Raw genomic sequence first — 55,386 nt, forward strand, 5'->3', positions numbered from 1 at the left:
CAAATTGCCAGGGTGCATAATAATGTACTTCTACCATCATGCGGCCTGCTAATTTATCTGTAGGTAGTGAGGTCATCAATTGGTTGGTTTTTAAAATATCTGTTCCCGGCCCCTGGATTATTAAATTCCTGTATGCATTTCTGCCTCCTGTAGAGCGAACCGCATCGATAAATGTCTGGTGATAGGATTTAAGTACTGCCATTTGTTCTGCATTTTCTACATTAGGTTCATTGGCACTTGCAAAAAGCAGCAATCCGTTAAATTCCCTAAGACTAGTTGCAATTTGTTCCCAAAACGCCTTTTGCTTTTCATTATTTTCAGCTTGTTTGGCTACGGTGATATTGTTTTCCAGCCATCCGCCATCCCAATGTACGTTTACAATACAATACATTCCGTTATCATTGCAGTATTTCACTACTTCTTTGACTCTGTTCATCCAGTCTGACTTTATTTGTGAAGTGGTCGAATTAGCCAGATATTGATTCCATGAACATGGGATACGTACCGCATTGAAACCTTTTGCTTTTACTAAATCTATTAATGCTTTGGTAACCTTCGGGTTTCCCCATGCTGTTTCACCTCCGGTAGCTTCTAAAGTGTTCCCAATATTCCAGCCTATCTTAATTTTTGAAGCAACGGTTTTTGCATCGCTCCCCATTCCTGAAGCATCAGCGGGCAATGGATTCGTATTATAATTAGGTAATTTTGATGTAGAGATCTGAGCAACTAAGTTTGTATCTGCTACGATTTTTTGTTCAGGTACATCATTACTGCAAGATAAATTTGCTAATAATAACAAACACAGTAAAACTGTAAATTGGCAATCTATAAATGCTTTTTTCATACTCTTTAGTTTTCTATTTAACATATAAATTAATAATCAAAACTTAATTGAACTGGAAACTACTATTTTTATTATTAAAAAAACCTTTTTAGATAGTAATAAAAAAATCTGCAGTTAATTTCACCTATCGAAAAACATTTTTATTTTGAAATTTCAATATATAAAACCACTGCAGATCTTAGAAAAATATTTTTAATTTAGTCCATCCTGTAAGCCTTTTAATGCCTGTGCATCATATACAGTATTATTACTTCTGTCAAATAAAGACATTGTATTTGTACCTAAATTTCCGGCATCCCAATAAAATGGCACCATACCATTTGCTCTCGATTGTTTTACAACATACTTTAAAAAGTCGGCTCTTGATTTTAGGTGTAATGTTAAGGCGTCACCGGTTAAATTACGTCTGATTGCACCAAACTCTCCTAAAATTACCGGAATTCCTTTGTCTACAAACTGCGTTTTCATGGAACGAAATTTCTCATCTATAAAAGATTCTTCTCCCCAGGTTGAATTACGTGAAGTATCTGTAGTTGAATGATTTCCTGCTCCCCAATAATAAAACATTTTACCCCAGTCTGCATCTTCTGTCATCAGTGTAAACTGATACGGATAAAAGTGAACTTCTGCCATCATACGGTTTGCAGTTGGATCTGTTGGTAATGAAGTCATCCAGTTGTTTGTTTTTTCAATATCTGTTGAAGGTCCCTGCACGATTAAGGTACGGTACGTATTTTTTCCTCCGGTTGCTCGAACAGCATCAATAAATGTTTGATGGTATGATGTTAAAACTGCCATTTCTGCTGCATCTTTAACATCCGGTTCATTGGCACTTGCAAATAGCAAATGTTCGTCAAATCCTCTTAAATACGTAGCTATTTGCTGCCAAAATGCTTTTTGTTTGGCATTAGTTTCAACTTTCTTAGCCTCTGTAATATTTTTTTCCAGCCATCCGCCGTCCCAATGAATATTTACAATTACATACATATCATTATCAACACAGTACTGAACAACTTCTTTAACACGGTTTAACCAATCTGTTTTGATTTTTGCTGTTGCAGCATTTTCCATATACTGATTCCATGAACATGGGATTCTAATCGCATTAAATCCATTCGCTTTAACCAAATCAATTAAGGCTTTTGTAACCTTTGGATTTCCCCAGGCAGTTTCACCACCTGATGCTTCAAGTGTGTTACCAATATTCCATCCTAATTTCATTTTAGCAGCCAGTTGTACTGCAGTACTGCTCATACCTGTGGCATCGGCAGCGATGGGATTTGTGTTATAGTCGGGAAATCCCTGAGAACCTGCAACTCCAGCCTGTGAAACTGTAATCTGTACCGTTTTAGCGTCATTTGAAGTTAATGTTATAATTGCTGTTCTGGTTTGAGTTGTTGTATTTGCTAAAGCTGTAACTGTAACTGTAGTACTCCCCGATGTACCTCCGGACTGACTAATTTTCAGCCAGCCTGCACCTGAGTTACTCAACAACCAGGCGGTTGCATCTGTTTCAATTTTAATCTCTTTAGTACTTTCGCTGCTTTCAAAATCAATTTTACTTGTGCTTGCAGTAAGACCTTTAATTGTCAAATCCTGCGCTGTTTCTTTATCAGCACTACAGGCAAATAGCCCGGCAAAAATTATGCAGGATAAAAAACTAAATACATAGCTGTTTATTATTCTTTTCATTTCAATTGGTTGATTAAGTTAATAAAGTGGTTGTTTTTAAATTTTTATTTGATGGTTATTACTATTTCTTTTTTGATATCTCTTGAAGAATTTCCGATTTTCAATATGTATTTTCCCGGTTCAACTGTCCATTTTTTAGCAGCTGCATCGTAATAAGCCAGTTCCTTAACCGGAACCTTAATTATTACTGTATTTGAATCTCCGGATTTTACTAATGTTTTTACGAAACCCTTTAATTCTTTTTCAGCACGTGCTACTTTTGAATTGGATTTTGAAGCATAAAGCTGAACTACTTCTTTACCATCAGTTTTTCCTGTATTCTTTACCTCTACAGAAACAGAAATAGTTTCATTTGAAGCATATGATTCTTTGTCTGCCTTTGCATTTTCGAAAGCAAAACTGGTGTATGACAATCCGTACCCGAAAGGATATAGAGGTTCAATTTTTTTAGTATCAAACCAACGGTATCCTACCAAAATTCCTTCGGCATACTTAACAGCTTTATCACCAGGAAAACTGTTTGTTGCATGCGCCGGAGAGTCCATGAGTTTTTTAGGCATTGTCCATGGTAATTTTCCGGATGGATTTATTTTTCCGAGCAGCACATCTGCTATGGCATTTCCTCCTTCTGAACCATTAAACCATGTCCATACTAAAGCCGAAGTTTTTTGACTGATGTCTTCTATTTCAAAAGGGGCTCCCGCAACAAAAACTACAATCGTTTTTGGATTAACCGCCTGCACCTTTTTAATCAGTTCTTCCTGTCCAAATGGCAATTTTAAATTTCTTCGGTCTGAAGCTTCTGTTTCATAATCACGGTTAGAACCGGCAAGAACAATAGCAACATCCGATTTTTTGGCTGCTTCAATTGCTTCCTGTAATTTGGCAGGATCTAACTGGTCTATTGTTACAGGGCCATTAGACGTTATATTACCTAAATTTCCTTTGTTTTTTTCTTCGTAACGTTCTAAATAGCCTTCGGCATAATTAATGGTAACAGATGATGGCAATCTGTTTTTTAAGCCTTCAAGAGGTGTGATTTCCCTTTTGGTTTTTACCCCTGCTCCAAATCCGCCCAAAGCATTTTTTTTGGTTGCATTGTTCCCGATTACTGCAATTGATTTTACTCCGTCCAGTTTCAACGGTAAGGCGTTGTTTTCATTTTTTAATAAAACCACAGCTTCTGCTGCAATTTTATAAGCATCCTGATAATGCGCTTCGGTGGAGATGCTTCCTTTAACACGGTCTTTGCCGCCCATTGCTTTTACCTGAAACAAGGTTCGCAAAATTCTTTTTACATGCTTGTCGATTTCTGCTTCTGAGATTTCTTTGTTCTTTGCGGCAGCGATTAATTTATCGGCAAGGAAAAACTCATTGAAAGGTTTTGGTGTTCCCATTTCGATGTCCAGTCCGTTCTGAAGCGATTTTACTGTAGAATGCACCGCAGCCCAGTCTGAAACCACAACTCCCTTAAAGCCCCATTCATCACGAAGGATTTTATTGAGCATATAATCATTCTCACACAAATATTCTCCTCTGAATTTGTTGTAAGCCCCCATAATACTATAGGCTTTTCCTTCTTTCACAGCAGCTTCAAAAGCCGGAAGATAGATTTCGCGCAATGTACGCTCATCAATCTGTACATCTACGAAATCACGATTCGTTTCCTGGTTATTGGCTGCAAAGTGTTTTACACAAGCCATAACATCATTATCCTGTAAACCCACCACCATAGGTACCGCCATTTTTTTGTTTAAAAACGGGTCTTCGGTCATGTACTCATAAGTTCTTCCGCCAAGTGGTGTTCTCACAATATTGATTGCCGGCGAAAGCAGCATGTCTTTATCTCTGGCACGCATTTCCTGGCCAACACTATTTCCAAAAGTATATGCCATTTCAGTATTCCATGTGGCTGCCAAAGCTCCGGCTGCCGGATAATAGGTGGCAAAATCATTGGTTAAACCTGCCGGAGCCCAGCTGTCTCTGGAAATTTCCTCACGAACTCCCAGTGGTCCGTCAGCCATTTTTAATTCGGGAATACCTAAACGTTTTACACCGCCGGAAGTAAACATACTATTGCCATGCAGCATGCCTATTTTTTCTTCAAGGGTCATTCTAGCAACCAGTTTATCAATTTCAGTGTCAAACTCTGAGCTTATTTCCTTACCTGTATATTCTTTTTGAACAGAATCAGCATCTAACCCTTGTGCATTGTTTTTACAGGAAGTAAAAACCACAAAAGCCATCAATGCCGAAAGTCGTAAAATTTTGTTTTTCATATCGTTTTGTTTTTTAGATTTAAAGATTTTGATCCTCACAAAAAACCTTTAAAAACTGGTGTTTAAATTTATTCCTGGTTTTATTTTACTGTTTTATCAAATTAAAAAGAACAACATCATTTTCATTTATTTTAAGTTCCTTGCTGAAAGTGCCTTTAGAATCGATAGTTATTTTTTCTGTGGCAACAGGAACTCCGTTATTTTTTGCTTTGATTGAATTTACCTGATCACGTGTCAGCTGACTTGGTTTGTTCATAGCCAGATAATCGGCATAAGCATCATTTGATTTATAACCCACTTTGTAGATTTCCAGAATATATTTTCCCTTTTGCAATCCGTCAATTTCAATTTTTACTTTTCCTTTTTCTTTTGAAGGCAAATCTTTGACGTAATAGGTCTGATTCCACATTTTTTCGCCCGGATGTGTATTGGTAAAATCCCAAAACAAAAGCTGAACATCCCCTTTTTTGTTTTTGGCAGCCCATGAAGAAGTGTCCTGATTCTGAAGTTCAGTTTCACCTAATTTATTTAGTAATGAATAAGAGAAGTAAGCTGGTTTTTTAATTCCCTGTGTATTCAACAATCCGAAACCTCCATGGAAAGGGGTAAATCTTGGACCTGCTTCCTCAAAAATGTCCGTGAAAACCCAATATGACATGGAGGTTGCGGCATTGCCAACCTGTTTTAATTTCTGTAAAATATACGCTGCTGAGTGATAGCTGTCATGAATTGGGTCTGCAGGAGTGTAGGATGAACTCCATTCTGTATAATGTAGTTCCAGATCTGGCTTAACCGAATTGGTAATCTGCTTACGCGAATTGATAACATCTCCGCTGATACTATTCTGATCAGGGCTCAAAACCGTACCCGAAGTTCCGAATTCGTCCAGATATCCCTGGTTTACTCCATAAGTATGTGTCGAAATAAAATCTAACGGAACATTATTTTTAGCCGCAAATTCAATGGTCTCCGGAACCCATCCGGCCCCTGCTGTTGCTGGTCCTCCTACTCTAAAGTCTTTATTTACTGCTTTTATGCCACGAGCTGCATAATCGTATAATTTGAAATATTCTGCCTGCGTTCCAGTCCAGAAACCTGGAGTTAGATTAGGCTCGTTCCATACTTCAAAATACCATGTTTTTACTTCTTCGGTTCCGTAACGCTCAGCGAAATGCTGTGTTAGGTTCCGAATCAGATCTTCCCATTTTTTATAATCTTTTGGCGGTGTGACATTTCCTTTCCACCAGAAAATGGTTTCTTTTCCGCTTGCCAGTGCATTGGGCATAAAACCTAATTCTACAAACGGTTTCATTTTCAGACTCAAAATAAAGTCAAACAAAACATCGACGTACTGATAATTATATTCCGGATTTCCTTTTGAATCTTCGCGGTAAACAGCCATATCGTCGGACAATAAACCATGAAATCGAATGTATTTAAAATCACATTCTTTTTTTACCATTGTCAACTGCTGCTGCCAGTCGGCTCGGAGTCCTTCATTTGCTCTTCCGGCACCTATGCATTCTTTGAACATGGTATTTAATTTTCCTGCCGATTTATTGTAATCTACTTTTATGGTTCGGTCTTGTGCAAACAAATTGACTGAACTAATAAGAACCGCTATTATGAGAAACTTTTTCATCTGAAAATATTTTAACTTTTGAATGATTAGACGCACTGCTGTGCTGCTCTACCGTATCTTTACAGCCCTGACTTTTTACATCTAACATTTAACTTCTAACTCAAATTATAATTTTTTAAATCTCACAGCTCCACCACCGGCACCACCTAAATTCAATTGTAATTTATCCGAAGATTTTACTGTTTTCTTAGAAATGGCTACCGCTTCCGGATTATTTTTTTGATTGGTTCCTTCAGCATCTACATAAATCTGAGCTTCGTAGGTTGTATTTGGATCTAAGAATGACAATGAAACCTCAACTTTTCTTGGGTTTTCATTAGTCAGAGTTCCTAAATACCAATCTGCACTGTTTCTGTCTTTTCTGGCTGTTGTGATGTATTCACCAATTTTTCCTTCTACAATTTTAGTGTCTTCCCAGTCTGTCGGAACATCTTTTAAGAATTGTAAAGCTGGTTTTCCTTCGTAGTTTTCAGGTAAGTCAGCCAGCATTTGAATTGGGGAATAAAGCACTACGTACAATGCCAACTGCTGCCCCACTGTTCCCTGAATTCTTTTTCCCGGATAACCTTGTTTGACCTCTACATCAAAAATACCAGGCGTAAAATCCATTGGTCCGGAAAGTAATCTTGTAAACGGAATAATACTCAAATGGTTTGGCGGGTTTCCTTCGCTCCATGCATTGTATTCCTGTCCGCGAGCTGCTTCTCTCGAAACCATGTTCGGAAAAGTTCTTCTTTCTCCTGTATCTTTTATGGATTCGTGGTATAAAACGGCTAAATCATACTGTGCTGCTTTTTCTAAAATGTATCTGAAATAATTCACTCCAAATTGTCCGAAGTGCATTTGTTTCATGTTTAGTTTAGAACCCACATGACCAATTTTTACCGTATGAATTCCAAGTTTTTTGTATAAAGCAAAACCCTCGTCAACTTCTTTTAAATAGTTAATTAAATTTGAACCTGTCTCGTGATATCCGATTAATTCGATGTTCTTTTTCTTTCCATATTCAACTACTTTTTCTAAGTCGAAATTGTCCGCATTTTTCGTGAAGCTGAACATGTGCATACGGTTTTCGTACCAACCCGGCGTCCAGCCTTTGTTCCAGCCTTCGATCAATAAATGGTTGAAACCTTCTTTTGCTGTAAAATCAATATATTCTTCGGCATGTTTGGTTGTTGCACCTTGTTTTTCGCTTTCCCAGAACGTATATTTTCCGATGTGCATTCCCCACCAGATTCCTAAATATTTATAGGGTTTGAAATAGCTGTTTGTATTTTTTAGCTTGTTTGGCTCGTTTAGGTTTAAAACCAAATAAGAAGTAATCAATTCTCCCGGATTTTCTCCAATTTGAATCGTTCTCCAGGATGAAGTAAATGTATCTTTTACACGAACTTTCACTCCGTCAGCCCAAGGCACCAAATCAGATTTTAGCTCTGTTCCTTTATTATTCACCAAAGTCATACTGGCAAAATCGATCAGGTTTGCTTCGTGGAAACTTAAAGCCAATCCGCTCTTGCTCTCGATTGTTAAAGGCGTCAAAACTGTATCTAATTTACTAACCGGCGCAGCTTCAAAAAGGTATTCGTCTCGGTTTTCTCTGTTTGCAGGAATCCACCATGCTTTTCCGTCATCTTTCAGGTTAAAAGTGGTTTTTTCATCCATGATGAAAATACTGTCTTTTACATTTTGTTTTGGATACACATATCTGAAAGCTACTCCGTCATCAAAAGCACGAAACTGAATCTGCAATTTTCTTTTGTTTCCGGTTTTTTGCTGCAAATCAACCACCAATTGATTATAGTGGTTTCTAATATTTTTCTTTTCTCCCCAAACCTGTTCCCAGGTTTCATCAAATTTGGACGTTTTAGCTCCTTTAATTTCGAAGTTTGTGCTTAAATCTTCGTTTCCTTTTAGCAAAAAACCCATATCTGATGGTGTAATCACTTCGGTTTTTCCGTGTGAAACTGCATACTTTGGAGCATTTTTTACTAATTCAAATTTGATTTTATTCTGACCGTTTGGTGAAGCCAGTTCGTAAGCATTTTTTGTTTTTTGACTGTGTCCCAAACTAATGGAAAGCACTACAGCGGGAAGTAAAAGATATTTTATCATGGTATTTTTTTAATTCTTTATAAATAAATCGGATGATCCGGTACCACCCGATTTATAAAACTAACTCTAACAAAACCTATTTTAGCCACTCGGTTTTAAAAGTGGTTTTTCCGTTTAAGGTAGTCGGTGTTACATCAAAAGTGTTTCCTTTTTTAGTAACTGTAATTTCCTGAACAGCATCTCCGTCTGGTAAAAATATTTTGGCTTTCGCCGAAGTAGTCTTGTCACTTGCAAATACTTTCAGGGTTAACTTACTCCAATCCATGTCTTTGGTAGACTGAGCCAGTGCAATATGCGGAATCGCAGCGCCATCCCTAACCAAAACTACAATTGGCACTTCGCCTGCTTTGATTTTATGCCAGCCTCCTTCGTAAACTTTTTTGGTCTGATAATCAATCCACGTTCCAGCCGGAAGGTAAACGTCTCTCTCTGTTACTTCTTCAAACAAAGGTGCTACCAACATACTGGATCCAAATAAATATTCATTATCCACTAACCAAGCTCCCGGATCATTTGGATATTCTACAAACAAGGCACGCATCATCGGTAAACCTTTTTGAGAACTTTCTTTTGCCTGAGCGTAGATATAGGGCATTAATTCGTAACGCATATTATCTGCTTTTCTAAATCCTTCCAGGAAATCTTTGCTGTACAGCCAAGGTTCGCGCGGCGGTTCTCCGTGACTTCTCACATGCGAGGTAAACATCCCGAAAGGTGCCCATCTTCTGTATAAATTCTCAGGTGATTTTGTTGCAAAACCTCCCACATCATGACTCCAGAAACTGAAACCGCTTAATCCTAATGAAAGTCCCCCTCTTAATTCTGCTGACATAGCTCCGTTTGTAGTTTCTGCATCTCCACCCCAATGCAATGGGTAACGCTGACTTCCTGCCCAGGTACTTCTTGCCCAGATTAAAGTGTATCCTTTTTCTTTCTGGGTAATTTCGGCAACAGCCTTATTATAACGAAGCGGATATAAATTGTGTTCATAAAAACCAGTGCGTCCTGAATGGTAAATACCGTCCGGCGGAGCAGCTTCTCCAAAATCCACTTTGAAGACAGAAACTCCTTCGTCAAATAACTTTTTCAATTTCCCCTGATACCAGGAAATGGTTTCCGGATTTGAAAAATCCAGAACCGCATCTTCATAAGGCAAGTTCCCTTTTCGGTCTTTTACCGCCAGATTTTTGTCCATAATTTCATTGAACAAAGTGTTTTTTGGAGTGAAATAAGGCAGCTGCCAAAGACACACATGGAAACCATCCTCTTTTAGATCTGACATCATTTTTGTGGCATCCGGGAAACGGGATTTTGCAAACTCATAGTTGTTTCTCCAGTCAACATCAAACCAGCCTGTATCAAAGTGAATAACATCTGTTGGAATTTTGTATTTACGCAAATCCCTGGCTACATCACGCCCTTCTTTTTCTGAGAAATAGGTAATACGGCTCATCCAGAAACCAAAAGACCAAAGCGGAGGCATAGCGGCTTTTCCGGTCAAATCTGTATACTGATCTAGAATGTCTTTCGGTTCTCCGATAAAGAAAAACAAATCGGCTTCGTCATCACCAATATACATTTCGTTGGCGCTGGCAAAATATCTCCCGAAGTCAACTGTAATTGGAGTTGAATGGTGCATGAAAACTCCGTAACCACGACTGCTCATATAAAACGGAATCGGTTTGTACATCGTTTCATTCTGAATTCCGTTGGCATCATCTGTCCATAAAACTACTTTTTGACCACGTTTGTTGAATTGTGTGAATGATTCTCCACAGCCAAATATTTTTTCGTCCGGTTCCAAACTGAAAGCAGCTCCCATACTTCTGGAGTAATCACTGTTTCTGCGAACATAGGAAAACGGAAGTGTTGGCGTATAGGTATTTTTAAAATCGGTATCATGAAGTGTGCTGGTTAGCAGTTTTCCTTTTTCATCAAAAATTTTTACGTGCCAGGGTTTTGTTAGAATTTCTACAGAACCGTGTTTGCTGGTGTATTTATGACCGCCTTCGATTTTGGAATATTTCCATAATTCAGGATGGTTTGGCGCAACACCATTAACCAGCATTAAAGATTCCTTTTGCGGATGAAACTGCGGTCCGGAAGTGGTTTTGATACGAATAGTTCTGTCTGAAACAAACTGAATTTCGAACGGCAATACCGGTGAAACCTCGTATTCTGTCGTTGGAAATTCATTTGGCTTTTCAATATCCGGCTTTACCATCATATTATTGAAAGCCTGACGCGTTTTATAATTGTATCTTAAATATTTTATAGTTCCTTTTGCCGTAGCAGGATCAAAAGAAGCCAATTCATCAGCGAAATAAAAAGTATTCAGATAATTCTGAAAATCTTTACTGATATCTATTGGAGCATTTAACACATCTGCGTTTTGAATCTGGGCGGATGCTTTTGGCGAAAGCAATAATCCAAAACCCATAAACAGCGACAAGGAAGCTATCTGTATTTTTTTCATTTTGTGGTTATTTAGTTTTTATAATTAGCGTTTTTTATTCTGTAGTAATTACAATTGTAGATTGTTTTAATCCATTCGCTTTAGCGGTCAATTCCAATCTTCCGGATTTATCTCCTGCCTGAACAATTACCAGACATTTTCCTGCCAGAGCAGTATGTTTTGTTCCTTTGTAAGGTTCGTGACTTACAGGATCTCCACTGCAAACGCCAACAATTTTTCCGTTTCCTTTTAATGAAAAATTGATTTCGTTATTCGCGTTTGGCGCTAAAGTTCCATTAGCATCCAAAATATCAACGGTTACAAATGACAAATCATTTTTATCTGCTTTGATGGTACTTCTGTCGGCCATTAATTTCAGTTGTGAAGGATTTCCGGCGGTTTTAATTTCTTTTTCTGAAACTGTTTTTCCATTTTTACGGGAAACTGCTTTTAAAGTTCCTGCTTCAAAAGGAATTCTCCACATTACGTGTAAACCATCACCTTTTTTACTTCTCTTTCCAACTGATTTTCCGTTAAGGAATAATTCAACCTCATCAGCTTTGTTATAGTATGCCCAAACATCAACAGTTTGACCTGCTTTCCAGTTCCAATGTGGAAAAATGTGAAGAACTGTTTTGTCCGTCCATTCGCTTTGATACATATAATACACATCTTTCGGGAAACCGGCTAAATCTACAATTCCGAAATAGGAGCTTACCGATGGCCATTCGTACGGAGTTGGCTCTCCAATATAATCGAAACCGGTCCAAACGTACATTCCGGCTAAGAAATCATGTTTTTTAATGATTTTCCAGGTTGCTTCATGGGTTGAACCCCAAGGCGTCTGTACCTGATCGTAAGCCGAAACAGTATTGTCCGGATTTCCTTCTGTGAATTTAAGATCCCACCTTACCGGCCATTTTTTTATGGTGTCTGAAACAGCATCGTAATAACCTCGTGTCTGTAAACCTGAAGTGGTTTCTGTTGCGATGAAAGGTGTGTTTGGGAAGTTTTTCAGATGATGTTCAAAAGTTTGATGTGCATAATTGTATCCGATTAAATCTAAAACACCAGATCCGGCAAGCGGATTAATCGAAACATTCTTTTTCTCGAATTGTAAAGTCACTTCATCAATATTCATGTTTACCGGCGGATTCATTCCGGCTGTTAGTGGTCGTGTTTTATCAATTAAACGTACTATTGCTGCCAGTTCTTTTGCAATCTCAATACCGGTTTCATTCCATTGTTCCGGAATTTCATTTCCGATGCTCCACATAAAAATACTTGGATGATTTCGATCACGACGCAATTGATCTGCTAAATCTTGTCTGTGCCATTTGTCCCAGTCATTTCCGTAATCGTATTTGGTTTTGGTTTGTTTCCACATATCAAAAGCTTCATCCATGACAATAAAACCCATTTTGTCGCAAAGATCCAGAAGTTCCGGAGCGGGAGGATTGTGTGAAGTTCTGATTCCGTTTACGCCCATTTCTTTAAGGATCTCTAACTGACGTTCGATTGCACGCGTATTGATTGCAGCACCCAACGGCCCTAAATCGTGGTGCATACAAACCCCTTTTATCTTGACTTGCTTTCCATTGAGAATAAAACCTTTATTTAAATCGAATTTAAAATCCCGGATTCCAAAAGTGGTTTTGTACTCATCAATGATTTTGTCATCAACTAAAAGTTCCGTGACTGCAGTGTATAATTCAGGATTTTCAATTGACCATAGAATTGGCGATTTAACTTCTGCTTCCACATTTAGCAATGTGCCGCTTTTTGGAGTAAGCGTTATATATTGAGTGGTTGATGTAACCTTGGTATCTTCTTTATAAATAGTAGTTAGTATTTTTATTTTTTTTGATTCTGAATGATCATTCTGAATTCTGGTTTCAATATTTACTTTAGCATTTTCGGCTGTAACTTTTGGTGTGGTAATATACGTTCCCCAATTTTCAACATGCAATTTATCAGTAGTCTCGATCCAGACATTTCTAAAAATCCCTGAACCCGAATACCAGCGTGAATTGGGTTGTTTTGAATTGTCAACCTTAACAATTATTTCGTTGTTTTTGTCTCCGTAATTTAAATATGGAGAAATTTCATATTGAAAACCAATATATCCGTTTGGACGTTTTCCTAAATAATGGCCGTTTACCCAGACTTCACTGTTTCTGTAAACGCCGTCAAAAGTGATTGACGTTATTTTTGTGGTGTCTTCAGCAGCCACTTTGAATGTTTTTTTGTACCAGCCTAAGCCTCCGTTTAAGGATCCGCCTCCATAACCTGCAGGACTTTTTTCATCAAATTTTTCTTCGATACTCCAATCGTGAGGAACATCCAGAGTTCTCCATTTTGTAGCAGGACTAATGGTATCTTTATCAACGAGACTGTCATTAAGATGGAAACTCCAACCTGAATTAAAAGAAATCTTTCTATTAATAAAAGCATCTTCTTTTTTATTACAGGAGCAGAACAGAATGATTCCGACTAATGTTAATAATGAAAATTTGCTGTTTAATTTTTTTCTTTTATTCATGGTATTCTTTTTTGTTTTTTATAGCAATAATTTAAGTCTCAGTTTAAAAGAACACTAAAAATGTCCTGAAAACTGAGACTCTGAAAATTAAATAATTACGGTTTCACAACCAAATGATAAATCAAATAATCACCATCTGCTCTAATAGCTATAAAAGCTAACGTTGTCTCGGTAAGTTCTACAATCTGAACATTAGTAAAAGAAAATCCGGAACTAAAATAGCTTGCACTGTTTGGATGCAACATTTCTGTTCCTCCGTTAAAACTAATTCTGTCATTTGTTGAACCTGTCGTAAGGTTAAAATTAAAAGTTCCTGTTTTTGTTGTTTTTACTGTGCTTCCGGCTGTTGGATCAGTTTGTTTTACTGTAACATTATAACCTCCGTTAAGGTCAAAAGTAACTTCTCCCCAATCTTTATTTTCTAAACCTGCCCATGAAATATCAGAAAGATTTGGCCACCATCCATGACCACTTACTGCTATATTTTGGTAAGATGCAGGTTTTCCAATAAATTCAAGAGGAGCAGTCATATATAAAACCCAGGTTTTACCATTCACCCCATTAGTTAAGAGATTCCATCTTTCATCACTAAAAAAGGTTTCATCATTTTGAGTAACATTCACAGTTACCGGAGCAGCATCTACTGCTCCTCCTTGTGTATAAGCGGTAAAATAAATAGTATATTTTCCTGCGAAAGGAAAAGTGACTTCATCTTCACCTTTATTGGAATGCCCTAATTCATTTCCATTTCCGTCAACATATTTCCAATAAGGAATTATGTCAGAAGTTAAATTTTTCAGTTTTATTTTATTCCCTCCCGGATTTGCCTGCAGATCCTGAGTAACTTCAATATTTATATCCGATTTATCTATCGTTTCTTCTAAAGAATATGTTTCAGGCGAACAAGATGGGACAAGTAAAAGTACCATTACCATCAAAAATGATGTAATTAATAATTTAGTCTTTTTCATTTTTTTAAATTTTTAGTTAAAATTACCAGCCTGCGTTTTGTTTTAAAACATTCCCTGACAAGGTGATCTGAGTATTAGGTATTTGCTGTAACCCCTTTGTTTCCTGAATCTTAGCAGCCGAAATTGTTTTTGCTCCAGAAACTCCACCGCTTAATAGGGTTGTAGATGATGCTGCAATAATTGAAGAAGCTTTATCAACTCCCTGACGTAATAAATCCCAATATCTGATTCCTTCAAGGGCAAATTCTAAATGCCTTTCTTTCATAATATCTTCCGGAGTAACCGCAAGAGGAGTAAAATTAGATTTATACGCCCTTTGTCTCACCTGATCAAAATAAGACTGGGCACTTCCGCTTCCTAATTCAGCCGCCATTAACAAAACATCAGCATATCTTAATACTACATAATCCTGAAACTGGCTGATATCCCAAAACTGGCTTCCCAAAACCATCGGCATATCAACACCTGCCTGATTTACCATTGGCGAATATTTTTTGTTATAGTAACCGGTATATTCTCTTTGATTGTTTATTTTGTCGAAAGGAATATCTTCTTCTTCAATTCCAATTACAGTTGCCACACGTCTTGTGTCATTAGCGTTATAAGCAGTCCATAATTTAGGGTTTACTGTAACTCCCCATCCACGTCCGTAAGGGTAATTAGAGAACTCTCTCATACCAAACATTACCATCCAGTGGTTACCATCAGTGTTCCCGTTGTAATCACTTGTATAAGTATATTTTATAGAAAACACAATTTCTTTGTTGCTTTCACCAGCATATTGATCTACTGAAGCTGCCGGCCATAAAGTAGAAAAATTATCAACCAATCCATGACCACTTTGGGCAATAACATCTTCCAGATGTGCTAAAGCCTGTGTTTTGGTTACAACTCCTGCTAAATCCGCTTTCCCATAATATCCGGTATAATACAAATAAACACGACCTAATAAAGACTTTGCTGCCCATTTAGTAATTCTTCCTCCAGGTACAGCATTATAAGCAGTTGAAGGCAAATTCTCTGAAGCAAAAACTAAATCTTCTGCTATGACTTTATAAACCTCTTCAGGAGCTGCCTGAGGAAGATTTTCGATTGAAGGAGCTGTTAATAGCGGTATATTTCCCCACAGACGCACCATTTCAAAATAAGTGTAGGCTCTGATAAATTTAGTTTCAGACTCGTAAGTGTTTCTTAAAGCAGTATCTCCTTTCCAGTCAATCTGATCCATTTTTGATAAAAAGACGTTACAACGATAAATTGCTTTATAATAATTTTTCCAGTTTAAATTAAGTAAATCTACATCTGAAGGAGAACGACTCTTATCAAATTCGTCTATTAATGCATAATTGTACCCATCAGAAGCACCAGTTCCGCCAAAACAATCATCAGACATAACTTCGCTTATTACAGGAACACCCAGTCCGGAAGCTCCCGTAGCTACCTGCAAACCATCATAACATCCTACTAATGCCGAATAGGCATCATCGGTAGTTTTGTAAAAATTTGTATCGTTTTGTTGTACCAAAGGTTCTGTTTCTAATTCACAAGAACCCAAAGACAATAAACTCAAACAGAAAATATATAAATATGTATTTTTCATTATCTTATTTATTAAAGTTTAACATTTAACCCCAACATGTATGTTCTTGGTCTAGGATAGTATCCTACATCTACACCTGAAGCAAATTTTTGATCATCATTATTAGATCCAAATCCAATTTCAGGATCCATACCGTCGTATTTCGTAAACGTGTGAAGGTTTAAGACAGAAAAGTAAATTCTGAACTGGCTTGCAAAAAATGATTTAGAATGTTTCATTTTAGCTAAATCAAATCCTAATGTAACCGTATTGATTCTTAAGAAATCGCCATCCTGAACATATAAGTCTGAGAACTGTGTGAAGTTTTTATTGTCTTCTGTTACCCTTGGCATTGAGTTCGATGTTCCTTCGCCATGCCAGCGGCTCAGTATTCTGGAAGTATAATTTCCAAAAGCTCCGGATTGGTTTCTGTAAGATTGTACAATTTGATTGCCTGCCACACCATTTGCCATCAATGAAAAGTCAAACGCTTTATAGTTGGCTGATAAAGAGAATCCATAAGTAAAATCAGGATTAGGATCTCCAATATTGGTTTTATCTAAATCATTAATTACGTTATCCCCATTTGTATTTGCATAGATAATATCTCCCGGAGACGCACCTGGCTGTAATACTACACCGTCTGCTGATTTATAATTGTTAATTTGTTCCTGATTCTGGAAAACACCTGCCGTTTTATAACCCCAGAAATAACCTAACGGAAATCCGTTTTCTGCTCTGTAGAATTCAAGTGCATTATCATATAATTCATTATTTAAACCATGAATTATACCATCGGTAGTAGGGATCTGACCAACCGTATTTTTATTATAAGCACCATTTGCGCTAACACTATAGTTAAAATCGCCAATTTTGTTTTGGTAATTCAGGCTCAGCTCGACTCCTTTATTAATTACATCACCACCATTTATGTATGGAGGTTCAGCACCGGCAGTTGCTAAAACCGGGGCCAGAATTAACCAGTCTTTATTCGTTTTCTTATACACATCAAAAGTAACACTTAATGCATTGTTGAGGAATCTCGCATCCAAACCAAGGTTAATCTGCTCTGAAGTTTCCCACTGCAAACCAGGATTTGATAATCTGTCAGGATAAGCTCCCGGTGTAAGAACTCCTTCGGTATTGTCAAAAATATAATTTGTGTTATTAGATTTTATCGTTGCTAAATATTGAAATGGCCTGATACTCTGATTACCAACCTGCCCCCAGCTTGCTCTCAATTTAAGAAAATTAATAGCTTGAGAATCTTTTAAAAATGATTCATTTGAAGCAACCCATCCTGCAGATACTGATGGGAAATAACCCCATTGATTGCCCGGAGCAAATTTTGATGAACCGTCTGCTCTCAATGTTGCATTGAACAAATAAGTGTCTTTAAAATTATAATTTAATCTTCCAAAATAAGACATCAGTATATTTTCTTCTTTTTTACCCTTAATGGTTATTTTAGTCCCGTCTTTATTAGTTGTATTGTCTATCCAGGCATGTTCTAAATCATTAAAAACAGAATCTGCATTATTTGCTTCTACAGAAGTTCCTGCATAATTAATATAAGATGTACCCGCCATAGCCTCAAAATGATGATCTTCGGCAACATTAAATTTATATCCTAGTAAATTATCCCAGGTGATGCTTCTGTTTTTACTCATGTTTTGATTCACTGTATCATAATTATTATTGGCATAAGTGGATAAGTGATATACCGGTTTGTATGAATGTCCCTCAGAAACGTAATAGTCAAGTCCTAAAGTTGTTTTAAACGTAAGGCCCTTTATAGGTTCAACCTGTAAATAAACATTCCCTAATAACTTTTGATTATTACTTTCATTTTGATTGTTGTAATCCATCATTGCGTATGGGTTTGCTACACCTGAAAGCCATAATTCACTATTATTTGTAGTGTCATAATAATTACCATCTGCATCATACATTGGTAATAATGGTGTGGTCTGGAATGCACTTCTTAAAGAGTTGTTATATTGATTTCCAACTCCAATACCATTTTTATCAACGTAAGCAAAGCTTAGATTCTGCCCTAAAGTCAAAACGTCCTTATAAAGTTTATGCTCTGAATTAAATCTGAAATTGTAACGTTGATAGTTCGATAAGTCTTTTCCTCCCACAACACCTTCCTGTCCTAAATAGGACAAAGAGGTAGAATAAACTGAAGTTTCAGAACCTCCTGAAGCACCAAACGAGAAGTTTTTAGTCGCTGCATTATCTGTCAGCATTTTATCCATCCAGTTCGTGCCATTCCCTAATGCAGCAATCTGGCTATTAGTAAAATAAGCCGGTTTACCTGAATTTACTGCTGCTTCATTTATAATAACCGCATATTCTCTCGCATCCAATAAATCAACTTTTCTGGCTACCGACTGAAGCCCGTAATATTGCTCAAAAGTAATCTGTCCCGGAGAACCTTTTCTTCCTTTTTTGGTTGTTACCAAAATAACCCCATTTGCAGCTTGTGATCCGTAAATGGCAGCTGAAGCAGCATCTTTTAGAACCGAAATAGATTCAATATCAGAGTTGTTCAGATAAGTAATATCACCAGTAAGAATACCGTCCACCACATAAAGCGGGTTGCTTCCTCCTGTAGTACCCAAACCTCTGATAACCACATTCATTCTTTCTCCGGGCTGCCCTGAAGTAGAAGTGATCTGAAGTCCGGCAGCCTGTCCCTGAAGTCCCTGAAGCGCGTTGATCGTATTGGTTTTAGCAAGGCTTTCTCCCGTTACCTGCGTGATTGCGCTGGTTACTGTTGTTCTTTTTTGTGTACCATACCCAATTACTACAACTTCTTTAAGATCTGCCGCTTCTGTTTGTAAAGTGACAGCAATTGTTTTTTGCGTTCCTACAGTTACACGCTGGGTTTTGAACCCCATAAAACTGATAGTTATTACATCACCAGTTTTTGCCTCTATCCTGAAATTTCCGTCAAAGTCTGTCGATGTTCCTCTTTTAGTTCCTTCAATTGCTACGGTAGCACCGGGAATTCCCATACCATCGTCTGCCGATTTTACATTTCCGCTTACAAATTGGGATTGCTCTTGTGCAAAACCCGACTGCATCGTAAATACGCTAAGCAACAACATCAGATAAAACTGAAGCATTGTTGGTTTAATACAATAATTGCCTTTCATAATCATTAATAATTTGGTTAAATTTGTTGTTAGTTGTTTTTAATCTAATTAATACGCATTCGAAATATTTGTTACATAATTTTTTGTTTGCCACTAGTGCTGAAGTTCTCCGCTTGCACGTATTAGCCAAATCTCTGTAAAGAATCTCTTCTGAAATTCTAACATCATTTTACTACGCCAAATGGTCCGTAAAGGTTTTGTACTTAATTCCTGGTCTGTTTTCAGATTTGAATTACATCAACATACTTTTGATAAAACTTTTAGATGAATCTCCAGTCTAAAAACGATTATCAGGTGCTTTCTGAGTCTATTCTTTGAAAAACATTTTTTGAGTTTTTCGGTACTCTGTTTTCTGCTTAAATTAACTTATAGTCAAAATACATTTATCTTATGGTTAATTTGACTACAAGTGTAGTGCAATTTTTCTATATTAACAAAAAATTAGGTTTATTTTTTTGTAATTAAAATAATATGAGACTTATTTTTATTGATTACCCAAATAAAATTATTTCAAACAATTAAAAATTATTAATAAATCATCATTTAATCAATTAAATTGACAATGATTTAAAACACTTATGTGAGTTAATCTGGATTATTTTCAAAATTTAGAATATTATTACAAGAATTTTAAAAATATGTCCCTTTTTAAGTATATAGTATTATTTTTATTTATTTAATTTGTCAAAATTTTAACAACATGGTCGACAATTTGAATAATGACATTATCGTAAAAAATGATTCATCAGTCATGAATGCCATTACGATTGACTGTGTAATATTTGGTTTTGATCAGGGAAGTCTGGAAGTTCTTCTAATTCAGCATGGAGAAGGAATCAGTAAAGGAAAATGGGGGCTTCCGGGAGGCTGGATTAATAAAAAAGAGAGTATCGATAATGCGGCTCACCGATTATTATATGAACTCACAGCATTAGATCATATCTATCTGGAACAATTAAAAGCATTTGGAAATCCGGATCGTTTTCCTCTCAGGCGCGTCATCACAATTGGTTATTATGCCCTGATTAAAAGAGAAGATTATAGTATTCAGCCGGGTTTTACAGCATCGGATGCAAAGTGGTATAAGATTAACCAGATTCCGGATCTGATTTACGATCATAGTGAAATACTGACCTATAGCCTGCAACATTTACGTGACAGGGTTCGTCAGGCACCAATTGGTTTTAACCTCCTTCCTGAAAAATTTACATTGTTGCAATTAATGCACTTGTATGAAGAAATATTAGGAATCGAAATGGACAAATCAAATTTCAGACGAAAAATTCTTCACATGAAATTGCTTGTTGTCTTAGATGAAAAACAACAGGATGTTTCGCACAGAGCGGCTAAACTATACAAATTTGACTCTGAAATTTATACAAAACTTACTGAAAAAGGATTTAATTTTGAATTTTAAACCAGCCTTATAAAAGCAAAATGGCATTTTTACACTCTAAAAAAACTTCCAAAACTTATGTTGGAGGACCTTCTGAAATTCAAAATCCTGTAATCGACGGAATCACGATCGACTGTGTCATATTTGGATTCAATAAGGGAAACCTCGAAGTACTTCTGGCACATCATGCCGAAGGAGAAAGTATTGGAAAATGGGGACTTCTTGGAGGCTGGCTTAAAAAAGAAGAAAGTTCTGATGATGCAGCACAAAGAATTCTATTTGAATTAACTAGTCTGGACAACATTTATCTGGAACAGCTAAAAGCATTTACAGATCCAAACCGTGTACCCGGAAGGAGAGTTGTAACCATTGGTTATTATACACTGGTAAACAGGGAAGATTATAATGTAAAAGCCGGACTTACCCTGATGGAAGCCACCTGGTACAAAATTAATGAACTGCCTGATCTGATTTTTGACCACAATGAAATCCTGCAATTCAGCTTAATGCAACTTCGTAACAGAGTGCGTCAGGCCCCAATCGGGTTCAATCTTTTGCCAGACAAATTCACTTTATTACAGTTAATGCATCTCTACGAAGAAATATTGGGAATCGAACTCGACAAATCCAATTTCCGAAGAAAAATTCTGCATATGAAATTGCTGGTTGCACTGGATGAAAAGCAACAGGATGTTTCGCACAGAGCGGCAAAACTCTACAAATTTGATTCAGAAATCTACGAAAAACTGACCGAAAAAGGGTTCAATTTTGAGTTTTAAGACTGAAATTGGTTTTCAAAAACTAACTATCCGGCAACTACATTCCAGAATCCAAAACTTTGCGCTATATTTGCGCCTTAATAACACGCTCTAAAGTATTTACAGCAGAGCAAATTCATACCCAAAAATTACTAAAAACTCGTTTAGAGAATTGAATATAAAATGAAGAAGATACGTAACTTTTGCATTATTGCACACATTGACCATGGTAAGAGTACACTTGCAGACCGATTACTGGGCGCTACACAAACCGTTACAGCCCGTGAAGAAAAAGCACAATTGCTTGACAACATGGACCTGGAACGTGAGCGTGGAATCACCATTAAAAGTCACGCCATCCAGATGGAGTACACTTACAAGGGAGAAGAATATATTTTAAATTTAATTGACACTCCCGGTCACGTTGACTTTTCATACGAAGTTTCCCGGTCGATTGCTGCCTGCGAAGGTGCGCTTTTGATCGTTGATGCTGCACAAAGTATTCAGGCACAAACGATTTCAAACTTATATTTAGCTTTAGAAAATGACCTGGAAATTATTCCGGTTTTAAATAAAGTAGATTTACCAAGTGCTAATCCTGAAGAAGTTAGTGATGATATTATCGATTTATTAGGATGTAAATTAGAAGATATTATTCATGCTTCGGGAAAAACAGGTTTTGGTGTTGAAAATATTCTTGCTGCCATTATCGAAAAGATTCCTGCTCCAAAAGGAAATCCGGAAGAGCCATTACAGGCCTTGATTTTTGACTCGCATTATAATCCATTTAGAGGAATTGAAGTAATCTTTAGAGTTGTAAACGGCGAAATCAGAAAAGGGCAAAAAATTAAGTTCATGGCTACAGGTAATGAGTATTTTGCCGATGAAGTAGGTACTTTGAAACTGAATCAGGTTCCGAAAAATGTGATTTCGACAGGAGATGTTGGGTATTTGATTTCCGGCATTAAAGAAGCAAAAGAGGTAAAAGTGGGTGATACGATAACGGATGCCAAAGCCCCAACCACCAATATGATTACTGGCTTTGAGGATGTAAAACCAATGGTTTTCGCCGGAATTTACCCTGTTGACACGGAAGATTTTGAAGATTTACGTGCCTCAATGGAAAAACTACAGTTAAATGATGCTTCGCTAGTATTTTCTGCAGAAAGTTCGGCCGCATTAGGTTTTGGTTTCCGTTGCGGTTTTTTAGGAATGTTACACATGGAAATTATCCAGGAACGTTTAGAGCGTGAGTTTAACATGACAGTAATTACTACTGTTCCAAACGTTTCATATTTGGCTTATACTAAAAAAGAACCAGATACTCCGATTATTGTAAACAACCCGAGTGACTTGCCTGAGGCTACAAAATTAGACCGGGTAGAAGAACCCTATATCAAAGCAACCATTATTACCAAAGCTGATTTCGTGGGTAATGTTATGAGTTTGTGTATTGAAAAACGTGGACAAATTACCAATCAAACGTATTTAACTACAGAACGTGTTGAATTGAATTTTGACATGCCACTGGCGGAGATTGTATTCGATTTCTACGATCGTTTAAAAACAGTTTCAAAAGGATATGCATCGTTTGATTATTCTCCAATTGGAATGAGAGAATCAAAATTGGTTAAAATGGATATTTTACTAAATGCCAATCAATTAGATGCACTTTCTGCCTTAATTCACGCTGATAACGCCTATACTATTGGTAAGAAAATGTGTGAAAAATTGCGTGAATTAATTCCGCGTCAGCAATTTGAAATTCCGATTCAGGCTTCAATTGGAGCGAAGATTATCGCTCGTGAAACTATTAAAGCACTTCGTAAAGACGTTACTGCAAAATGTTACGGTGGGGATATTTCGCGTAAGCGTAAACTTTTGGAGAAACAGAAAAAAGGTAAAAAACGTATGAGACAGGTTGGAAACGTTGAGATTCCGCAAGAGGCGTTTATGGCTGTTTTGAAGCTTAACGACTAATTTTTAGAGAATAAAGTAAAAAACAAAGAATATAACTAGACCCAATAACTTTTGCGTTATTGGGTTTTCTTTTTTACGAAATAAGCCCACCACAAATTCCTAATCCAATTAATAAATAAACCGCTCCCAAAATAAACAACACTTTTGCTGTTTTTGGATGGTTCTTTTTTACTGCAAACCCACCAATAGCTAATAAAATCGGAGGACCTACCATAATAGCAACAAAAAATGCAACTAATCCGCCTAAATTGCCTACTTCTAATGCTGTCATAATCTTAAATTTTACTTCTTAATTCTTCTAGTCTTTCTATTTTGTCGTCCCTATAAAACAAATTCATGGTTTCAAACGGAATTATTTTATTGTCTTTGTTGACAATATGTACACATGATTTTTTAATCGCCCTTACATCAAAATTATAGGCATCTATAAACTGCATGATAATAATTCTGAACAAGTTATCGTACCCTAACTCAGGAGCATCAATATTTGGCAGGCAGCAAAGGATGGACTTGAGATTTTCCTGAGCGACTTCTACTGAATTTCCTGTACTGAACAATTCGATCATTTTTCCGTGAAGCACTTCGTCCTGTTCGTAAATAATGGTGTTTTTGCTATTATCCAATAAATCATTCGGATTAATATATCGCGTTAACGGAAAAACCTCATCGCCCAGTTTTAAAGCATAACCCATTACCAAAGCATCCGGATTACAGGGAACCGGCAGCAAATCATCTGAATTGAAAATGGAAGTCTGTTCCAAAATTTTCCTTCTTACCTCGGTTAAGGTCATTCTGTCCTTTTCTGGATCAAAATTCTCCAGTCTTCCGGCAATTTGTGTGGGTTGAAAAGTAACGCCTCTTACACATTTCTGCTTTAGTGCAAATTCGACTATTTTACCAATTTCGTTATCATTCAATCCTTTTTGAAGCGTAACAACCAGTGTTGTTGACAAATTAAGCTCATTCAGGTTTTCTAATGCCTGTTTCCGTATTTCACTCAAATCGGCACCGCGGAGTTCCTGCAATACGCTATCTTCAAAAGAATCAAACTGCAGGTAAATTTCAAAATCGGGCGAATAGCTTTTTAGCCTTTGGGCAAATGCTTTGTCCTTCGCAATTTTAATTCCGTTAGTATTCAGCATTAAATGCCTGATCGGAAGTGATTTTGCATAATCCAGAATTTCAAAAAATTGCGGATGAATCGTCGGTTCACCTCCACTAATCTGCACGACATCGGGTTCTTTTTCATTTATAACGATGGTATCCAGCATGATCTTTATTTCTTCCAGCGTTCTGTGTCTTCCGTATGAAGGCGATGAACCGGCATAACAGGTCGGACAAGTCAAATTGCATCGGTCTGTAACCTCAACAACCGTCAGACAGGAATGCTGTTCATGATCCGGACAAAGCCCGCAATCATACGGACAGCCATAATGTGTTTTGGTGTTGAAAGTATAAGGTGTTTCAGAAGGTTTGTTGTAGTTTCGGATGTTTTTGTAATATTGGATATCATCAGCAATCAGCACTTTTGAATTTCCGTGTTCAGGACATCTTTTGAGCATGTAAACATTCTGGTCTTCAAAAACAATTTTAGCATCAATTCGCTTTAAGCATTCCGGACAAAGGCTTAAGGTAAAATCATAATAAGTGTATTTTCTAACTGGCATTTTTTACGAATAAATTTAAAATTGTTTTGTGATAATAGAGCAGACAAATTAAGCATAAAATCTGAATGGAACTCAGGCCTGCAACAAAGAAATGATTGGGTTTTATAAATTCTATACAAAAACGGAAGGCAAAATAAGCAATCATAAAATACTGAAATAACAAGCCGTTTTTGAGTTTTTTGCTTTGTATCTTTTTTAGCAAAATGAATAATAATACCAAAAAAAACAACTCATACAAGGTAATTGGATGGCGTTTTATATTGTCGCCCAGATTCATTCCCAGAAAAAAAGTGGTTGCTTTTCCATACGTAAATTCATTTGTTCCGGATAAAAAGCAGCCGATTCTCCCGATAAAAATTCCCAGAATAATAGGAAACGTAAACAAATCACCCGAGGATTCTTTTTCGCCAATGATCTTTTTGGCAATTTCAACTCCTAAAAGCCCGCCAAATAATCCCCCCATAATTGTCTTAGTCTTGAAAAGATGCAGAAAGGATTTAAGGTCAGAAATAACAACAGGATGCTCTAAGAAACCCACAATCCTGGAACCCAAAAAAGCACCGATTGCAGCGCCTAAAATGATTGATAACCGATTGATTGTTACAATGCTGTCTGTAGTCCTTTTTCTTAAAAAAATATAATACCTGTATCCCATGAAAAAGGCAAGATATTCTAAGACTAAATGAACATTAATTTCATAACCAAACAGGACTGGCTCAAATGGAAGTGTCATTAAATACAATTATGATTTTTAATTTAATAATACAATTCCGTAAAGATGCAAAAATTTATTGTTTTGCACTACTGCGTGTCTATACATTAAAACAGAAATATGAATTTAGAAAATCCTTAGTACCTTAGCAACTCAAAAACCTTAGAACCTTCAAAAAAATGCTCGACGAAACCCCAAAACGATTTGACCGGATAGTTGCCATCCTGATTCAGTTGCAATCTAAAAAAATTGTAAAGGCGCAGGAACTGGCGGATCGTTTTGAATGCAGTCTGAGAACGATTTATCGCGATATCAGGACGCTTGAGGCTTCGGGAGTTCCTATTTACAGTGAAGCCGGAGTGGGTTATGCTTTGATGGATGGCTACAGATTGCCACCTGTTATGTTTACCCGCGAAGAAGTAAGCAGTTTTATTGCAGCTGAAAAACTAATGCAGAAATTTACCGATCCTTCTTTAGGAACACATTATGCATCTGCAATGTATAAACTGAAGTCGGTTTTGCGAAGCAATGACAAAGATTATCTTTCCAATATCGAATCGAGGGTGGTTATGCAGACCGCTGAACCTCTTTTTAACGATAATTCGCCCAATACTTTAGCGGTTCTTTTTGAAGGAATTGCCGAGAAAAAGCAGATACTGCTGACTTATAAAACGTTTTCAAAGGAGGAAACTACGCAACGGAATTTAGAGCCCGTTGGCGTTTTTCACGATAATAATAACTGGTATTTTTTGGGATACTGCCATTTACGAAAAGATTACAGACAGTTTAGAACTGACAGGATTCAGGGCATTAAAAAAACAGAATTTGATTTCACCATTGAACACGATTCATTGGAAACCTATCTTACCAAAACAGAAACCTGTCCTACTACGAAAGTCCGAATTTTAGTGGATAAAAAGATAATCCATTATTTATCTACAGAACGAAAATACCATGGTTTCATTTCAGAAAAAGAAGTTGACGGACAAATTGAAATGACTTTTATGTGCCGTGATATCGATAACGGCTTCCCCCGATGGTTTTTGATGTTTGGAGATTACGCGACAATTCTCGAGCCTGAAAGTCTTAAAACAAGAGTTTTGGAACTATTAGAAATCAACAAACAAAGGCTTTTATAGAAAAAAAACTCCTAAAGAAACAAAGTTGCATTAGGAGTTTTTTTGATTTTAATGCTGCTGTTTTACAACATTATAAAAATTATAATCGGTATTTGAGGCATCTGTAATTCCGATGTTACGGGCCATTGTGACAATCTGGCCTCTGTGATAGGTGCCATGATTAATCACCTGAATCAAATAATCAGAAACGGGCAGTTCACATTCAAACCACGGATTAACGATTTTAACTTCTTTCACTAAATCTTCTTCCGACAATGAATTAATTAAATGTTTCAATTTTGTAGATGAATGGAGTAAGCCTGCAAAGATCTCTTCCTTTGACAATTCACTTTCGGGTTTCTTTTCTGATAAATCGGTTTCAGAAATCACATAAAACCAATATTCTTCTGTAGACCAGATATGATCAAGCGTTTTTACAATGGTTGAAAAACTGGAAGGTACTTCTGCATACAGCAATTCATCGGGCTTCGGCGAAAGCCAGTTTACGAATTGTTGATTTACCCATAAATTATAATCTGCATAATTGGACATTATTTTTTTTAAACTCATAGCCATTAATTTAAGATTTATTAAATAAAGTTACGATGAAAATTTCATCTGACTATCTTTCCCAAAAAAATGGCGGCTCAATATTTAAAGCTCTTAAATAAACGTAAGCCTGACCTCTGTGATGCACTTCATTATCTATAAAGTATAAGATATTCTGAATAATCGGAAATTCATACTGCCCGAAAAGCTTAAAAGTCTCGTTGAAATCTTCTACAGATAATTGCTCCCAGTATTTATTGATTTCTGCTGTAGCTTCATCCCATTTTTCAAGATATTGCGCTTTGAAAATCAGTTTCTCCTCTCCTTCAGTATAAGGCTCGCTGTCGCGGTTTACAATTGCTTTAAGTCCCGGAGCTGCAATTGCCAAAAGCTCATCGACTAATTTTGCAAAAGGACGCATTCCGCCAATTGAAAATTCGAAGAAATCTTTCTCTGGAAACAACTCGATTAAACGACGTGTAAGTGCTCTGTGACCCTGCCAGTGTTTCAATAAATCTTCTGAAGTAATTACTTGTGCTTCTAATGTTTTCATGATTTTAAAGTTTTAATTTGTTTAACACTTCAAAATTATTGAGGCCCGGTGACAACAGTTTGTCAGCAGTAAAAAATAAATTTATTTTTATTTTTATAAATTATTTATTTTTCAGCCATTCAAACAAACGATTGGCGTCTTCAAATTTAAACAATTGTGTTCCTTCGTTCATAGTTGCGGCTGATCCGCAGGCGACTCCCCAACGAATGACTTCTTTCAGAGGCTTGTTTTGTGATAACGCCCAAACTATTCCGCCTACCATGCTATCTCCTGCCCCAACGGTACTTTTTTTGGCAACATTGGGTGCCGGTACAAACTCATATTCGTCTTTGGTAACCAAAACTGCCCCTTGGGGACCAAGTGAAACGACAACAATTTCAGCTCCGCCGTGAGCAATTATTTTTTTAGCCGCTTCATTTACTTCATCTATTTCCAATCGTTCTGCACCAATTAATTTTGCCAGTTCTCCAACGTTTGGTTTTATAAGATAGGCACCGGTTTCTAATACTTTTTCTAATGCCTCTCCGGAAGTATCTACAATTAGTTTTGAATTTGATTCCTTAGCAATTTCAGCAATTTTCTGATAGAAATCAGATGATAAACCTTCATTCAAACTGCCGCTTGCTACCAAAAAATTTGGTTTTAACTTCGAAATGGTTTCCAAAAGCTTTTCAACTTCTGAATCTGATAAAGTATCTCCTGTAAACCCAAAGCGATATTGTGAATTGGTATTATCATCAACTGCAATGAAGTTTTCTCTTGTTGCTGTTTCAGTTTCAATTGTTTCAAAATCAACTTTTTCTTTAGCTACTAAATCTTTCAGCATTTCTCCAACCGGTCCGCCTGATGTAAAAACTGCCAGTGAACTTCCGCGAAGACGGGAAATTGCTTTTGAAACATTAATTCCACCCCCGCCAGCATCAAACTGAGGTTCTTTGCACCTTATTTTCTGTTCAGCAACCAAACCTGAAAAATGGGTGCTTTTATCTACTGAAGGATTAACTGTAAGAGTAACTATATCAAATGTTTTCATGTTTATAATATTTAGAATAAGTGGATAAATTAAAAACTTCTATGCAATTTAACAAAACTAAAAGCTTTAATCGTTTTTTCTAACAAGCAATTAACAAAATCATAAAATACTGACAATCATAATATTAAAAAGAAATAATTTCGTAACTTTAAGTAGCACAACTAATAAAATTATGAATTATGAGATCTGCTCTACTTCTCGTTTTATTATTTTATTCGGCTATATCTTCATCACAGGGAATTATCGTCGACACTACAACTTTGACTATACCTGAACTAGTTAGACAAGAGCTAATGCAAAATGCCTGTGCGAATGAGAGCAATTTCAAATTTTCATCACGTCTGGGAATTGGAAAATTCACCAATACAAATCCAAATTTCCCAATTACACACGGAATTATTATTCGGAATGGGATTGCCAAACATACTGAAGGTGCTTATACCGGTGCCAACGAAAGCAGTCGGTTAAATAGTAATAATGATCCTGATTTGCAGAATATAAGCAATGAGAACGGACAAATCGTTCCTATTACCGATGTGAGTTATCTTCAGTTTGATTTTACACCTTTATCCAGCAATTTTAGTTTTGATTTTCTTTTTGCCTCTAATGAATACGGAGAATTTCAGTGTGGTTTTAGTGATGTTTTTGCCTTTATCCTGACTGATTTAACAACCGGAATTTCAAAAAACCTTGCTGTCGTTCCGGGGACAACAACGCCTGTTTCGGTTAAAAATATTCGGGATCAGCAGTACAATTCTGCCTGTTTATCTGCCAATGCCAACTTATTTGACCGCTATAATGTAACCAATCCGGCGGGTTCTGCCATCAATATGAGAGGGGAGACCAAAGTTTTGAAAGCTTCTTCATCAGTAATTCCAAATCGGACATACAGCATAAAACTCGCCATTGGAGACTATAACGACAGTAATTATGATTCGGCAGTTTTTATAAAAGGAGGCAGTTTTATCACCACAATGGATTTGGGTCCGGACAGAATTATCTGCGAAGGAGAAAATGTTACACTTCAGTCGGGACTTGTGGGCAATTACGATTATGTCTGGACTCTGAACGGAGCTGTAATCCCCGGTGAAACCAGCAGCTCACTGACGCTTAACAGAGCCGGAACTTATGGACTTACAGCAACACTTTCAGGCTGCGTGATCAAAGACGAAGTAGTGATTAAAGATTTGGTCATTAAAACTCCCAAAGACCTCATCGCCTGTTACAACACTAATGGCAGCTATCAATATGACTTAACGCAGAATAATTTAGCTGCCTTAGGGATTGATCCTGCTAAATATTCCATTTATTATTTTGATTCGTTAGCATCAGCCAATGCAAACGGTCCGGCAATACCTCAAAATCAGTTAAATCCTTTTACAAGTTCAGGAAACCAGACTATCTATATAAAAGCCGTACCTATAAACAACAATAGCTTTTTCTGTAACAATTTAATCTCTTTCAATTTGCTTGTAACTCCTCCAATCAACATTGTAAAACCTTCTGACATTAACGTTTGTAATAACATTTCAGGAAGAGTTGTAGTGGATTTAACTACCCAGGAAAGCGCCATATTAAACGGGCAGAACCCTTCGGATTACAAAATCAGATATTACACCAGCCAGACAGGCGCAAACAGTGGTACGAATAATATAACAGATCCAAAGGTTTTCAACACTTCCACAGCCCAAACACCTCAGACTATCTGGGTTAGGGTTGAAAATGTTTCGAGTTCAAAATGCTTTGAGATAGTTAATTTTAATATAATTATTTACTCTCTTCCTGCAGTAGATGATATTCCGGATGTTGTTGCCTGCAACAGTTACACATTACCCCCAATTGCAAATGGCGAATATAATACGGGACCAAACGGAACAGGAACCAAACTCAATCCCGGCGATATCATTACCAAAAGTGGTGTTTACTATATTTTTAACAGGTCGGCTGCAAACAGTTGTACTAACGAGAACTTTTTTAATGTAATCCTGATATACGAGCTTAGTTTTAAAAAAGAAGCCTGTGGTCAATATACAATTCCGCGTGTAGCTGCAGGTAGTTTTTTTACTGCCACAGGAGGACAGGGAGATGTTATTCCGGCAGGGACCATTTTTACCACTAGCCAGACTGTTTATTATTATGCCAGAATCAACGGAGCCGTGTGTCGTGACGAAGCTTTATCTTTTGTAGTTCATCCATTGCCTTTAGTTGACAAACCGGCGAATGTGGTAACTTGCAACTCATATATTCTTCCTCCTTTGACAAGTGGAAATTATTATACAGCAACAGGGGGCAAGGGAACTCGTTTAAATGCCGGAACAAATATAACTTCAAGCCAGACGGTATTTGTTTTTGCAAATGACGGAAGATGTACAAACGAGCATTCCTTTAAAATTGACATTATAAATTCTGCTGCTTTTGTTCCGATTAGCAGATGCGGAAACTATGTTTTGCCACCTGTTGCAGTAGGCGGTTATTATACTGCTCCTGCCGGACAAGGACAAAACATTCCTGTAGGAACCAACATTACCACTTCACAGACCGTGTATTATTATGCCGTCACCTCAACTTCCCCAAATTGTACCGATAACTTAAAATATGAAATTACTATAAAAACACTGCCACCGGTAGACAAGCCCGCCAATAGACTGGAATGTGAGCGTTATGTCCTGCCTCCTTTGGTAAACGGAAAATATTATACCAAAACAAATGGCGGAGGAACTGCATTAAAAGCCGGGGATGTCATTACCTCAACCCAGACCATTTATATTTATGCAGTTGGCCCTGAGTGTACCAATGAACATAGTTTTGTGGTCGAGATCAGAAAACGTCCTTTGGTCGATAGTTTTACGGATGTGGTCACCTGTACCGCTTTTAAGCTTCCTGTATTGAAAAACGGAAAATACTACACTGCAACCGGAGGCCCGCATGGCCAGGGAACCCAAATCCCCGAAGGAACGCTCATAAACACGAATCAGACGATATACATCTACAATGAATGGGCGGATTTTACAAGCTGCAGTAATGAAACTTTTTTCAGGGTGAATTATAACGGAATAGATGTTGGTACCTTTGCTGATGTTAATGCCTGCGACAGCTATACCCTGCCACCGTTACAATTAGGAAATTATTACTCACAGCCCGGAGGAAAAGGCACTGCTATTCCGGCGGGAACCGTTCTGATAACATCCCAAAGAATATATGTTTACGCCATTTCGGGAAATCGTTTGACCTGCACAAGCGAAAAAAACTTTTTAGTCAACATTGCTGTAACTCCCGTATTAGTCAGTACCCCCGATGTTGCCATTTGCGGAAGCTATACATTACCGCCATTATCATTTGGAAATTATTACAGTGGGCCAAATGCAACAGGTACACGTTACTCAGCCGGGCAGCAAATAACCGCCAGCCAGCAAATGTATATCTACGCTGCAGCTCCTGCAAATCCGGCTTGTACTGCTCAGGATGATTTTAATATTACGGTTTATCCTTTAAAAAATCTGGTGTTACCAAACGAAATAATCTGCGTTGATTTTCAAACAGGAACTACGCTTCGTACGGCAGAATTAAGGTCAGGTCTTAATCCGTCTATTTATACTGTCGATTGGTATTTAACCGGCAATAAAGTAGGGACTGGTCCAAATTATACCGCTGCCAAAGATGGAACTTATACCCTGCAAATCACCAAAAACACGCCCGATGTTGGTAACGACTGTGGTTACAACCCTGCCACGATTATTGTCGAAAAATCAAGTCCGGCAGTGGCGAGCGTCAACATGACCGACTCATTTCGGGAAAATTCCGATGTTACCGTAAAGTTGCACAATGGTTTTGGCAGCTATGAATACCAGCTCGATGACGGCAGTTTTCAAACCAGTAACGTTTTTTATGATGTTGCTTCGGGAGAGCATGTTATCACAGTACGAGATGTCAAAGGAAACTGCGACGACCAGATTCTAATTATCAATGTACTCAAGTATCCTAAATTTTTCACCCCCAACAACGACGGCTACAATGATACTTGGAACATTCCCGATCTCGCTTTTCAGCCCGATGCCGTCATCAATATCTTTGACCGATACGGAAAAACCATCAAACAGATAAAACCTTCCGGAGCCGGCTGGGACGGTAAGTACAATGGCGATCTGCTTCCCTCTACCGACTACTGGTTTCAGGTTTTCTATACCTTAAACGAAACTCCTCAGGTATTCAGGGCTCATTTTAGCATGAAACGATAAACATTTGGGCGTGCCACCATCCCCATAAAAAGGGCAAACTCACATTACGGTTACTCGCCCTTTTATCGGCATGCTGTCAGGCTGTACGCGTTACTTCGGTAACCTGCTCCCATCCTTCACGCGGGTGCAAGAACATTTGTAAGTTTGAGATTATTATTTTTCTATATTTGAGAAATAATACGAAACAAACATTCGTATATACACCTAAATTTGAGGAGATATGCGAATGTTTGTGTCGCTTATAAATGAGTTAGTGAAAACCCTAGACAGAAACGAATGAAAATATCAGTTGACTTAACAAAAGAAAAATTTGAAGGCATGGACTCGGTGAGTTTCTATGACAGCAAAACAATTTTTTTTGATCCTACGACAATTTTGCCATCGACAGTTTCTTTTAAAGTTTGGGGTGCAGGACTTTTGCCTGAATTTGATTGGACTAAGTATATTGACCTAGACAAAATTCCACACATCAAGAAAATCAGACACCAGACACTAGGCAACGAAACTGCTATAAAAGGCTTTGGTTTATTGACATTTAATGAAGTTGTAGCAGGTAAAATTACCATTTCACCTTATGACAAAGGCACGTTTCTGAAACTCATTGACGGCAGACAAGTTGAATACAAGAGAGAATGGGCACTTGAAAGTATCAACAAAGACTCATATGAATATTGGCTAGACACCACTATCTATTTTCCCTACGGAGCTTGTGATTTAAAACTTTATGCAAAAGGTAGTGTTACCTTTGAGTTTGACACGGACGACTGTGTCAACTATTTGGACTACATTACGGACAAAGATCGACACACAACTTTTTGGGGTTATTTACAAGACAAGTCATTGACAACAAATTCATATAAGTATGAAGACTTGGACTCCAAACAATGAAGGGCAGCTACTAACACAGGTTTTGCGTTAGTGGGTGGACAGTGCAAATAGAAACATTTGAGCAATTGATAAAAGTTGATGCTGGCAGACAGTTTACGGTTTCAAAAGCCCACCAACGCAAAGCCCGAAACCGTTATGCTAATTACCAACCAAAATAAACAATAACAATGTCAACAGAAAACGAAGAAGAAATTTTAGACGAAGAAATAACTTATTCAGAGTTATTAGAAATGAATTTAGATAAATTTCTAGAAGAATTAACTGCTTTAGCAGATAACCTTCCTTTTCAATTAATGATGCTATCAATTAAGCATAAAAATCTTATTGAAAAGTTAGAAAAAATATCATTGAAAACTGAAGACGTAGATGATAAAGGCAAGGAAATTACTAAGTACCAAGTAACTTCAGAAAAAGCCGATGAATTCACTAAAATTCATAAACTGCTGAGAAAAACAGATATCGCCGAAAAGATTTTACCTAGGAATTACGTTGTTTCAATTATTAGTCAGTACGATGCATTTTTAGGAGAACTAGTAAAGGTCTTGTATGAAGTAAATCCAAACATTTTGCGTGCCAGTGAAAAAATAATTAATGCCGAAGAAATCTTTTCGTATGAGTCAATTGAAGACCTAAAAAACCATATGATTGACAAAGAAGTAGAATCAATCTTGAGGGAAGAACATCTTGAACAATTAAAAGTTTTAGAGCGAAGAATTTCGAAGGTTACGGGAAGAGATTTTACACTAACTACTGATTTACCTATTTTACCATATTTCATAGAATTAACTCAAAGGCGCAATTTGTTTGTCCACACTAACGGACAAATTAACAGACAATATTTAGATGCTAAAACTAAATGGAAATTTGAATCAGAATGTACAGGCAAACTGAATGAGGAATTAAAAGCAGAAAATGATTATTGCAAAAAAGCATTTGAAGTTTTATTCGAAATTTCAGTAAAGCTAACGCATGTATTATGGCGAAAAATGCTTCCAGATGACCGGGATAAAGCTGATATGCATTTAAATCAAATAATCTATGACTTATTACTTGACAACAAATATACATTAGGAATAATTATTTCTGATTTTGCTACAGATGTAATTAAAAAGTTTTCTTCAGAACAAATCAGAAAGTTTATAATTATTAATAAAGCTATTGCTTATAAAATGTTAAACAATGAAAAGAAATGTAAACTAATAATTGAAAAAGAAGATTGGTCAATTGGAAACGAATTTAAACTTGCAAAGGCGATATTAGAAGACAATTTCGTTGAAGCACAAAAAATTATGATAAAAATTGGCGCAGATGATGAGCTCATAAATAAATTTGCTTATAAAAATTGGCCTTTATTTAAACGCTTTAGAAAGAAAGAAGAATTCCGTGTTACTTATAAAGAAATATTTAATGAAGATTTTCTATTAGAAGAAATACAAGATAAACCAATTGTAAAAAAGGAAAGTAAAGCAGAAACTAATGTAGAACAAGCCTCGGTAGAAGAAAACATAATTGTTGAGTAGTAAGTAACTATAGGCATAACTTCATAAACAAACCACAACTATCAAACAAAAAAACTATGGCACTTATCAATCCACACATTAATTTTAATGGCAATGCTCACGAAGCTTTTGAATTTTACAGAGCTGCATTTGGCGGGGAATTTTCAAAAGTGGTCCGTTTAAAGGATTTGGCAGGCCCTGATTTTCCGGTAGCTGAAAACGATGAAAACAAGATTTTGCATATTTCTCTACCTATCGGTAAAACAACAGACTGATGGAAATGTGTTTATTCAAATACGAAACTACTGAGGAAACATAATAAATTGCAGCTATAAAAACTGATCGGTAAATTAAATAATTGAAAACTAGTCGGTTCCAATTGCTCGTAAGCCAAAAAATTCTTACATTAGCATTAAATTTATAATTTGAAAATTCAATTCGTTTTAATTAAAGTCAAACTCTTATTCAAAGCTAAAAAACACAATGAAAAAATTCACAGCAGCAATATTATTTTTTCTACAACTTGTTTTTTTCACGGCACATTCACAAAATGCTCCAACGCCATTGGAAACTGTAAATAAAAGAATGACCTTTTACAATCAGCACAACTTTACTGAATTTATAAAATTATATTCTCCTGATGTTGAAATTTATACCTATCCGGATCAGTTATTAGCAACCGGTACTGATAACCTAACTTCTATTTTTAAACCCAAATTTACCGCCAAATCGGTCAAAGTTGAGATTATCAGTCAGATGTTTAACGGAAATTATGTAATCAATCACGAAATTGTTACAGAGAATGGAAATCAGACAAAGTATATTTCTATTTATGAAGTGAAAGATGGCTTAATAAAGAGCGTAAAATTTGTGAGAGACAAATAGAGTCTATCCCATATTGAAAATTATTAACTAGTATTCTTTCTGGCTTAATTAAAATTAAACTCCATTTTAGTTATTAATCCTCAACTTCGTACCTTTGCTGCCTTGGTAAAACCAAAAAGCAATTAGAAACAACATGATCGAAGATAAAAACCCACAACGTACCAGCATAGCGCAGTTAGGCGAGTTTGGTTTAATAGAACATTTAACCAGACATTTTGATGTAAAACAAGAATCCACTTTAAAAAGTATTGGCGATGATGCAGCTGTCCTTGATTTCAAGGATAAAAAAGTAGTGGTTTCGACCGATTTACTGATTGAAGGCGTGCATTTTGATCTGGCTTACATGCCATTGAAACACTTAGGATACAAATCTGTTGTAGTAAATGTGTCTGACATTTGTGCCATGAATGCCAAACCAACTCAAATAACAGTTTCTGTAGCCGTTTCTAACCGTTTCCCACTGGAAGCCTTAGAGGAATTATTTGAAGGGATTACACGCGCTGCGAATGAGTATAAAGTAGATGTTATTGGCGGTGACACGACCTCATCACAAAAAGGATTAATTATCAGCATCACGGCAATAGGTGAAGCAGATGCTGATGAAATTGTATACCGAAACGGTGCCAAACAAACCGACTTACTTGTCGTAACCGGAGACATTGGAGCCGCTTACATGGGATTACAGGTATTGGAACGCGAAAAACAGGTTTTTCAAGTCAATCCAAACAATCAGCCAGATTTAGATCCGTACACCTATTTGGTCGAAAGACAATTAAAACCTGAAGCCAGAAAAGATGTCCGAACACTTTTACATGCACTGGAAATTAAACCGACTTCGATGATTGATATTTCAGACGGATTGTCCTCTGAAATTATTCATTTGTGCAGGCAGTCAAAAGTGGGCTGTAATTTATACGAAGACAAACTGCCACTTGACCCACAGTTTATTTCGACCTGCGAAGAATTTAATATAGACAGCACAACAGTTGCCATTAATGGCGGTGAAGATTATGAATTACTGTTTACAATCGACATTAATGATTTTGATAAGATAAAAGGAAATCCAAACTTTTCTATCATCGGTCACATGGCCGATGAAAGTGAAGGAATTCATCTGGTAACCCGCGCCAATACCAAAATTGCCTTAAAAGCAAGAGGCTGGGATGCGCTGAGTGAATAAATTTTAAAAGTTAGAATAAAAAAATTCCAAATTCCAATATTGTATCGTTGGAGTTTGGAATTTTTATTTTGGATTTTATTTTAGAAAAGTCCCTTGCTTTTGGCTTCTTTTACCAAATCATCGTCTGAATCATTTTTTATCTTGAGCAGCTCTTTAAGTCCTTTTTTTCGTCTTCTGATTGCATTTATGGAAATAGGAATATAGTGCGGCATTTCTTCTTCAGAAGTCCCTTTGGACAAATGAAATAAAATCTGTTTGTCAAATTCATCTATTTCAATAGAGTTATGGGGAGACTGATTGAGCATTTTCTGAACCGACTGGCTGTAATATTTATCGCTTTTCATTACCTTATCAAAAGCAAAAAGCAATTCATCAAATGTCAGGTCATTTTTTATAATCAGACCGTTTGGCTGTATGGTACGGATAATGGTTTTAATTTTCAGCAATTCGGTATACATGGTCAGCAGAATAATTTTGCAGTTTGGCATGTATTCCAAAATTAGTTTTGCTATATCTTCTCCTGAAAAAATTTCTTTTTCATCATAAGCCGGCATACTGATATCTAAAAAAGCAATATCAAAAGGAACCGTTTCAGGGTTTGTAATAATTTCATAAGCAGATTTACAATCTTTAGCCTGCGAAATCAAAAACTCATGGCTTTCAGGATGATAACGTGTTATAGCATTTTTATAACCCTCAATAATAAACGGATGGTCGTCTACGATTAATATATTGCTTTTTTGCTTAAGCGATGGTGGTAAATCAGCTTTCATTATGAATCTTATTTATTTTTTGATCTATTGGTATCTTCACTAAAATGGTAGTTCCTTCACTCCTTGCCGAGTTTATTTCGACATTTCCGTTACATTCTGCCGTTCTGTAAACAATATTTTGCAGCCCGATTCCTTTTTTTGTTTTATGAATATTAAATCCTATTCCATCATCTGATATTAATAAAACTAAATAATTGATCTCACTTTTAAATTCGACAGTAATTGTTTTTGCCCTGGCATATTTATTACAATTCTGAAGCGCTTCCTGAATGATCCTGTATAAATTAATTTTTACAACATTGCTAACCAGGTCCCATTTGATATTGGAATCAATATTATAAGCCAGTTTTGTACTGAATGTATTGGTTTGATTTTGAAATAGCTTTTCTAAAATCGCAACAAAATTATTAATCAATCCGGATTTTTCTTTATTTAAATCATGCGAAATTTCCCGAATATCCTGCTCAATTTCTTTTAATTCCAGCAAATATTTCCTTCTCTTATCAGTAGCGGTTTCTTCGTCTAATTTATCAAGGCTGTCTAAACTAATCCTGACACCAAACATTCTTCCTAAAACACCATCATGCAGTTCCTGGGCAACTTTTTTCTTTTCCCTGATCCGCATTGTTTCGATTGCGTTTTGCTGTGAAATCATCAAATTATAAATATCCTCATTTGCAATTTGCTGTTGCTGCTTAAAAAGCAATTCCCTGTTTCTTGCCTGTTGTGTTTTGTATATATAAAAAAACAAACCAAGCAGCGAAAGAATACTAAAAACATACACCAAAGTCCTGTTCTGTATTTCTAAACTCGAATTTTCGCTTTTTATTTCATTGGTTTCATATTCTATTCGGGTAAATTTATCCCCCATTTTACGTTCGGCCTTTTGAAGGCTGTCATTTATGCGAATATAGTCTTCTGAAAATTTTGAAGCTTTTTTGGGATGAATTAAAGATAACTGCTTCAAAGCGACCAGTACATTACGAAAATTTTTAGTACGCTTTGAAACTATAAGTGCCTGATTTGAATAGTGCAGAGCTTTAGCTGTATCCTTTATCGAGGCAAAATACTCCGATAAATGCATTTTACTTGCCGTTATACCTGCTGTAAGCTGTAAGCTGTCCCTTATTTTAAGTGCTTTATAAAATAAACCCGGTAGGTCTTGGTTCTGATTTAATTTAAACTGGGAATACGCTAAATTATCCATCAAAATGGCATACAATTCAGGTTTTTGATTAAAGAGGTTTTTTTCTTTTAGTCCTTCCTGAAAATAAAAATTAGCTTTTTTGTAATCATTAAGATTTTGATAAACAAAACCTATATTATTTAATGAAGTTGCTTTTGACTGGAACTCTACAGGAATAATTTTATCATCTATGCTGGCAATGGCCTTATTATGGAATTCAATGGCTTTTTCATATTCCCCCAGTTCATTATATAAAATTCCGAGCAGGTTGTAAGCTTCATATAAAATATCATTATTGTTTTTTCCTTTAATAACTCTTAAAGCATTAAAAATAGCCTTTTCACTGCCGTAAAAATCTCCTTCGTTATACTGTAATAATGCTTTACTAAGTCTTGTTTTGGCTAAATTATAAAAATCATCAGTTGCCAAATATAGTTTTTCGGCTTTGTAATAAAATGCAAATGCACTGTCTGAAGAAGTTTGAGAACTGTAATAATCCCCTAAATAAATATAAGCTTTAGACATGGAGACCGAATCCTTTGCTTTTAGGGCCTTTTCTAAAACAATTTTAACCGTTTTATTATAATTGTTCCAATCTCTCATATTAAAATAACGATTGGCAACTTTAAAAAGATTTACCCTTTTGACTGAGTCATCGGGCTGGCTCATAATGACTTCAAAAGCTTTTTGATTGTATTTTTGCTTTATTGCAACGGGTAATTTGTATTCGTTGGCCAATGATAAATATAAATCCAGACTATCTCTCGATTGACTGGATACACGAGTGCTTTCATTTTGCTTCGTACAGCCAATAAAAAATATAAGTAATATCAGATAGTTTTTTTTCAATTTTGTCTTAAAAATTTACTCAAAAATACAAAACTATACATTAGACATAAAGAAAAAGACCGTCTAATTTTAGACGGCCTTCTCTATATTGAAATGAATTACAGTGAATTAATCCACTTTTCTGCTTTGTCCTGCTGACTGATTTCCGTCAATGCTTAATTTTTGATTTGACAAATCAGATCCCATCATATCCACTTTTCTGCTTTGTCCTGCTGACTGATTTCCGTCAATACCAATGGTTGTATTGTTTATTAAAGTATCATTACTAGTTTTTGCAGAAGTATTAAAAGAAGTTAATACCATTACTAAAGAGAATAATCCTGTTGTTAAAGCTAATTTTTTCATGATTGTTGTGTTTATATTGTTATACTTTTTTACTTTTTTTAATCCCGTTTCGTTCGGAATTCTTTGGTAAAACTAAACAGTAAAGCGCAACAATTACTTAAAAAAAAGGCGTTTATGGTCAATGCTACCCGTTCATGAGTGAATGGATACCAAATCAGGGCAGATGGTTTTATTTTAAGTTTCTATATAATTTTCATTGGCAAATTCACTAATTATGAAATCAACATTTGCTTTGTAAGACTTTGAAAAAGGAAGTTTTATAGTTGTTTTTTTAATATAACATAAAGAGTTACCTGTATGGATCCTCGAAATATAATTTCTGTTTACTATATAACTGTTATGTATTCTGATAAATGGATTTGACAAAACCGTTTCAAAATGCTTCAGTGTTTTAAAAGCTGTAATCATCTCACCGCTTTTCAGGTGAATGTCTGTTGAATTATTATCTGCCTGAAAATAACAGATTTCATTGGAATCTATATAACGATGATCTCCATATGATTTAACACATAAAATAAAGGATTTCCTGTTTTTATTAATCTGAATTCCTTCTTCCTGATTTTGTTTTTCTTTTGGCTTCAGTTTTTGCACCAGAAGCACTTCATCTTCATTATATAATTTATTTAATTTATGAATCAGTTTCACTAAATCAATTGCTTCAAGTGGTTTAAGAAAATAATCATTTACTTCATACTGAATGCAATCAAACGCTAAATCTTTACTTTTTGTTGTTACAATAATTTTTGGCAGCTCTTTCAAATACATCAATAAGCCATTAATTAAAGTTAAAGAAAGTCCGCTGGATTTGTCTTTAGGGTCAATTTCCAAAAAAACCAGATCAGGTGTATGTTTTAAAATCAGGTTCAGTCCATCGGTATAATTATTCGCAGCAGCTATAAAATTCAGCTCTGAAAACTCCTTTGCAATTGTCTTTATTTTTTCAACACTTTCCGGATCGTCATCTAAAATAATGTAGGTGTAATTCATTGTTGTGGATTAATTGGGGTTAATCTATTGTTTTTGGTTTTGGTATTTCTGTAAAAGAAAACATCTAAAGTTATAAAAAATATCTAAAACAATTCTTTCATTTAGATAAATTCAAAGAATTCCATAAAAAAATCCCAAATTCCTAATAGAATTTGGGATTTAATATTTTTGAAGTTTAATTACCTTACATTTTCATCAGCCAGTTTTTCATTGATACTTCATTCTCAATAATTGATTTCAAATCGCCTATAGCAACACGATCTTGTTTCATAGTATCTCTGTGACGAATTGTTACTGTCTGATCTTCTAATGTCTGATGATCCACAGTAATGCAAAAAGGTGTTCCTAAAGCATCTGCTCTTCTGTAACGACGGCCAACTGCATCTTTTTCATCATAAGCAACATTAAAGTCCCATTTTAAATCTTCGATGATTTTTTTTGCTACTTCCGGTAATCCGTCTTTTTTCACTAATGGTAAGACAGCAGCTTTTGTTGGAGCTAAAACTGCAGGCAATTTCAACACAGTTCTAGTCGATCCGTCCTCTAAAACCTCTTCCTGCAACGATGTTGCAAAAACAGCTAAAAACATACGATCCAGACCTACAGACGTCTCTACAACATATGGAACATAGTTTTCATTCAGTTCCGGATCAAAATATTGCAGTTTTCTTCCTGAATATTGTTCATGTGCTTTTAAATCAAAATCAGTACGGGAATGAATTCCTTCTAACTCTTTAAAACCGAATGGGAAGTTAAATTCAATATCTGCAGCAGCATTTGCATAATGCGCTAATTTTTCATGATCATGAAAACGGTAATTGTCTTTTCCTAATCCTAAAGACAAATGCCATTTTAAACGTGCTTCTTTCCAGTGATGGTACCATTGCATTTCTTCTCCAGGACGTACAAAAAACTGCATTTCCATTTGTTCAAATTCACGCATACGGAAAATAAATTGTCTTGCCACAATTTCGTTTCTAAAGGCTTTACCGGTTTGGGCAATTCCAAAAGGAACTTTCATACGGCCTGATTTCTGGACATTTAAAAAGTTCACGAAAATACCTTGCGCCGTTTCCGGACGTAAATATAAATCCATTGCAGATTCTGCAGAAGCCCCTAATTTAGTTCCGAACATTAAGTTGAATTGCTTCACATCTGTCCAGTTTTTAGAACCCGTTTCAGGATCAGCAATCTCTAATTCTTCGATTAAAGCTTTTACATCCTGAAGATCCTCACTCATACCCTTTGCAAGTCTTGCCAGAATCTCTTTTTTCTTTGCAAGATATTCAACAACACGTGCATTCGTTGTAATAAATTCCTCCTCATTAAAAGCATCTCCAAAACGGACTTTTGCTTTTTCGATTTCTTTTTGAGCTTTCTGATTTAACTTTTCAGCATAATCTTCGACCAAAACGTCAGCTCTATATCTTTTTTTCGAATCTTTATTGTCAATTAAAGGATCATTGAAGGCATCAACGTGCCCTGAAGCTTTCCAGGTTGTCGGATGCATCAATATTGCAGCATCAAGACCGACAATATTTTCATTCATCTGAACCATTGATTTCCACCAATACTCACGGATATTCTTTTTTAACTCGACGCCGTTTTGTGCATAATCATACACTGCACTCAGTCCATCGTATACTTCGCTTGACGGGAAAATAAATCCGTACTCTTTTGCGTGCGAAACCACATTCTTAAATATATCTTCTTGTTTTGCCATAGTGATGCAAAAATATAAAAAGTGAGTTTAAAAAAAAGAAAAATAGTGGAAGATTGCCCACTGATATTTAATTTTTTATAAATAAATCCGGATTTTTCTATATTATTTGGTGACTTTAAACGAATAAGTTGTAATAATTAAGCCTTTTTATTTTGGCTGTAAATATTTTTTAGAAAAAAAGCAATTAAACCCAATGTTTTTAATCGCTTTTATCTTACATTTATTCAATAAAAAGTTTCCTGAGATATGTTTGAATCTTTAATAAATCTTTTCTTTCCTAAAGTCTGTGCTGGCTGCAGTTCCCTTTTAATGACTAATGAAACTGTGTTTTGTACTAATTGCAGACATGAAATGCCTTTGACGCAATATTACCTGGATAATAAAAATGAAGCTGTTAAAAAGTTTTATGGCAAAATTGAAATTGAACATGCATCGGCATTTTTGTATTTCAATAAAAAAGGAATCGTACAGGAATTAATTCATAATTTGAAATACAAAGGATATGAAGAAATTGGAACAGTCCTGGGAGACTGGTATGTAGAAGATTTAAAAAGCATTCAGCCTAAAGTACCTTTTGATGCTGTAATTCCTGTACCGCTACATCGAAAGAAATTTAAGGAACGGGGCTATAATCAGGTAGCTACTTTTGGAAATGCATTGTCCAAAGGATTGGGTATCGACTATAATGAAACTATTTTGTTTCGGAAAAAATATTCTAAAACCCAATCCAAAAAGAATCTTTTGGGAAGATCAGAAGGAATAAAAAATGTATTTGATGTACATATTTCAGAAGAAAATCATAACAAACATTTTTTACTTGTTGACGATGTCCTCACAACCGGAGCAACATTAGAGGCATGCTCCAGGGCATTGCTCAAAATTCCCGGAACAAAAATCAGTATTGTTTGTATGGCAATGGCTAATTCTTAAATTTAGTTTACGAGTATCTTTTTGACAATTCTTTTATCACCGTTTGTTATTGTTACCAGATACAACCCGCCAATCGGATTTTGCATTTGAATATTCTGATAGAAATAAGGGGCCTTGTCAAACGTTTTGTCATACACTTTTTTACCGGATATGTCATGAATCGTTACTTCTACAACTTTAGTCGAATCCGAATCGAATTGAATTATGAAATTCCCCTGATTTGGATTTCGATACAACGCAAAATCTATTTCTTCAAATTGAGAATCATCTAATGTAAATGTTTGACTGCAAATATTTACTGAAGCAGAATTTATAGTTCCGAAACTTCCGGAAACTGCATCACGCACCCTGAACACCCAGGTTCCCTGAGGATTTTGTCCATTAAAAGCGTTTAAAAATTCTGCCGGAATAACAATCTGACTTGTTATCTTCGAACAATCTAATTCAACTCCCGAATCATCATATCCCAATATTAAAGTCGAATTAGTACTTGCACAGTTTTTATCAAACAATTTTACAATCGTCCCCTGTGGATTTTCTATTTGAATTTCTAAATCTGAAAACCTGCTATGAGTTACGTTTACAGTTACGTTTACATCAGAAACTATTCCTGTTGAAGCTGGAACGCTTACTGTTTTTGTTGTAAAAACAGACCCAAACGGTATGTTAAACGAGCTGCCAAAACTATAAGTGCTACAAGTCGTTGCCGAGTTGTATCCTATCGAAAAAGGATTTGAATTTAAGGCATAATAAATATTAGCACCCGGCTCAATCAACAGCCTGCAATTTGTAGCTGTTATATCTGAAGGAACTGTTATAGTCTCAGAGCCATCATTTGGTGTATTTGACGCGAGAATTACAGGAAAAGTCAAGCCTCCATCTGTAGATAACTTGATATTTACATTTGAAGAACCTGGTAATGTATTGGTACTATTAACATTCCATGTTATGTTCTGAAAAGAACCTTTTTGCCAACCAATATCATTTGTATTTTGTGAGGTTACTGCAAAAGGACCAACAGCGGCATTTACTGTAACAGTCATATTATCACTATTAGTCTGAGGAGTATCTAAAACAGCATTATCTCTTGCTGTCAGGGAAAAATGCAAATCTCTTCCTACTGATGAAACTGACTCCCAGGTTGTGGTTAATCTATTTTGAAGTACAGAACTAAAACTTGGCATATATCGAATAGCTGAGCTTGTTGGCGGCAGAGAACGAAATAATGGCCCATCTGGTTTTGAAGGTTTAGCAATACTATTATCTCCGGATGCTGTGGTGGCACTATCGTTTTGCTCCCAGCAATACGTAACAGTATCATTATCCGGGTCAGAACCAGTTCCGGTTAAAATAAATGGGGTATTAATCGGAATAATATAATCTGGACCCGCAATAACATTAGGAGGGTTATTATTTATTGGCGTACTAACCGGACATGATTTAGTAGCGAGATTATTCTGGATTTGTAAAATACTTGCATAGGCAAAATAATCATCAGAACTGTTTTGAATATCATAATCATCTGTTACTCCTGCGTACCCCATAATAGTCGAACCGCTGCCAGGCTCTACATTTGTCCCTGTGCCCTCAATTTCGTGAGAAAATGTATGGGTAGCACCTAATTGATGCCCCATTTCATGGGCTACATAATCGATATCAAATGTATCCCCCTGCGGAATTGAATTTGAAGGAGAAGTATAAGCACTCCCTTTGGCATTTTCATCAGTCAATGAAGCAGGATTCTGACATACACAGCCAATACATCCTGCGTCGCCTCCGCCTCCTGAACGCCCAAATAAATGCCCAATATCATAATTATTGCTTCCAATAACATTCGTCAATGTTCGTTGAACTTCAACATTCCAGGCTCCATTTGCACCTGCACTAGCATTAGAATAGGGATCTGTTGTCGCATCTGTATAAATAACATCTAAATTATTGGCTATTATAGTTAATTGCACAGCCAGTTCTTTATTAAAAACGCCATTTACTCTTGTCATCGTAGCATTCATCCCTGCTAACGCTCCTGCTTTTGTCCCGCCAAAAAATGCAGTATATTCACCTGTGCAGGATAATGCCAGTCGAAGTGTTTTTAAAGTTTTCGTATTAGATGCTGTTTTAGCTGTTTTAGCTGAAATCTTTAGGATATTCTCTTCTTTAGTTTTACAAATTAGAGATTTTGAAGTATCCTTATTTTTAGATGTAAACAATACATATTCTGATTTATTTTCGGGATTTTGCTCTATAAATTCAGATGCTCTGTCTGAACGAAGTACCATAGTCTGAACACCTATTGGCGCAACACTAAAATGAATTTTTGCTGTTTTATCATCTAATCCAGTACCAACATATGCCCTTATTTCGGGATACTGAGCCTGCAATTCCGGATCAAAATTAGAGGATTCCCATACCATAAATCGTTCTAAATCTCCATCAGCATTTGGAACAGTAATTTCTGAAACTGCACTTTTTGACGTTCTGCCCGAAGCTGTAATTTTCTGAATTAAAAGATTTTCATTCAGCTTATAATATAACTTATCCTGATCGATCCTATTTCCTGTTTTTTTAGCTGAAACCGAATTAACTTTCTCCCAAAGAACATTTGTTTGTGCATGAACATTAATACAACAAAAAATAAAGAGCAGGATTAGTAGCTGTTTTTTCATAATCAAGAGGTTATTAGAGAATCAAAATTAAATCAATTAAGTTAAATTCTTCTCAATTCTCGACAGATATTTATTGCGCATCGACGAATTACTTCTTTTTCACAAAAACTAAACGAATCAAATTAAAAAATCAATTCACGTTAGTATCAGATTTAAAATAGATAGTATAAATTTGCAGCATCTTAAATAATTTGTTTTGAAGCTCTTTCATTCTATTAACGATTTCCACTCTACCAAGAAAACAATTTTAACTCTTGGCACTTTTGATGGCGTCCACATTGGCCATAAAAAAATTCTGGAAAGAATTACTCAAAACACTGAAAACGGAAAATATGAAAGTCTGGTTCTTACCTTTTTTCCGCATCCAAGAATGGTCCTTCAGGAAAAATCAGAGATAAAACTCTTAAATACCATTCCCGAAAAATCTAAACTTCTGGAAGCAACCGGCATTGAAAACCTTGTTATTCATCCGTTTAACGAGAATTTTTCAAGATTAACCGCCGAAGAATTTGTACACTCCATTTTAGTTGAGCAGTTTCATATTCATAAAATAATTATTGGTCACGACCATCGCTTTGGAAGAAACAGAACAGCCAATATTGATAATTTAATCGCTTTTGGAGCTGAATACGGTTTTGAAGTGGAACAAATTTCAGCACAGGAAATTCAGGATGTTTCAGTAAGTTCCACCAAAATCAGAAAAGCTTTGCAGGACGGAAATATGACTCTGGCAAATGAATATCTGGGATATGCTTATTTTTTAACCGGTGAAGTTGTTAAAGGAAAACAATTAGGAAGAACTATTGGTTTTCCGACAGCGAATATACAGATTGAAGAAGATTACAAACTAATTCCTAAAAACGGTGTGTATGTTGTAAAGACTTTTATTAATGAAAAAGAAGTTTTCGGAATGATGAATATTGGTTTCAACCCCACTGTAGATGGTCAAAAACAGACTATTGAAGTAAATCTTTTTGATTTTGAGGCTGACATTTATGAACAGAAGCTTGAAATTTCCCTGCTCAAATACCTTCGCGAAGAACAAAAATTTGAATCAGTCGATTTGTTAAAAGAACAATTAAACCTGGACAAAAAAACTGCATTGGATTTTGTGAGTATACTTTAAAAACTCAATATATACTTTTCGTTATTTTTAAATCAACGTATTTATTTTTTTAGTAAATTTAATATACATTTTGCTGTTTATCAAATATTTACTATTAACCTCATTAAAAATAACCATCATGAAATTACCAAAAGAAATTGTCAACGGATCTCTAATATTCCTTGGCATAGGCATTTATTTTTTATTGATGAATGTATTAGGTCTAGCAGATTTATTCTATTTACGTACCCTGAATGTATTTTTTATCTTTTATGGCGTAAACAGAACCATGCAAATGAACCTTCACGAAGGAGAAACTAATTTTGTATCCAATGCTGTTTCTGCAATGGCTACTTCTGTAGTTGGAGTGTCGATGAGCGTTTTCGGACTATTAGTTTATAGTTATGCACGAGGTGGGGATGCATATGTTGCCTCACTATCTGAAGCTTTCATGTTTGGAGGAAACCCTTCAGTACCAACTTATTGCATCTGCTTATTATTTGAAGGGCTTGCATCTTCAGTTATTGTCACCTTAATGATGATGTTATACTGGAACAACAAATATATAGCCGATTAACTTTTTGAAAATAAAAACAATCATTTAAGCACTCTAACTCATAAAAAACTACAATTTTATGATTTTAGGGTGTTTCTTTTTTGAAAATAACTGCCAAATATTCATTTAGAGAAATCAGCATTGGTTGATTAGAACAATTTAACTACTTTTGAAGCTTCAAAAACAATGTATCAATGAGCATTACAAAACACAACTGGACAAAAGACGAAATAATCGCCATATATAATAAACCAATGATGGATTTGCTGTATGAAGCAGCAACAATTCACAGACAAAAACACGATCCGAATGTAGTTCAGGTATCTACTTTACTTTCTATTAAAACCGGAGGCTGTCCGGAAGATTGCGGTTACTGTCCACAGGCTGCACGTTACAACACAGGAGTTGAAGGAAATGATTTGATGAGCGTAAGCCAGGTAAAAGCTCAGGCATTGCGTGCCAAATCCAGCGGATCATCGCGTGTCTGCATGGGGGCTGCCTGGAGAAACGTAAAAGACGGTGAAGAATTCGATCAGGTTTTAGAAATGGTTCGTACCATCAACAAACTCGATATGGAAGTTTGCTGTACTTTGGGCATGATTACGGAAAATCAGGCACAACGTCTGGCAGAAGCTGGTTTATATGCTTACAACCATAACTTAGATACTTCGGAAGATTATTATAAAGATGTTATTTCAACACGTGCTTTTGAAGATCGTTTAGAAACTATCGAAAATGTCCGTAAAACCAATGTAACGGTTTGCAGCGGTGGAATTATCGGAATGGGGGAAAGTATTGAAGACAGAGCCGGAATGCTGGTTGCACTTTCTACTTTAAATCCACAGCCTGAATCTGTACCAATTAATGCATTGGTTGCTGTTGAAGGAACTCCGATGGAAGATGAAAAACCGGTTGAAATCTGGGAGATGATTCGTATGGTAGCCACAACCCGAATCGTAATGCCTGAAACGCAGGTACGTTTATCTGCAGGAAGAACCAATATGAGCCGTGAAGGTCAGGCAATGTGCTTCTTTGCAGGAGCCAATTCTATTTTTGCAGGAGATAAATTACTTACCACGCCAAATCCGGATGTAAACGAAGACATGAAAATGTTTGAAATGCTGGGATTGATTCCGCAAAAACCTTTTACAAAAGTATCTCAGCCACAAACTGTAGAAGCTGCAGACTCTCAATTTGCACCATTAGGCGAAAAACCAAAATGGTCAAGACCAGGACATACTATCGAAAGAAATGTTGAAGCTTCAGGAAAATTAAAAGTTTAACATTTAACTAAGCCTAAAAATATAAAATGCTTTTGACAAATTTGGAGTCAAAAGCATTTTTTTATTTTATTCATCTGAGATGGTTCTCTTAGTTTATTCTTAAATTCTCTAATAGCATTTTTCAAAATTGGTTTTAAATATGATATAGGAAATCCAAAACTGAATGAAAGAAACAGAGAGCAAACTGAAGAGCTGTAGCGACTTTAAGCAGGGAATTTTATTTTAGTTTAATAAATCATTAAATTTCGATTAAGTCAAAAATTTAAGCGATTGAGTTAATTGATACACTATACTATTTCTAAATTGCTGTCTGGCTAAATGTCAGACGCAATTTTTATAAAGACATGAATTTAAAGCAAATAGAAAGGGTAAAAAAGATCTCAAAAGCCGATTTTATTTCCCGATATGTAAAAAATCAGATTCCCGTTGTAATTGAAGAACTGACCGAAGACTGGCCAGCTTATCATAAATGGAAATTATCCTATATTAAAGAAATAGCGGGAGAGAAAACTGTGCCTTTATACGATGACAGGCCAGTAAACCACGAAGATGGATTTAACGAAGCTCATACTACAATGAAAATGAGTAATTATATCGATCTGCTTGAAGAAAAACCTACTAATTATCGCATTTTTCTTTACAACTTAATGAAAGATGTCCCTTCTCTGAAAAATGATTTCTTGTGGCCTGATATTGGCCTAAAATTAGTCAAACAAATGCCAATGCTTTTTTTTGGGGGAGAGAATTCCAAGGTATTTATGCACTTTGATATTGATTATTCGAATATCCTGCATTTTCATTTTCATGGAGAAAAACAATGTATGATTTTTCCACCCGATCAGTCAAAATATATGTATAAAGTTCCGCATGCCTTAATTTCAAGAGAAGACATTGATTTTGATAATCCTGATTACGAAAAATTCCCAGCGTTGAAGAATGCCGAAGGCTATATCACAAACCTCAAACATGGTGAAATGTTATATATGCCAGAAGGTTATTGGCATTATATGAAGTACTTGACACCTGGTTTTTCGATGAGTCTACGCTCTTTTCCCAAAAACATCGCAAACTTATCTAAAGCAGCTTATAATGTTTTTATTATGAGGCATTTTGATATTATGATGAGAAAATTCAAAGGTCAAAAATGGATTGATTATAAAAATGAAAAGGCAATACTAAATACACATGAAAATTTACTGAATGAGACTAAGGCTAATAGAGTATTTTCTTAGTTTCCAAAGCATTTTCCGTTTTAATTTTTAAAATCAGGACTTTGTTTTTTTGTTTTAGATTAGAAATTATTATTGAATTTTGATTGGTATTTTGCTCTAAAATCAATTTCCCAGCCATATCAAAAACCTGAACTTTTTGAATGGCTGAATCTTTCGATTCAATAACAAGATGTTCTTTCTTTTGATAAATGATAACTTCTTTTTTATTCTCCAAAAAATCATCAACAGTATGATGAAGCGTTTTATTATCATATTTTAAAACAAAACGATTATTGAAAGTTCCCTTTTCAGTTGAAAAAACATAAGACTCTTTTTTTAAATCATGTAAAATCATTTTGTCTCTATCTTCAAGATATATGGATTGACTTCTAAAACTTTCATCTAAATGGTCTATACTTATTGCAAAATTTCCATCGATTTCTGTTTTGTATCCCAGTAAAACTTCATCTGAGTCTTTAAAAGGAAATTCCCGGCCTTGTATGGCCCAGTTTTTTTCTTCGTTAAAACTATAAAAGTCAACATACTTATTTCCATTGAACGATTCGCCGTCAAAAGGTATATCGTAATCGTTTGTTGCTCCTTCAACATAACCAATTAAAAGCTGTTTAAATGCATTTTGTTCATTGGTAAGATTAAGCCATATTCTGTTTTTTTGTACTATCTTCTTTTTTTCTGTTGACTTGGACGGTTTAAAGAAAGACGAATTCTGTTCTATGATTCTCATACTATCATCAAACTTCACTTCTTCAGCAGTTAAACTCTGAACAAAAAAAGATTGTGCTGAAGCAATTTTTCCGTCTGGTAAACTTTTATTTTCACCAGAAGCCAGGGAAGCTCTTGTTCCTACACCTCCTAATAGTGTATAAACTGCATAATCTTCTGAAGTATACTTATTATATGCCAGTGGTGTATTGTGAGTCCAGAAATAAAGTGTCCCTTTAATAACACCCATATTATCTGTTAAAAAAACATCTGCATCAAGAGCTGAAGGATATGGATTGCCTATTAAATTGAAACTATCTGCACCGCCAATAGTAGTTTTTATTTTTCCGTTATTAGGGATTCCCTTAAAAACTGCCTCATATTTTTCAGGTATTGAAACTGAAAAATTCTGTGGTCCGCGAATGATGTACCCTTTTCCTAACCTCATGTTTGTAGATGAAATTTCCTCTTGCCAATAATTTACTTCGGGGTCAAAAGAAAAAAACTTGTCTGATAAAGTCGTTGGTGAAACATCTATCAGATTTTGATTTTCAACCGGAGATGACCAATAGGTATAATCGAATTTTCGAATAGGAGTAGTTTTGCGTTTAAGATGCATAATCCCTGTATTGACCATCTCATCATCTGATTGGTACAAAGACGCAGTGTCTTCTAAAATCAAAATTCCGGATCCTGAATAATTAAAACTCAATCCTAAAGTTTTTCCGCCTGAAATTGTTACTGTCTTCCCGGAGTTAATACTACAGTTACATGCATTCGCTGAAGCGGAAAACAAATAATCTTCTTCAAAAATTAATTCTTTTCCTTCTGACGGAAATCCATTTGACCAATTTGTACCGTCCCACTTTGAGCTATTAGTACATAATTTCAAACGTGCAATCCTGTGTTTGGCAACTCCTGAAACCGAGTTAAAATTACCACCAACAATCAGTTTATGGTCAACCGTAAATTCCATGGTGTACAAAGTACTGTTTAAACTTGTCGAAAATGAGGGATCAAAAATGCCATTTGAAGTCAAACGCAATAAACGTAAAGAAGCTGTACCATTATAATTTCCAGAAAATGCTCCTCCGACCAAAATCCTGTTATCGGCCTGCACCAAAATACTTCGAACATCGCCATTACTAAAACCAGTTCCGGAGTTAAAAGTCGTATCTAATGTCCCGTTTAAATTAAGTCGTAAAATTCGTTTTTTAGAAACTCCATTATAATTCAAAAAAGAGCCGCCCACAATGATTTTTCCGTCAGATTGTAAATCAAGTGCATATACGTTTTTATCAAACCCAATACCCACAGAAAAACTACTGTCTATAGTGCCGTCAGGATTTAAACGTATTAATCCGGAATATCCTAACCCGTTGAATGTATCAAATCGTCCGCCTAAGACGATTTTTCCATCTGGCTGAACTAGTATTGCATCAATTATTCCGTTGGCTCCTGTAGTAACATGAAAACCTCCATCAATTGTACCGTCAGGCATAAGTCTTACTACACGACCAAACGTAACACCATTATATTTCGTAAAATTACCCGCTGCCAGTATCTTTTGATCTGATTGAATGGCTATTGAAAAGACCTGGCCATTGAAACCGCTTCCGGAAACAAAACTGTAGTCTAATCCTCCATCAGGCAAAATACGGGCAACGCGATTACAAACTGCATTGTTATAAGTGGTAAAACTTCCACCAATAATCATTTTACCGTCTAATTGCTGTGCTGCCGTTTTTATAGTGTTATTTGCTCCTGTCTCAGCTGAATTAAAGGTACTATCCAAATCTCCATCAGGCAAAATACGGGCAATTTTTGAACATGAAACTCCGTTAAACTTTGAGAAATTACCAAAAACCATAGTTTTGTTATCAGACACGGGCAATACTTTGAAAACAGAATTATCAAACCCAACTCCTGCCGAGAGATAACTTATATCATGAACTCCATTCGGATCAATCTTAGCTAGTTTTCCCTGATTTAAGGAGTCGAAAACTGAAAATGAGCCACCAATATACCAGCCGCCATCAGCTGAATTTTCTAAACTATATACTGATGCAGAACCGGGACCTCCGCCCATATCAAAGTCTGTTTTTATTGTACCATCACCATTTAAAAGTATTAGCCTGTTTACATCAGCACCATTATACTGATCGGTAAATGAACCACCTGCCAGAATATTACCAAATGCATCTAATTTTATCACATATACAGTACCATTACTCAAACCTGTTCCTGATGAAAACCCCGAATCTCTTGTTCCATCTGAATTTAACCTAATAATCTTATTTGCGGCAATTCCATTATAATCTGTAAATTCACCACCTAATATTATTTTGCCGTCTGCCTGTAAAACCATTGCATGAATTTCTTCATTAAAAGCAGTCCCAATGTTAAAAGCCGTATCTAAACTTCCGTCAGGATTTAAACGAATTATTCGATTTACATCTACACCGTTAAATTTTATAAAACTACCGGCTACAACAATTTTTCCATCTGGTTGAATTTGAACACAATTTATATTTGAAGGAGCTCCGGAACCTGTCAAAAAACTGCTATCTAAATTTCCATCAGGCAAAATTCTGGCAATCCTGTTTACCGTATTACTATTATACTTTGTAAAACTTCCAACAATTATTACTTTCCCGTCTGATTGCTGCGCAATTTGATTAACTATCCCTGTACCTGCGGCTAATGAAGTATTGAAAGTAATATCATGTGAACCATCACTATTTATGCGAATCAGCCTCCCTGTGTCTACACCATTATAACTGGTAAAATTACCTCCAATAATAATCTTGCCGTCTGACTGAATATAAGAAGAATATATTTTTCCATTAAAACCCAAACCTATATCAAAATCTCCGTCTAGGGTTCCATCTGTTTTCAAGCGGGTCAAATATGAAAGTGGTTTTCCATTAAAACTTAAAAAATCTCCCCCAACAATTAAGTTACCGTCCGCTTGCATCGATAAAGTTCTAACTGCATTATTGAAACCATCACCATTATGACCATCATCATAAGTATTAAAGGTTGAATCTAATTTTCCCTGCTGGGCATTATTATGAAAGGTTAAAAAACAAAAAACAATTATGACGAAAGGTTGTAGTTTTGATTTCAAAATAAGAATTTAAGTTAAAGTTATTTTTGAATTACATTATTAATAAGAATTTACATGCAATTTATAATTATACTTAACCCGTTACAATACCCACATTTAGGGATTTTAAACAAAAAAATCCGATAACTTACGCTATCGGATTTTTAATCTTATTATTTCTGGTTTATTTAAAAATCACTTTTTTGG

General features: G+C 35.9%; 38 protein-coding genes (1 of these 38 cut by a window edge). 15 read left to right on the plus strand and 23 right to left on the minus strand.

Going from position 1 to position 55,386, the window contains the following annotated elements; all coding sequences use genetic code 11:
* From GXM16_RS15955 to GXM16_RS16000, 10 genes are all read right to left on the minus strand, one after another.
* On the minus strand, positions 1-844 hold the 5' portion of the coding sequence (locus tag GXM16_RS15955; protein ID WP_208797386.1) for a glycoside hydrolase family 5 protein. Its footprint begins 410 nt before the window's first position; only the first 844 of its 1,254 coding nucleotides appear in the window; its start codon is at positions 842-844; its stop codon lies beyond the left edge, outside the window.
* Between the two features lie 192 nt (positions 845-1,036).
* Positions 1,037-2,536 (minus strand): cellulase family glycosylhydrolase, encoded by a 1,500-nt coding sequence (locus GXM16_RS15960; RefSeq protein WP_163395478.1) that lies wholly within the window; start codon positions 2,534-2,536, stop codon positions 1,037-1,039.
* A 44-nt stretch (positions 2,537-2,580) separates the two neighbouring features.
* On the minus strand, positions 2,581-4,815 hold the full coding sequence (locus tag GXM16_RS15965) for a glycoside hydrolase family 3 C-terminal domain-containing protein (RefSeq protein ID WP_163395479.1): 2,235 nt from the start codon (positions 4,813-4,815) through the stop codon (positions 2,581-2,583).
* 85 nt (positions 4,816-4,900) lie between these two features.
* Entirely contained in the window at positions 4,901-6,457 is a 1,557-nt protein-coding gene (locus tag GXM16_RS15970; RefSeq protein WP_163395480.1) for a GH39 family glycosyl hydrolase, read from the minus strand.
* Positions 6,458-6,562: 105 nt separating this feature from the next.
* Positions 6,563-8,569: a glycoside hydrolase family 97 protein gene (locus GXM16_RS15975; RefSeq protein WP_163395481.1), complete on the minus strand. Its 2,007-nt coding sequence runs from the start codon at positions 8,567-8,569 to the stop codon at positions 6,563-6,565.
* A gap of 76 nt (positions 8,570-8,645) precedes the next feature.
* On the minus strand, positions 8,646-11,045 hold the full coding sequence (locus GXM16_RS15980; protein ID WP_163395482.1) for a glycoside hydrolase family 31 protein: 2,400 nt from the start codon (positions 11,043-11,045) through the stop codon (positions 8,646-8,648).
* A 34-nt stretch (positions 11,046-11,079) separates the two neighbouring features.
* A complete protein-coding gene (locus GXM16_RS15985; protein ID WP_163395483.1) occupies positions 11,080-13,566 on the minus strand; it encodes a glycoside hydrolase family 2 TIM barrel-domain containing protein in 2,487 nt (828 codons plus the stop codon).
* Between the two features lie 95 nt (positions 13,567-13,661).
* The gene (locus GXM16_RS15990; protein WP_188726551.1) at positions 13,662-14,537 is read right to left on the minus strand and encodes a hypothetical protein; all 876 of its coding nucleotides are present in this window, start codon (positions 14,535-14,537) and stop codon (positions 13,662-13,664) included.
* Positions 14,538-14,559: 22 nt separating this feature from the next.
* The gene (locus GXM16_RS15995; RefSeq protein ID WP_163395484.1) at positions 14,560-16,137 is read right to left on the minus strand and encodes a RagB/SusD family nutrient uptake outer membrane protein; all 1,578 of its coding nucleotides are present in this window, start codon (positions 16,135-16,137) and stop codon (positions 14,560-14,562) included.
* 11 nt (positions 16,138-16,148) lie between these two features.
* A complete protein-coding gene (locus tag GXM16_RS16000; RefSeq protein WP_163395485.1) occupies positions 16,149-19,280 on the minus strand; it encodes a SusC/RagA family TonB-linked outer membrane protein in 3,132 nt (1,043 codons plus the stop codon).
* A 700-nt stretch (positions 19,281-19,980) separates the two neighbouring features.
* Here GXM16_RS16000 and GXM16_RS16005 point away from each other — a divergent pair.
* The 3 genes from GXM16_RS16005 (at position 19,981) to lepA (ending at position 23,414) form a co-directional block, all read left to right on the plus strand.
* On the plus strand, positions 19,981-20,697 hold the full coding sequence (locus GXM16_RS16005; RefSeq protein ID WP_163395486.1) for an NUDIX hydrolase: 717 nt from the start codon (positions 19,981-19,983) through the stop codon (positions 20,695-20,697).
* 20 nt (positions 20,698-20,717) lie between these two features.
* The gene (locus tag GXM16_RS16010; RefSeq protein ID WP_163395487.1) at positions 20,718-21,455 is read left to right on the plus strand and encodes an NUDIX hydrolase; all 738 of its coding nucleotides are present in this window, start codon (positions 20,718-20,720) and stop codon (positions 21,453-21,455) included.
* 162 nt (positions 21,456-21,617) lie between these two features.
* Positions 21,618-23,414 (plus strand): translation elongation factor 4, encoded by a 1,797-nt coding sequence (lepA, locus tag GXM16_RS16015; RefSeq protein ID WP_163395488.1) that lies wholly within the window; start codon positions 21,618-21,620, stop codon positions 23,412-23,414.
* 73 nt (positions 23,415-23,487) lie between these two features.
* Here the strand turns inward: lepA and GXM16_RS16020 are convergent, their stop codons facing one another.
* From GXM16_RS16020 to GXM16_RS16030, 3 genes are read right to left on the minus strand one after another with little or no spacing between them, the layout of a single operon-like run.
* Positions 23,488-23,685 (minus strand): hypothetical protein, encoded by a 198-nt coding sequence (locus GXM16_RS16020; protein WP_163395489.1) that lies wholly within the window; start codon positions 23,683-23,685, stop codon positions 23,488-23,490.
* 4 nt (positions 23,686-23,689) lie between these two features.
* Positions 23,690-25,081, minus strand: coding sequence for a radical SAM protein (locus tag GXM16_RS16025; protein WP_163395490.1), 1,392 nt, complete (start codon positions 25,079-25,081; stop codon positions 23,690-23,692).
* On the minus strand, positions 25,071-25,814 hold the full coding sequence (locus tag GXM16_RS16030; RefSeq protein ID WP_163395491.1) for a prolipoprotein diacylglyceryl transferase family protein: 744 nt from the start codon (positions 25,812-25,814) through the stop codon (positions 25,071-25,073). The genes GXM16_RS16025 and GXM16_RS16030 overlap by 11 nt, the downstream gene beginning before the upstream one ends.
* Before the next feature lie 158 nt (positions 25,815-25,972).
* On the opposite strand from GXM16_RS16030, the gene GXM16_RS16035 reads away from it, so the two are divergent.
* Complete coding sequence (locus GXM16_RS16035; RefSeq protein WP_163395492.1) at positions 25,973-26,932, plus strand: helix-turn-helix transcriptional regulator; 960 nt, start codon at positions 25,973-25,975, stop codon at positions 26,930-26,932.
* A gap of 48 nt (positions 26,933-26,980) precedes the next feature.
* Here GXM16_RS16035 and GXM16_RS16040 read toward each other — a convergent pair whose 3' ends face one another.
* The 3 genes from GXM16_RS16040 to GXM16_RS16050 form a co-directional block, all read right to left on the minus strand.
* Positions 26,981-27,481, minus strand: a complete 501-nt coding sequence (locus GXM16_RS16040; RefSeq protein ID WP_163395493.1) for a DinB family protein — start codon at positions 27,479-27,481, stop codon at positions 26,981-26,983.
* A 52-nt stretch (positions 27,482-27,533) separates the two neighbouring features.
* Positions 27,534-28,013: a DinB family protein gene (locus GXM16_RS16045; protein WP_163395494.1), complete on the minus strand. Its 480-nt coding sequence runs from the start codon at positions 28,011-28,013 to the stop codon at positions 27,534-27,536.
* Positions 28,014-28,113: 100 nt separating this feature from the next.
* Complete coding sequence (locus tag GXM16_RS16050) at positions 28,114-29,046, minus strand: 1-phosphofructokinase family hexose kinase (protein ID WP_163395495.1); 933 nt, start codon at positions 29,044-29,046, stop codon at positions 28,114-28,116.
* Between the two features lie 179 nt (positions 29,047-29,225).
* On the opposite strand from GXM16_RS16050, the gene GXM16_RS16055 reads away from it, so the two are divergent.
* The 6 genes from GXM16_RS16055 (at position 29,226) to thiL (ending at position 37,733) form a co-directional block, all read left to right on the plus strand.
* Positions 29,226-33,281, plus strand: coding sequence for a T9SS type B sorting domain-containing protein (locus GXM16_RS16055; protein ID WP_163395496.1), 4,056 nt, complete (start codon positions 29,226-29,228; stop codon positions 33,279-33,281).
* A 276-nt stretch (positions 33,282-33,557) separates the two neighbouring features.
* Positions 33,558-34,169 carry a hypothetical protein gene (locus GXM16_RS16060; protein WP_163395497.1) on the plus strand — a complete coding sequence of 204 codons (612 nt, stop codon included), beginning with the start codon at positions 33,558-33,560 and terminating at the stop codon, positions 34,167-34,169.
* A 167-nt stretch (positions 34,170-34,336) separates the two neighbouring features.
* Positions 34,337-35,689, plus strand: a complete 1,353-nt coding sequence (locus GXM16_RS16065) for a hypothetical protein (protein WP_163395498.1) — start codon at positions 34,337-34,339, stop codon at positions 35,687-35,689.
* A 56-nt stretch (positions 35,690-35,745) separates the two neighbouring features.
* Positions 35,746-35,943 carry a VOC family protein gene (locus GXM16_RS16070; RefSeq protein ID WP_208797387.1) on the plus strand — a complete coding sequence of 66 codons (198 nt, stop codon included), beginning with the start codon at positions 35,746-35,748 and terminating at the stop codon, positions 35,941-35,943.
* A gap of 208 nt (positions 35,944-36,151) precedes the next feature.
* Positions 36,152-36,553 (plus strand): nuclear transport factor 2 family protein, encoded by a 402-nt coding sequence (locus GXM16_RS16075; protein ID WP_163395499.1) that lies wholly within the window; start codon positions 36,152-36,154, stop codon positions 36,551-36,553.
* A gap of 133 nt (positions 36,554-36,686) precedes the next feature.
* Positions 36,687-37,733 (plus strand): thiamine-phosphate kinase, encoded by a 1,047-nt coding sequence (gene thiL, locus GXM16_RS16080; RefSeq protein ID WP_163395500.1) that lies wholly within the window; start codon positions 36,687-36,689, stop codon positions 37,731-37,733.
* Between the two features lie 80 nt (positions 37,734-37,813).
* Here thiL and GXM16_RS16085 read toward each other — a convergent pair whose 3' ends face one another.
* The 5 genes from GXM16_RS16085 to GXM16_RS16105 form a co-directional block, all read right to left on the minus strand.
* Complete coding sequence (locus GXM16_RS16085; RefSeq protein WP_163395501.1) at positions 37,814-38,506, minus strand: response regulator; 693 nt, start codon at positions 38,504-38,506, stop codon at positions 37,814-37,816.
* Positions 38,496-40,541, minus strand: a complete 2,046-nt coding sequence (locus tag GXM16_RS16090; protein ID WP_163395502.1) for an ATP-binding protein — start codon at positions 40,539-40,541, stop codon at positions 38,496-38,498. Before GXM16_RS16090 ends, GXM16_RS16085 begins: the two co-directional genes overlap by 11 nt.
* 108 nt (positions 40,542-40,649) lie before the next feature.
* The gene (locus tag GXM16_RS16095; protein ID WP_163395503.1) at positions 40,650-40,886 is read right to left on the minus strand and encodes a hypothetical protein; all 237 of its coding nucleotides are present in this window, start codon (positions 40,884-40,886) and stop codon (positions 40,650-40,652) included.
* 174 nt (positions 40,887-41,060) lie between these two features.
* A complete protein-coding gene (locus GXM16_RS16100; protein WP_163395504.1) occupies positions 41,061-41,873 on the minus strand; it encodes a LytR/AlgR family response regulator transcription factor in 813 nt (270 codons plus the stop codon).
* 184 nt (positions 41,874-42,057) lie between these two features.
* Entirely contained in the window at positions 42,058-43,596 is a 1,539-nt protein-coding gene (locus GXM16_RS16105) for a glycine--tRNA ligase (RefSeq protein WP_163395505.1), read from the minus strand.
* Between the two features lie 246 nt (positions 43,597-43,842).
* Between GXM16_RS16105 and GXM16_RS16110 the strand changes: the two genes are divergently transcribed.
* Positions 43,843-44,526, plus strand: coding sequence for a ComF family protein (locus GXM16_RS16110; protein WP_163395506.1), 684 nt, complete (start codon positions 43,843-43,845; stop codon positions 44,524-44,526).
* A 2-nt stretch (positions 44,527-44,528) separates the two neighbouring features.
* On the opposite strand, the gene GXM16_RS16115 is transcribed toward GXM16_RS16110, so the two are convergent.
* Positions 44,529-47,192 carry a reprolysin-like metallopeptidase gene (locus GXM16_RS16115; RefSeq protein ID WP_163395507.1) on the minus strand — a complete coding sequence of 888 codons (2,664 nt, stop codon included), beginning with the start codon at positions 47,190-47,192 and terminating at the stop codon, positions 44,529-44,531.
* 196 nt (positions 47,193-47,388) lie between these two features.
* Here GXM16_RS16115 and GXM16_RS16120 point away from each other — a divergent pair, with 196 nt between their 5' ends.
* The 4 genes from GXM16_RS16120 to GXM16_RS16135 all read left to right on the plus strand — a co-directional run bounded on the left by GXM16_RS16120 (position 47,389) and on the right by GXM16_RS16135 (position 51,368).
* The gene (locus GXM16_RS16120) at positions 47,389-48,318 is read left to right on the plus strand and encodes a bifunctional riboflavin kinase/FAD synthetase (protein WP_163395508.1); all 930 of its coding nucleotides are present in this window, start codon (positions 47,389-47,391) and stop codon (positions 48,316-48,318) included.
* Between the two features lie 118 nt (positions 48,319-48,436).
* Complete coding sequence (locus tag GXM16_RS16125; RefSeq protein ID WP_163395509.1) at positions 48,437-48,874, plus strand: hypothetical protein; 438 nt, start codon at positions 48,437-48,439, stop codon at positions 48,872-48,874.
* A gap of 173 nt (positions 48,875-49,047) precedes the next feature.
* On the plus strand, positions 49,048-50,136 hold the full coding sequence (bioB, locus tag GXM16_RS16130; protein WP_163395510.1) for a biotin synthase BioB: 1,089 nt from the start codon (positions 49,048-49,050) through the stop codon (positions 50,134-50,136).
* A 344-nt stretch (positions 50,137-50,480) separates the two neighbouring features.
* Positions 50,481-51,368 carry a cupin-like domain-containing protein gene (locus GXM16_RS16135; RefSeq protein WP_163395511.1) on the plus strand — a complete coding sequence of 296 codons (888 nt, stop codon included), beginning with the start codon at positions 50,481-50,483 and terminating at the stop codon, positions 51,366-51,368.
* Here the strand turns inward: GXM16_RS16135 and GXM16_RS16140 are convergent.
* Positions 51,349-55,200, minus strand: a complete 3,852-nt coding sequence (locus GXM16_RS16140) for a T9SS type A sorting domain-containing protein (RefSeq protein ID WP_163395512.1) — start codon at positions 55,198-55,200, stop codon at positions 51,349-51,351. The two genes, GXM16_RS16135 and GXM16_RS16140, sit on opposite strands and share 20 nt — an antisense overlap.
* Between the last annotated feature and the right edge of the window lie 186 nt (positions 55,201-55,386).

This window comes from Flavobacterium limi, assembly GCF_010645075.1.
Taxonomy (GTDB): Bacteria; Bacteroidota; Bacteroidia; order Flavobacteriales; family Flavobacteriaceae; genus Flavobacterium; species Flavobacterium limi.

Coding starts and splice junctions, on each gene's coding strand:
- GXM16_RS15960 (WP_163395478.1), bottom strand. CDS start 2,536: ATGAAAAGAATAATAAACAGCTATGTATTTAGTTTTTTATCCTGCATA.
- GXM16_RS15965 (WP_163395479.1), bottom strand. CDS start 4,815: ATGAAAAACAAAATTTTACGACTTTCGGCATTGATGGCTTTTGTGGTT.
- GXM16_RS15970 (WP_163395480.1), bottom strand. CDS start 6,457: ATGAAAAAGTTTCTCATAATAGCGGTTCTTATTAGTTCAGTCAATTTG.
- GXM16_RS15975 (WP_163395481.1), bottom strand. CDS start 8,569: ATGATAAAATATCTTTTACTTCCCGCTGTAGTGCTTTCCATTAGTTTG.
- GXM16_RS15980 (WP_163395482.1), bottom strand. CDS start 11,045: ATGAAAAAAATACAGATAGCTTCCTTGTCGCTGTTTATGGGTTTTGGA.
- GXM16_RS15985 (WP_163395483.1), bottom strand. CDS start 13,566: ATGAATAAAAGAAAAAAATTAAACAGCAAATTTTCATTATTAACATTA.
- GXM16_RS15990 (WP_188726551.1), bottom strand. CDS start 14,537: ATGAAAAAGACTAAATTATTAATTACATCATTTTTGATGGTAATGGTA.
- GXM16_RS15995 (WP_163395484.1), bottom strand. CDS start 16,137: ATGAAAAATACATATTTATATATTTTCTGTTTGAGTTTATTGTCTTTG.
- GXM16_RS16000 (WP_163395485.1), bottom strand. CDS start 19,280: ATGAAAGGCAATTATTGTATTAAACCAACAATGCTTCAGTTTTATCTG.
- GXM16_RS16005 (WP_163395486.1), top strand. CDS start 19,981: ATGGTCGACAATTTGAATAATGACATTATCGTAAAAAATGATTCATCA.
- GXM16_RS16010 (WP_163395487.1), top strand. CDS start 20,718: ATGGCATTTTTACACTCTAAAAAAACTTCCAAAACTTATGTTGGAGGA.
- lepA (WP_163395488.1), top strand. CDS start 21,618: ATGAAGAAGATACGTAACTTTTGCATTATTGCACACATTGACCATGGT.
- GXM16_RS16020 (WP_163395489.1), bottom strand. CDS start 23,685: ATGACAGCATTAGAAGTAGGCAATTTAGGCGGATTAGTTGCATTTTTT.
- GXM16_RS16025 (WP_163395490.1), bottom strand. CDS start 25,081: ATGCCAGTTAGAAAATACACTTATTATGATTTTACCTTAAGCCTTTGT.
- GXM16_RS16030 (WP_163395491.1), bottom strand. CDS start 25,814: ATGACACTTCCATTTGAGCCAGTCCTGTTTGGTTATGAAATTAATGTT.
- GXM16_RS16035 (WP_163395492.1), top strand. CDS start 25,973: ATGCTCGACGAAACCCCAAAACGATTTGACCGGATAGTTGCCATCCTG.
- GXM16_RS16040 (WP_163395493.1), bottom strand. CDS start 27,481: ATGAGTTTAAAAAAAATAATGTCCAATTATGCAGATTATAATTTATGG.
- GXM16_RS16045 (WP_163395494.1), bottom strand. CDS start 28,013: ATGAAAACATTAGAAGCACAAGTAATTACTTCAGAAGATTTATTGAAA.
- GXM16_RS16050 (WP_163395495.1), bottom strand. CDS start 29,046: ATGAAAACATTTGATATAGTTACTCTTACAGTTAATCCTTCAGTAGAT.
- GXM16_RS16055 (WP_163395496.1), top strand. CDS start 29,226: ATGAGATCTGCTCTACTTCTCGTTTTATTATTTTATTCGGCTATATCT.
- GXM16_RS16060 (WP_163395497.1), top strand. CDS start 33,558: ATGAAAATATCAGTTGACTTAACAAAAGAAAAATTTGAAGGCATGGAC.
- GXM16_RS16065 (WP_163395498.1), top strand. CDS start 34,337: ATGTCAACAGAAAACGAAGAAGAAATTTTAGACGAAGAAATAACTTAT.
- GXM16_RS16070 (WP_208797387.1), top strand. CDS start 35,746: ATGGCACTTATCAATCCACACATTAATTTTAATGGCAATGCTCACGAA.
- GXM16_RS16075 (WP_163395499.1), top strand. CDS start 36,152: ATGAAAAAATTCACAGCAGCAATATTATTTTTTCTACAACTTGTTTTT.
- thiL (WP_163395500.1), top strand. CDS start 36,687: ATGATCGAAGATAAAAACCCACAACGTACCAGCATAGCGCAGTTAGGC.
- GXM16_RS16085 (WP_163395501.1), bottom strand. CDS start 38,506: ATGAAAGCTGATTTACCACCATCGCTTAAGCAAAAAAGCAATATATTA.
- GXM16_RS16095 (WP_163395503.1), bottom strand. CDS start 40,886: ATGAAAAAATTAGCTTTAACAACAGGATTATTCTCTTTAGTAATGGTA.
- GXM16_RS16100 (WP_163395504.1), bottom strand. CDS start 41,873: ATGAATTACACCTACATTATTTTAGATGACGATCCGGAAAGTGTTGAA.
- GXM16_RS16105 (WP_163395505.1), bottom strand. CDS start 43,596: ATGGCAAAACAAGAAGATATATTTAAGAATGTGGTTTCGCACGCAAAA.
- GXM16_RS16110 (WP_163395506.1), top strand. CDS start 43,843: ATGTTTGAATCTTTAATAAATCTTTTCTTTCCTAAAGTCTGTGCTGGC.
- GXM16_RS16115 (WP_163395507.1), bottom strand. CDS start 47,192: ATGAAAAAACAGCTACTAATCCTGCTCTTTATTTTTTGTTGTATTAAT.
- GXM16_RS16125 (WP_163395509.1), top strand. CDS start 48,437: ATGAAATTACCAAAAGAAATTGTCAACGGATCTCTAATATTCCTTGGC.
- bioB (WP_163395510.1), top strand. CDS start 49,048: ATGAGCATTACAAAACACAACTGGACAAAAGACGAAATAATCGCCATA.
- GXM16_RS16135 (WP_163395511.1), top strand. CDS start 50,481: ATGAATTTAAAGCAAATAGAAAGGGTAAAAAAGATCTCAAAAGCCGAT.